The following is a 57,671-nucleotide window of genomic DNA, read 5'->3' as shown; positions in this document are numbered from 1 at the left end:
TGCACCAAATTCTTTAACTGTTAGACGGAAAGCTGAATTACATACTCCAGCCATCGGAGCTAACACGACTCTATTTTTCAGTTCAATATCACCAATTTTGAACATATTTCGGACTCCAATCCTTTGATTGTTTAATTTGGGGTTAATTCATCAACTGTAACATTTAACGCCTTTGCTATATCCTCAATAAATTGTTTGTTGGGTTCACGATTGCCTCTTTCTATTTCACCTAAAACCGAAACAGAAACACCAAGATCCTTTGCAAAACTCTCTTGGGTAAAGCCTTTTAACTTTCTAAAAGCGCGAATACGTCTACCCCATTTTTCTGCTTCCATATTCGGACTCCTTCTTTATCTGATAATTGATCTATGATAGTAGAAAGTGGTTCTTCTATAGTAGGAATACTAATACTCTTATTTATCTCACATAATGGAATTAAAACAAAAGCACGCTCATGCATTCTTGGATGCGGAACAACAAGTAGTTCTGTTACAATATTCTCATGATTATATAGCAAAATGTCAAGGTCTAAAGTTCTTGGTCCCCATCTCACTTCACGTTTTCGATCAAGATGAATTTCGATATCTTGAAGCACTTCTAATAGATCAAACGCTGATAAATCAGTACTTACCTTAATAACCATGTTTAAAAACTCTGTTTGATCCGTATAGCCAACTGGTTCCGTTTCATAAATGGAGGAAACATTTTCTACATTTATTGAAGGATGAAATTGGATTTTTTGAATAGCCTTTAGTAAATATTCTTCACGGTTACCAATATTGGATCCAAGAGCCACATACGCCTCATTTTTCATATTCTACCTCTCCTGATTTCGACAGCTACCTCTTTATAATGCCCCGGTATTGGAGGATCGGGTTTTATCATTTTTACCGTACAGTATTGCACAATTTCAAAATTCGTGATTATTTCCTTGGCAATTTGTTCGGCAACAGCCTCAACAAGCTTATATGGTTCACCTTCTACGATTTTCTTACAGCAATTATATAGCTCTGCATAATTTACAGTATGCTCTAAATCATCCGTTTCTCCCGCATGCTTCAGGTTTAACTCTACCACTAAATCCACGCGAAACCGCTGACCGAGTTTATTTTCTTCCTTAAACACACCATGATAACCGTAAAACTCCATTCCATTTACATAAATCTTATCGATGATGTTAGCCCCCTTTCCCCAGCATTGCATCCATCATTTTAGCCATTCTCGACATCTCTAACACATCATGAATTCGAATGAGTTGACATCCTTTTTCAATTCCTAAACAAATCGATGCACCTGTTCCTTCCATCCGTTCATTCGGAGGTAAATCTAAAACATGGCCGATAAAGGACTTCCTTGATGTAGCTAACAATACAGGGTAACCTAACTGCACAAAAGCATCTAAATGCCTCATCACCGTTAAATTGTCTTCCATTGTTTTAGCAAATCCAATACCTGGATCAAGAATGATTTTGTCATCCTTCACCCCTGCATCTTTAGCAATTTTAACCGACTCCATTAAATCAACAATCATGTCTGGAATGATTTGATCATAGTCATGATCCTTACGATTATGCATAAGAATGATCGGTACATTATAATCAGCTGCTACTTTCGCTATTTCAGGCTGTGCCTTCGCGCCCCATATATCATTGATAATCGTTGCGCCAGCCTCAACTGCATACTTAGCAACCTCAGCTTTGTATGTGTCAATTGAGATTGGAACCTCAATCTCTTTCGAAAGCCTTTCAATCACTGGAACGACACGTTCAATCTCTTCCTGATCAGAAATCCTTTGATAGCCCGGTCTTGTTGATTCTCCGCCAATATCAATAATATCAGCACCGTTTTTAACCATCTCTTTCGCGTGGGATATAGCTCGGTCAATATCGATATAGCTACCACCATCTGAGAAGGAATCTGGTGTCACATTTAAAATCCCCATTATTTGCGTTCTTTCATTATAGTGAATACGATATTTGCCACATTCAATTGTTTCCTGCTTCGTTATTGTCTCCATTTTCATCCTACCTTTATAGCTCATCTATGCTTAGTAATTTAGTCCGATAACAATCAAATAAATCCCTCAACTGTCGCACAATGATTCCCTCATTACCTAGAAAAGTAGCATCTCTTACCCTCTTTACTGGAATCACTTCCTGACTGGAGTTCGTTATCATTACTTCTGTCGCATCCAATAAATCCCCTTGTGTATAAAACCCTTCACGAAGAGGAATATTGAGATTTTCTAAACCTTTTATAATAAAGCGACGCGTAATCCCGTTTAAAATGCCCGTTTCCACTGAGGGCGTGTACACGATATCATCTTTCACCCAAAAAACATTTGAAACAATTCCTTCTGCCACATATCCTTGTTCTGTTAGGAAGATCCCTTCTACATCAGGGGTTTCCCTTAATTCACGTTTACCCAATACGTTATTTAAATAATGGTGCGATTTTAAGCGTTCCTTACCTTCTGGTGTATTTCTACGTAGCTGTAAAATCGCAGCATCCTTTTCGACTCTTTGAATCATTGGTGCCTTTCGTAAAAAGCAAAGAACTGTCGGGCTGTCATATGGTTGCAACAACTTGCCCACCTCACCATTGCCCGCGGAAATATTATAACGGACAGTCACATCCTCTTCTTCACAATGATTTAGCCGAAGTAAGTGCTGAATCATTTCAACCACTTCATCAGCGTCAATTTTATAAGAAATCCCTAATTCGTTTATGGCATTCTGAAGTCTTTTTAAATGATCATGAAGAAGAAAAGGGAAGCCCTTGTATACTCTAAAGGTTTCAAAGGCGCCTAAACCATAAAGAAAGCCATGATCAAAGGGAGAAATCGTGGCTTCAGAATCTTTTATAAATTGCGAGTTACAATAAATATACACGTTTATTAACTCTTTTCTATTAATTTATATTGATTGATAAAGTTCATTAATAAATCTTTACCAAATGAAGTCATAATTGATTCCGGATGGAATTGAACACCTTCAATCGGTAATGTCTTATGACGGATAGCCATAATTTCATTTTCATCCGTCCAAGCAGTTACCTCTAAACAATCTGGCAATGTCTCTTTCTTCACAATTAATGAATGATAGCGTGTTGCTGTAAATGGGTTCTTTATATCTTTAAAAATTGTTTCTCCGTTATGGTTTATTTCTGATGTTTTTCCATGCATTAATCGTTCAGCACGGACAACATCTCCACCAAATACTTGTGCAATCGATTGATGACCAAGACAAACGCCAAATATCGGAATTTTCCCCGCAAAGTATTCGATTGCTTCCATACTAATCCCAGCTTCATTCGGGCTACATGGTCCCGGGGAAACCATAAGGAATTGTGGATTTAGCGCTTCAATTTCGGAAATCGTGATTTCATCATTTCGTTTTACAAGCAACTCTTCCCCAAGCTCACCTAAATATTGAACCAAATTAAATGTAAAAGAATCATAATTATCAATCATTAAAATCATCTCTACTCACCTCAACCTAATATTTTCTCTTCTTTACTCAACTCAATGGACTTAACCATCGCCCTTGCTTTTTTTAAGGACTCTTTATATTCATGCTCTGGATTAGAATCAATGACAATTCCTGCCCCAGCTTGAACATACCCATAACCATCTTTTGCAAATAATGTACGAATGACGATATTGAGCTCCATGTTTCCATCAAAGCCAATCCATCCGATTGAACCAGTATAAATACCACGTCTTGTTGGCTCTAGCTCTTCAATAATCTCCATCGTCCTTACTTTAGGTGCTCCTGTTATTGTACCACCTGGAAAGGTCGCTTTGATAATATCTGCATAATTTGCTTCTTTTTTTAATTGCCCTTTCACATTCGACACAATATGCATGACATGTGAGTACTTTTCAATGACCATAAATTCATCTACATGGACAGACCCATATTCACAAACTCTTCCTAAGTCATTTCTTTCTAAATCAACAAGCATAACGTGCTCTGCTCTTTCTTTCTCATTCTCAATCAATTCATCCGCAAGCTTTATATCCTCTTCTTCATCCCTACCTCTTGACCTTGTACCAGCAATAGGGCGAGTACTTACTACATCACCTTGTTTTTTCACTAATAATTCAGGCGAGCCACTGACAATTTGAAATTCAGGAAAGTGCAAATAGGCCATATAGGGAGAAGGATTTACTTTACGTAACGTTTCATAGATTTTAAATGGATGATTCTCCAATTGAAAATGCTGCCTAACTGATAGATTCACTTGGAATACATCACCTTGAGCAATATAACGTTTAATCTTTTCAACCGCGTTGATGAACGACCCTTTAGAAAACGTAATTGGAGTACGTGATTGTTTATGCGTAACCGTATTATGCTGATTCACCGTTTTCCGTTCACACGTCCACATCTTCTTCATCTTTTGCAATTGGTGCTCTGCAGACTGTTTTTCCCGCTCCTGATAATAATGAGTGATTAACCAAAGTTTTGACGTATGATGGTCAAAAACAGCAACATCATCAAAGATTAAAACGTACAGATCTGGTGTTTCTAAATCATCAACTGCTTGATTAGATAGCTTTTCAAAATATCTAACATAGTCATAGCTGATAAACCCAATTGCTCCCCCTTGAAAATCTGGTAAATTCGGATCTCGTTGTGTATGAAACTCCTGATACCATTCCTGGAAAAGCTCAAGAGGCTCCCCTTCCAACACATTTGTACCTTGAGCATCTGTAATGGAAAGCTGATAATCCTTCCCTTTCACAGAGGCAATCGGCTTAATACCAGCAATACTATACCTACCACCACGACCACTTTCTAAAAAGGCATGTTGGTTTTCATCTTTTGATAAAAACTTATATTGCTCAAAAAAGTCACCGTGATAGTCAAAATTTACACTTAAAGATGCCCTTCCTCGCTGCATGACAACCTCTCCTTTAAAACTCTTATTTACATTTTACATAAATTTTATGGAGAAATCATATTTTTTTGCCAAAAGGCATACAGGATAAAATTGTAAAACAAAACTTATCGTATGTTTACGGGCAGTTCTCCTTCCCTACCTTCTTTGTTGCTCCATGAATTTTGAAGCAAAGGTTTTATACTGCCGTAAAAAATGGGATAAATGTGTAAAACAAAAGAGGCTGACCAGTTATAGTCAGACCTCTTTTTATATCACGATTAATAAAGCTAGATTTACCATACCTTTACAGGCAGTTAGCCTCGATTTGATTCACTAAAGGTGAGGTGAAGCATAACTGTCGGGCAACTCTGTTATCAATCGTATTGGTATAAAGGTGTACTTAAGTAACGTTCGCCATTATCCGGAAGAATAGCCAATACCTTTTTGCCTTTTCCAAGCTCTTTCGCTACTTTTAAAGCTGCAAAAATCGCTGCTCCTGATGATATACCACCTAAGATACCTTCTTCTCTTCCTGTTCTTCTAGCTGTCTCGAACGCATCTTCATTTTTCACTGCTATAATTTCATCGTAAATATTAGTATTTAATACATCTGGAACAAATCCAGCGCCGATTCCTTGAATTTTATGTGGACCTGGTTTTCCACCAGCAAGAACTGGAGAATCAGCAGGCTCTACTGCATAAATTTTGATTGATGGGTAATTTTCTTTTAGAACTGATCCAGCACCAGTGATTGTTCCTCCAGTACCAATCCCTGATATGAATGCATCTAGCTGATCACCCATTTGTGCAACAATTTCTTTACCTGTTGTTAAACTGTGGATTTCAGGATTCGCTTCATTTTTGAATTGTTGAGGCATAAAGTAACCATGCTCTTTTGATAGCTCTTCTGCTTTGCGAATCGCTCCGTTCATCCCCTCGGAACCAGGAGTTAGAATAAGCTCAGCTCCATAAGCACGCAGCAAATTTCTACGCTCCAGACTCATTGTATCAGGCATTACCAAAATTGCCTTTAAGCCTTTAGCAGCCGCTACCATGGCAAGTCCAATACCTGTGTTTCCACTTGTTGGCTCAATTACTGTATCTCCCGCTTTTAATTTACCGCTTTTTTCTGCAGCTTCAATCATCGCTAATCCAATACGGTCTTTGACACTACTACCTGGATTAAAATATTCGAGCTTCAAATAAACATCAGCACTATTATCATCTGTAAGTCTATTTAACTTTACAATTGGTGTTTCCCCTATTAATTCATGTATAGAGTTTGCTACGCGCGCCATATCTTCTCTCCCCTATCCCGAGTAATTTTATTGGATTTATTAGTAATATAGCAGGAATCTTGCGAATTGTCAAAACTTTTTGTGCTTTTAGCCCTATTTTTTCCTCACTTTTTACCATAGAACCAGGAAACACCGATCTCATCCCATAATGGTTCAGCCGACACAGGTCCTTCCATTTGCTCCAGTGCAATTTGTCTGCGAATTTGCCCTTTTACCTCTTTATAGCTATATGTTTCCCCTTCAAGTTTTTTGTGAAGGAGAATAATTGCATAACCTTCGTCAACTTGAATAGGTTCGCTCCAATCACCTTCACCTAACTTAAGTACCGCCTCTAGGTATGCGCCCGGAACATACTCATTGTCTTTAGAAACAAATCCGATGTCACCGCCTTGGTTCGCTGTAAATTCATCAAGTGATTTTTCCAGCGCTAGAGCTTCAAAACTAGAACCTCCAGCAAGTTCATCAAGTAGCATGTTCGCTTCTTTTTCTGTTTTTACGACAATGTGAGATAAATGATAAGCTTCCTTTATACTATAAAGGTCTTTATTATTTTCATAAAAGGTTTCCATTTCCTTTTCGGTAACCAAAACATCTCGTGTAAGTAACTCTTCAAGTAAAATGCTATAACGTATTTGTTGTTCCCAATTTTCTTCGTTTCCTGGCTGTTCTTCATCAAGTGAATTATACATTGATTTATAGACTGCTAACTCACGCTCCATTACATCTTCAGAGACAGTAATCGCATATTTTTCTGCTAACTCTTCTACCACTTTCATATTAACTAGGTCCTTCAATGTATCTTTACCATAACGAGACTCTAACTCAGCCATCCATTGCTCTCTTGTTATCGTTACCTCACCTATTGTAGCAATCGTTTCACCATTACTTGAAACTGGGAGTATTCCTCGCTCCTTTGATAGAAAATAGCCAACCGTTATGCAGTTTATTAAAATTAAACCGAAGATAATACTCCATAGGGTCCTTCCACTCAATTTCACCAACTCCTAGAATCCACCCCTATTCTCTATCTTGCTTCAGTCAATAATTCTTCCAGATCCTCTCTGGTTAACATGTAAAGCTCATTACAAAAGTGGCACTGTGCCTCAGCCTGCCCATCCTCGTCAATCATTGACTGGATTTCTTCAGCACCCAAACTTACAATTGCATTCTCAATGCGTTCTTTTGAACATTGACATTTAAAGGTAACGGGCTGCTTCTCTAATATCTTTGCATTTCCTTCTCCAAGCACTTCTTCTAAAATTTCCTCTGGAGTTAATCCACGCTGAATCATTTTAGAAATTGGTTCTATCTTACTGAGTCGTTCTTCAATTTTTGTAATTGTTTCATCATTTGTTCCCGGTAATAGTTGGATAACAAAGCCACCAGAAGCTAAAATTGTATTATCAGGATTGACTAGAACTCCTACTCCAACTGAAGATGGAACCTGTTCAGATGTGACCAAGTAGTAAGTAAAGTCTTCTCCAAGTTCTCCCGATACAATTGGTACTTGTCCAGAAAAATGGTCCTTTAGACCAAGATCCTTGACGATCGTTAAAGTTCCCTCTGTACCAACCGCTCTGGCAACATCAAGCTTCCCTTTATTATTTAGCTCAAAATGAGTTTGAGGATTTGTCACATATCCACGCACTTCCCCATTCGAATTACTATCAACTAAAATAACTCCGATTGGTCCGCCGCCCTCTACTTTTATCGTTAGCTTTGCATCACCTTTTAACATCGAGCCAAGCATAACGCCCGCTGTCATTGCACGACCTAAAGCCGCAGAAGCAGTTGGCCAAGTTTGATGCCTTTTTTGCGCTTCAGAAACTGTCTCAGTTGTTCTGACTGCATATGCTCTTACTTGATCATCATATGCCAATGCCTTTATTAAATAATCCATATTGTTAGACTCCCTTCAACGCTCTGTATTACGCTCATAAATTAGCTGCAGACCTCTTAATGTTAAGAACGGGTCTACAATATCGATACAATCTGATTCTCTCGCAATTAACGTTGCTAAGCCACCCGTTGCGATGACCTGCGGCACTTCCTTCGCCTGGTCCTTTATACGCTTTACAATGCCCTCTACCTGCCCTACATATCCATATAAAATCCCAGATTGCATTGCACTAACGGTGTTTTTACCGATAATGTTATCAGGTCTTGTAATTTCAATTCTCGGTAGCTTTGCAGCTCTTGAATATAACGCTTCTGTCGAGATATTAATTCCAGGAGCAATCGCCCCACCCATATATTGATTTTCCTCATTGATATAACAATATGTAGTAGCTGTACCAAAATCTACAATAACAAGCGGACTTCCATAATCTTGTATTCCCGCAACAGCATTTACGATCCGATCTGCTCCTACCTCACGGGGATTTTCGTACTTAATGTTCAATCCTGTCTTAATTCCTGGACCAACAACTAAAGGATTTATATTAAAATACTTCATACACATCCGCTCGAGTGCAAACATAATCGGTGGTACGACAGATGAGATAATAATCCCCTCTATTTGTTTAAAAGAAAATCCATCATGCTCAAAAAGACTATTGATAACCATCCCAAATTCATCTTCAGTTTTATTACGACTTGTCTCTATACGCCAATGATGCTTTAAGGCACCTTGATCATATACACCTAATACAGTATTCGTATTTCCTACATCCAATACAAGAATCATCAATATCACCACTTTATTATTGTTCTTTTTAACAGATTTCCGAAAGAAGTCTCCCTCTTCAATCGTGTGAAGGGCAAAGCCCAACGATAAGGGGGAGATGAATTTCGGTTAGGCTTTAGCCTAGAGATTTTGAACTAAATTCTATAGTCCGTTTTATTTTATCATAAAGTAGTTCATCTTCCATCATTAGAGCTTGTTTCATCTTAAATGGATTGGTAGCAGAGCTTCTTTATAGAAAGTTTCCGCTTAAGATTTGGACGTTGTTTCGTCTAGTCGATGAATACTTATCTTCTTTAAATAGACAAAAAAAGATCGATGGCCCATACATCATCCATCGATCTTTTTCCAATCAATTATTTCTCAGAAGAATTATCTTCTTCTTTTTTCGTTTGAATATTTACTTTCACATCTTCAGTTGATTCATCTTTGCTGACAGCTACCGGACGGTCAGGTAATTTACCATGCTCAACCAGACTATTAATTTGTGCTGCATCAAGTGTTTCAATATCTAATAATGTTTGAGCAATCAATTCTAACTTCTCACGATTATCCGTTAAAATTTGACGAGCGCGCTCATAGCTTTCTTTAATAAAACGTTGGATTTCCAAATCAATTTCATGCGCAATTGCATCACTATAGTTTTGCTCATTATTAAGGTCGCGCCCTAAGAACACTTGACCTCCTTGCGCTTGCCCAAATTGAAGTGGTCCAAGCTTTTCACTCATCCCGTATTCTGTCACCATTTTTCTCGCTATGCTAGTTGCTCTTTGGAAATCATTATGTGCTCCTGTACTTACTTCACCAAAGATGATTTCCTCTGCAACACGACCACCGAGTAAACCTGTAATTTTATCTAAAAGTTCAGGCTTCGTCATAAAGTAACGGTCTTCTTTTGGAAGCATAACCGCATAACCGCCTGCTTGACCACGAGGAACAATGGTTACTTTATGTACCATATCAGCTTCGTCCAATACGACACCAATGATGACGTGACCTGCTTCATGATACGCAACGATATTTCTTTCCTTTTTCGAAATAACACGAGATTTTTTAGCTGGACCTGCAATAACGCGGTCAGTAGCTTCATCAAGGTCCGTATTATCAATCTTCTTTTTATCTTGTCTAGCAGCAACTAGAGCTGCTTCATTTAAAAGGTTTTCTAAATCTGCACCTGAGAAACCTGGCGTACGGGCAGCAATCGCCTTCAGATCCACAGTTTCATCTAGAGGTTTATTACGAGCATGTACCTTTAGAACCGCTTCACGGCCGATAACATCTGGTCGATCGACTGTAATTTGACGGTCAAAACGTCCTGGTCGTAACAATGCTGGATCAAGAATATCAGGTCTGTTAGTTGCAGCGATGATAATAATTCCTTCATTCGCACCAAAGCCATCCATTTCAACTAGTAGCTGGTTAAGTGTTTGTTCACGCTCATCGTGTCCTCCACCTAAACCTGCTCCACGTTGACGTCCAACAGCATCAATTTCATCAATGAAAATGATACATGGAGCATTCTTCTTCGCATTCTCGAATAAATCACGAACACGTGATGCACCGACACCGACGAACATCTCAACGAAATCAGAACCACTTATAGAAAAGAACGGTACTCCTGCTTCACCAGCAACAGCTCTTGCAAGTAAAGTTTTACCTGTACCAGGCGGCCCCACGAGTAAGACACCTTTTGGAATTCTTGCCCCTAACTCTGCAAATTTCCGAGGGTCTTTTAGGAATTCAACAACCTCGACGAGCTCTTGCTTTTCTTCATCAGCACCAGCTACATCTTTAAACTTAACTTTCTTCTTTTCTTCGCTATAAAGCTTAGCTTTACTTTTACCAAAATTCATCACTCGGCTACCGCCGCCTTGAGATTGGTTAAGTAAGAAGAAGAATAGAATAAAGATGATTACAAATGGGATAATTGATGTAAAAAATGTCACCCAACCACTTGTTTCTTCTGCTGGGGAAACTTCAACAATTTTAACGTTGTTTTCCGCTGCAGCTGCATCAACTCGATTTAATCCTTGTTCTGTTGGTATATATGTTAAGAAGGACTCATCTTGTTTATACCCTTCCATCTTACCTTTAACTTCAAATACACCTCGAACCGGCTGTACTGACATTTCAGTTACATTCCCATTATTTAAGTCAGAAATGAACTCATTGTATGTTATTTGCTCCGTCTTCGGGTTACCACTTGTAAAAAAGCTAACAACCCCAATGATGACTAAAAATATAAGTAAATAAAATATGGTATTACGGAAGATCCGATTCATTCCTTACCTCCTCCCACGGTTAACACGGCTATTTTTATAAATAGTATCATAGAAAATCACGATTTTACAACAATTTGCACTATTAGGAGAGACTTACCTTAATCTTTACCGGCAGTTATCCCCATTAGTTAAACGAATTAGTATTATTGATAGACCTCAGGCTTTAAAACCCCGATATAAGGAAGATTACGATACTTCTCATTGTAATCAAGGCCATAACCCACTACAAAAGCGTCTGGAACCTGAAAACATACATAATCAGCTTGAATATCTGCTTTTCTTCCAGTTGGTTTATCAAGTAATGTTACAATCTTAATTGATTTTGCTTTTCGGTAACGAAATAATTTCACTAAATAACTTAACGTCAAACCGCTGTCAATAATATCCTCAAGAATTAGAATATCTCTTCCTTCAACAGAAGTGTCCAAATCCTTTATAATCTTTACTTCTCCTGATGATACGGTAGATGAACCATAGCTTGAAACGTCCATAAAATCCATTTCTAAGTATGTATCAATATTCTTCAACAGATCACCCATAAAAGGCATTGCACCCTTTAAAACACCAATAGCGAGTGGGAAACGATCTTTATACTCATCTGTTAAGACCTTACCTAATTCTTTTACCTTCTCTTGAATTTGTTCCTCAGTAACTAATATTTCTTTGATATCTTGTCTCATTAAATGTGTGCCCCCTAGAAAATCATAGCTCCTTGTATTGTAATACTACGTATTCATCCTCGCTTGCACTATCAGCCTCATAAGTCGACTTTTTGAGCCCAGGTAACCAAAGGATATTACCATTTCCGTCTTCTACTACAGGCCATGAATATCGGCTATGTAATGGTATTTTTTCATCAATAAATATATCTTTTACCTTTTTCCGACCATTCATGCCCTTCAATTTGATTTTATCTCCCGGTTCTCTCGTTCGAATAATAAGGGGCCTAACTAACGCCTTGGAATTTAGGAGAAACGATGCATTTCCATTAAACTCAGGGGATGCAATTTTCATAACATCACACGTAATTTTAAACCCATTCGGAAGCTTTACAACGGAAGGGATATCAAGCTCAAAACGGTATTCCTTTACTTTATCATGCTCAAAAGTAAACAAACAATTTTGATAGGATTTAATCACTTTTAGACCGCCTGGGAAATCAAGTGAACCTGAAGGGTGATTTTGTGTTAGTAACGCCAATAAACTCTCAATATGTATTGAAGAAAGAGAAGCTGGAATATTTTCGTATAGATAATTTAATATTAGTTGAATCCCTCTCCTTTGTAAAGGCAAAGGTAGGTTTAAGAATAGATTAGTGTCAATTTCCACCACCGACTTCTCTTTTCTTTTCAATACTGTATTCATTTGCTGCTGCGTTAATACCTGTAAATACGATTCATCCTCCAAAAAGGTTTCACTAAAATGTTGAAATCTTTCATGTACGAGTGGATTCTCCTCTTTCAAAAATGGGAGCACATATTTCCTAAAGCGATTTCTCGTATAATCTGTTTTGTCATTACTAGGGTCAAACCTTGGTACTAAATAGTTTTCAAGGCAATAGGAAAGTATTTGTTCCTTTGTATTCGCAAGCAACGGCCTTATAATGTACCCATTATGAAACTTTCTTTTTATTTGAATACCCGCAAGAGCCTCTCCTGTACTTCCTCTTACCATCCTCATTAAGATTGTTTCGACTTGATCATCTCCATGGTGGCCAAGCGCTAAGTATCTTGACTGATACTTATCTAAAACCTCTTTAAAAAATGCATACCTACATTCTCTTGAAGCAACTTGGGAACTTAATTGATGTTGAGTTGCATAGGCAGTCACATCAATTTGCTTTGCCTCACACATAATATTAAGTGACTTACAGTAATCAAGAACAAATAACATTTCCTCTTTTGACTGTTCACCCCTAAACATGTGATCCACATGTGCAACAACTAGCTTCAATTCCCATTTATCCTTTAACTTATTCAGCAAATGAATCAACGCTAATGAATCAGGTCCCCCTGATACACCTACAACGATCGTAGAACCCTTTTCAAGCAAATGATTCTTTTTGATAAGTGTATAAAATTTTTCCACCCTTTCTCCCTCTTTTGCTTAAAATTGCTTACATCTCTATTTTTAACTATATCTCTATCCTACCATTATTTTTAAGGTAACTTCAAAGGAGAAGACAGCGTTCACATATTCAACATATTTTCTGAGCACTTTTTATAGTAAAACTAACTTTTTCACATTAAAAAGTGATAGACATATAAAGAATAAATTAAAAATACACCTGCTAGAATGAGAATTGTTTCAAGAATACCGCTTGCCTTTTTTCTTTTCTTTGATTTCTTAGCTTGTTTTCTCGATTGATTCGTTTGTGCGTGGGAATGCCTTATATGTTGCCTCTTTGAATTATTGGATGAGGTTGTCTGAGTTTTATTCGTCTTTGTTCTCACCCCTGCTTTACTCGTTTCACTTGAAAGTAAGTGGACAAAATCTGATTTCATTTCGCCCGCGCTGACGTATTTCCCCAAAAGTGCCTTTTGTAAAACTTCCTTCTGTTTGCGTAAGAATGGGTGTTGATCAATTACCTCAAATAACTGATTTCTCCCATCACCTTCCTCCTTTTTTGTGAACCTTTTAGGATAAGTTGCATTTATTAAGATCATTGCTACTGAAAAAAGATCATATGTCGGTTCAGCCTTCCGCGTGCCCAAACCCCAGTATCCACGATCGAAGAACTCTGTGAATTCCTTGATTGACCTTCCTTGCTGTGTAGTTCCCCCGACGTCGATACATCTGATTTTAGGAGGAGGTCCTGAAATCAGTATGTTTTCCGGCTTTAAGTCACCAAATACCCATCCCTGTTGATGGAGTTTCTCAAGATTGGCTAAAAGCTGAAGAACGAGGACGTTAGCCCATTCCATTCCCCTTTCTTGAACAAACTCAAGAAAATTATTACCTTGTACATACTCCATCACGTAAAAGGGCAAAATTTTATACTGGTCGATCTTCCAATCATCTACATCAAGCAAAGAAGGCCCAAGAGAAGTACCTTGGACCTTAGAAAAGTGCTTAAGCACATTTACCTCTGAAGTAATCGCCATACTATTTTCGCTTAACTTAATTGCGACATTTCCTTCACTACTATCAGCTAAATAGACGTTACCAGTTGCACCTTGTCCAAGCGCCCTAACAATGATGTACCTTTTACCATTCCACTTTCCTTTTATCTCAGTCCCTGAAGAAAGATTACATACCTGATTCATCGTAGTATTCTTCTTCATTTCTTAACAGACTCCTTAAGGATCTTTTCTTTTTAAAGTGCTGGATCGCATCCTTTATTGCTGGACCAGTGGGTGTAATTCCGCCTGTTGATAGCTTCGAAAAAATGGATGATAGGGATTCTAGTTTCGGCGTCCAATCAAGAACTTGCTCGACATCATCCCTTTTCCCAGGAAATACAGATACTGAAAATTGATTTGCGCCAATTCTTGAATTAAGACTAATAGAAAGATCAAGAAGCGCTTCTTTCACAGTAGGGAGCTTCGGTTTCATACTTGCACTAGTATCAACTAAAATGAGTATTTCTAGGCTTACTGTTTCACCAAGTTCATCCACAACCTCCATTACTTCTCCTCGTTTTTCAGGTGGTAATTCCTCCATAGACGTATGAGTACCAAGTATCTGTTGTAGTTCTTTATTAACAACACCTTGAAGTGTTTGAGTCATTGCTTTTCGTGTTACCATCTGCACTGTTTGAGATAGCTGCTTGGCATAAACAATTTGATGAACACCACCACCAGACATTGCAATTTCTTCAACCTCTTGGATTGCCTCTTGATCTATCGCGTTTTCATCTACTACACCAATAACATTAACTGTTATTCCTTGTTCATTTGCTAAGGCAGCCATTGCAATTGGATCTTCCCCATGATTTGAGCAACCGTCAGTTATTAATAATATTTGCTTTAAATGACCCTTTGCCATATGTACCCTCCTAGAGAGACGTATAATTTTTCACATGTTTCCCTTTTTCGAAAGATAAAAAAGTATAAATTTTTGACTTAGTTATCTCGCTATAAGACGAAGGGATATATGAAATGTAGATTATTATCATACTCGCCAGAAGGAGGGGTTTTTATACTCTAGTTTATTCTTAACCTATTTTCTTTGATTCATATTTTGTCACAGGAATACTCGCCCATTTTGGTGTATTGTGTTCGATAGCAGATACAACTACCGTCATATCGTCCTCAATTTTTCCAGATCTTGTCCGGATGACTTCCTCCATAATAAGGTCCGCTACTTCCTGAGGATCTACTGTTTTAATTTCACCAATTTTCCTCTTCATCCATAAATCATAGTTTTCTACATGTCTCGGGCCCTCAAAAATACCATCACTCATCATAATAAGGAGGTCTCCCGCTTTAAGCCTTTCACCAACAACATCAACATCAAACTCGTCTATAATGCCCATCGGTAGATTACTAGCTTGAATCTTTATTATTTTATCCCCACGTTTAACGAAACTCGGCGTTGATCCGATTTTCAAAAATTTGCTGTTCCCATCCTGAAGGTCAACTATCGCTAAATCGAGTGTTGAAAAGATTTCATCTGTTGTTCTGAGAGATAGTATTGAATTAATTGTTTTAATTGCTACCTTTTCCTCTATTCCAGATTGTAGAATTTTCTGAAGTAATTTAATCGTTTCGTTACTTTCAAAGTGTGCCCTTACGCCATTTCCCATCCCATCACTTATCGCAACAGCAAACTTCCCAACTCCCAAATCAATCATTGAATAACTATCACCTGATACTAGACCACCGCCTTTTGCAGCATGAGCAACACCCGTTTTAATCCGGAATTTTTTAGCTGAACCAAATGAAACGTGGCAATAGCCATTAGGGTAGTTCGCACATTCCTCATTCTTCACGATGATTGACTCCTCTAAAATATCCGATAGCATTGGGGCAATAATTTTTTCACATTCACCATGCCCATTACAAAATGGAATACTCATTTCGATATCGACATTCCCTTGCTCTAGGCTATAGATATCAACATTCACTATTTCAATTCCGAAATTTTGTAATGCATCACGAATTTGTTCTTCTTGCACAAAGTGATTTTCCTGTTCTCGTTTTATTTCTTTAGAAAGGTCCTCCATAACATGTGATACACCCAATAATTGTTCAGCAACCAACCTCCTACTTTCTTGCACTTCTTTTTTTAGTTTTTGATTCGCTTGAAAATAGTTGATTTCTTCCTCAATTGTTTCCTCAACTTTATTTGCCTTTGAACAATGGCGATGGAAGTCCTTTTTCAACTTCACATTATTTTGATACGTATGTTGTTTCGTTTCATGCATAATCCTTTCCATATAGTCATAAGTTGTATCAAAGTTATCAACCCAGCATTTTTCCTTTTTAAAACAATGCTGACAAGTACTTTCAGTAATACTACTTAAAAATAGGTCCGTTTCCCTTTGGTCGTCATCTGCTTCATCTTTATCATAAAAGGTTGCAAAGCTCTCTGATAACGCGTGAAAAACTTGAGAAAATTGGTCAACGCGATGAGCTGTTACATCACGTATTTTCCGGACATATTGTTGTTGTTCCTGGGTATACTCATTCGTACCCGGAATATGTTTCGCTAATCGCCCCGTAATCGCTTTCGGTGTAATCAAAAATAACAAAATAGCGATCATCGACTCTAATAATGTAGTCATTAAATCTGCTGAGCCTTGACCATACAGTGAGATCAACACAGTACCAATCAATAGCCCAATCGCCGTACCTAACTTTTGGCCTTCCCGTAAAAGACCGCCTAATAGCCCCGAAAACGCAAGTAAACTCATATGATATAAATTCCCTACGTTAGCCAAGCTTAAAATTAATCCTGTTACAACACCAACAGTACTACCAATGCTAGAACCTCCTATAAATGCAAACAGAAGAACCATATAACGGGAAAAGATATGCTCTGCTTGCAGGTTTTGATACGTAACTCCAACAAGGCCCGTCATGACAGATGCTAGTAAGATCATGATGCAAATAATTTCTTCAATTTTTAGGGTTTGTTTGTATCTCCGCGCAGAAATGAGTGGAATGCTTTGCAAAAAGATTAAGGTTAAGATAAATGACAGGCCGGACTCTACTCCTGCCATCATATAGTCATATATTGTCAATGTGGAATTTGTCATGAATAAATATCCTATCCTTACAGTCGCAACAGTAGTAAGGATAACAAAAGGAAGCGTCTTTAATTGATCCTTAAGGAAATACGATGATAGTCTCTTAATGATGAAAAAACCTATTATTGACATTGTAATGATAATAGAAACCTCAATAGAAACCGTAATCCCACCTGCAATAAGGGCTAGGCCTGCTAAATGGGCTTTGTCTCTTTTCATAAGAAATACCGCACCGAAGAATGGCAGTGCGAATGGCAACACTTCTGATAATATAATAGCCCGTCCCAATAAAAACCCAATTAAAACATACACAAGTCCTTTATGTAAGAAGAATAACTGTAGTCTAGATGAAAATCGCTGAAAGAATCGATTGACTGCTTGATGGGTTTTCCCCATGCCCAAATCCGCTATCGGCTCCATTAACCTTCTTTCCACTTTTTCCATAGTTCACTCCCCCACCTATTCATGTTGGTTGTAATTATATCGAAGGTTTGAACAGGATTTTGTCAAAAGAAGGAAGTCTATTCAAAAAACAGTTCGACTGTTTTTGAAGGATGCGACAAATATCCAAACCATTTGAATTTTTCCCTAATATCTTTCGTCAAAAATTTATGATTTGGTAAGAGACTTGCTAGGATTATGTCAAATTGGCGTAATCTTAAAGGGGATTAGTCTGATTAAAACCAGAGAAATTTGAAATTGAAGTTATTAATGACGTTTAATTTAGTCAGATGTCGGATATGCCAAATCGAATTCAACGAGTGTTAAGAGGATTAGAAAAGAAAAAACTATTTCAGACCAGCATTAATAGAGACAGGAGAAATAGTTATTTTAAGAAAACCATTTATAGAATATAGTAATCGTTCTTTGTTATTAATTGATCCATGAAAACCAGTGATTTCAAATGGGAATTTACTTGGAACTAGTGTGTTTTTTGTATTTCATTTCATATTCTTTAAATACTTTTGCTTTTTCTATAAAAGGATTTGTACCATCGTCAATAACTCTTATACTTGATATTTTTTATCTAACAAAACTGCAACCACTTCATAAATCAGGTATAGCCTTACTTTCTCTTAATAGTTCTAAAAATACGTTTAACGCTTTAGTCTGGAATGGAGATCGTAAAACGATTGAAAATTCCCGTGTAATTGGAAGTTGTTTTACGTTTAAGACATTTAAAGAACCTATTGAACATTCCTTACGAATTGCCCAGTAAGAAAGTAGACTAATGCCAAGACCAGCTTCTACAGATTCCTTTATTAATTGTGTACTTCCAAACTCCAATGTTTTTTTCGGAATGATTTCACATGTTCTGAACATTTTCTCAGTAGCTTCTCTAGTTCCAGAACCATTTTCCCTGACAATCCACGTTTCTTCCGCTAACTCTGATATGTTAATTTCACCATTTTTTTGAGCCAATCTATGTTTTGGAGAAGTCACCAGATACATGGAATCTACTGCAAAAGGTTCGATTAATAAATTTTTATCTTTGAATTCCCCCTCCACGATCCCCACCTCTAATTGGTGCCCTAAAACTAAATTTGCTACATCTTTTGTGTTCCCGATCGTAATAGTTGGAGTGATCAATGGATATTTCCTATACATTTTTGCAATAACATGCGGCAAAACATATTCCCCAAATGTATAACTGGCACCAATTGAAAGAGGTCCACTCGTCTTGTTGGTTAGATCGTCTATCAAGTAATGCATTTTTGTATAGAGACCTAATATCTCCTTTGCGTGATGATAGACAATTTCCCCTGCTTTATTTAAGCGTACAAATTTATTACTGCGCTCCAACAATTTTGTCCCCATCGTACGCTCAAAAGATTGAATATATTGGCTTACTGCAGGTTGAGTCATATGTAATTCTTCTGCCGCACGTGAAAAGTTTTCCATCTCTGCTACCGTTACAAAGACATGTAACTGTTGATCCACTTTTATCAACCCTTTTTCAGTTTATTTCTTATTATATGCTTTTACTTATGATAAGTATCATAAATAATTATTTTTCTTATCGTTAGAAATGCTTTAGTCTGAGATAAAGGTGGTGTTGAGATGGAATCGCAATACGCTAGAGTAAATAAAGAACCTATCCAACCCCAAATAAAATCCACATCTTTTAGGCAATGGATCGGTGGAATTGCCTTTACCTTTATGATTGCCTTACTGGGCTACTTATTGGCAAAAGCGCCCGGATTTGATCATGTTGGTCAATTAGCATCTGCAATTGTGATCGCTGTCTTGTATCGGCAATTTTTTGGTTACCCTGAACTCATCCGTTCAGGTATAGGATTTTCTTCGAAAAGATTATTACGGTTTGCGATTATTTTGTATGGACTCAAGCTCAATATAGGTACGGTTTTACAGGATGGTTTAGGACTAATCGTTCGAGATGCTGTTGTTATTGCCTTTGCTATCTTGATAACAGTATGGCTAGCTCGATTGTTGAAAGCTGATAAAAATATATCTCTTCTTCTTGGAATAGGTACAGGGGTGTGTGGTGCGGCAGCTATTGCTGCATTGGCACCAATCATAAAGTCCAAAGATGAAGATACTGCCATTGGTGTTGGCATTATTGCTTTAGTCGGGACAATTTTTGCGATTGCTTATACGATATTACGGCCCTTCTTGCCGTTGTCAGACATAGAATATGGCATTTGGTCGGGAATTAGCTTACATGAAATTGCACACGTAGCCTTAGCTGCATCACCAGGGGGGCAAGATGCACTAGCTATTGGCTTACTTGCAAAATTAGGTAGAGTATTTTTACTTGTTCCACTGTGCTTTCTTTTTATGTACATCATGAAAAGGAATGGAACTAGGGAAGATTGTTCTGAAACGAAGGTTGAATTTCCATGGTTTTTAATAGGGTTCATAGTTATGAGCATTATTGGAAGTTATGTACTTGGCACATCCATTCCAGTATCCAATGAATTTATAAATAGTGTTTCCACCCTTACTACATGGTGCTTAACAGCAGCAATGGTCGGGCTCGGATTAAATGTAAGTCTTCGAGATCTCCGTATGAAAGCATTAAAACCGTTAATCGCGATGGGGATTACATCTATCTGCCTTTCCATTTTAGCTTATTTTATTGTATAAAAATGATAGTTCATTATAATGAATTGTACACAACTTAGCGATGCTATTCTCAGCAGATGATAACAATTTATTTTCAAGGGAGTCCATACACCATAGGGATTTTAGGAAATTAGCAAGAAGATAAAGATAGGGGATAAGAAAGAACTCCACTGCCGGAAGTCTCCTTCTATAGAAAAAACTAGTTGCTATTAATAGCAACTAGTTTTAGTATGACCCGTACGGGATTCGAACCCGTGTTACCGCCGTGAAAGGGCGGTGTCTTAACCGCTTGACCAACGGGCCATTATTTATGGTAGCGGCGGAGGGAGTCGAACCCACGACCTTTCGGGTATGAACCGAATGCTCTAGCCAGCTGAGCTACACCGCCATAATTTTAAATTACTGTCCTCGTTTGAGCACAAGTTATATAATACATTCAATTTTAATTTAGGTCAATCCCTTTTCATAAAATATTTATAGCAACAAAAGCGGAAACGCCTTGTTCAGCCTCAGACAAATAAGACGTGCATAGAATAGATGGCGTGACTGCACTTGCACGTCCTGTGCTTCAGGCTAGGCGCTACAGTTCGATGTCGTGCACATAGCCACAGTACAAGGTTTTTCTGGTTTACTAAACACTAAAAAGGAAAACACCAAATTGATGTTTCCCTTCCCATAAAATGTATATGAAAGCAGCAAGTTATCCTCTTCTAGCTCCTCGACCACCGCGCTTAGACTCTGTATTTCGCTTTAATGAAGATAGACGATCTTCACTATCTTTTAAAAAGCGGCTCATTTTTTGTTCGAAATTTTCCTTGTTATTGCTACGGAAATCATTCCCTCTTGGTCTTGAGCGATCTGTATTTCTTGGTCGATCTGTATTTCTTGGTCGATCTGAATTTCTTGGACGTTCCGGACGCTCTGAACGTTCAGGGCGATCAGGACGATCTATCGCTTTTTTTATGGATAAACCAATTTTACCATCGTTCTCAACATTAATAACCTTTATTGTTACTTCATCTCCGACTTTTAAGTGATCATTAATATCCTTCACATAATTATCGGCAACTTCACTGATGTGAACGAGTCCTGTTGAGCCTCCTGGCAATTCCACAAACGCTCCAAAATTAGTAATTCCCGTCACCTTACCCTGTAACTTGCTGCCAACTTCAATCGACATAAAAATAATGCTCCTCCTTAAACAGATAAAAAATCATTCGAATCTTTATTCTATTATACATAAATAAAAAAACGAGTGTCAACAACGCTAGTCTTTTATGTTGAAGATGATTTCATTGTCATCCGATAAAAAATAATCTCTTCTTGCTATCTTCGCAATATACTCATCATCGTTAAGTTTCACGATTTCTTCCCTTAATAAATTTTCTTCTTTTTCTAATCCTGACAGCTTTTCCTCAAGTTCCTTTTGCTCTTCATTTTTTTCATTTATTGCAATGGATTGACTTAAAATGGTGGTCAGCATAATAGCAGAAGAAATAAGTGCTAAGAGGCCAAATATAGTCAATCTTCTAAACAAGCCCCTTTTGCGCCTTTTTGAAATTTGACGTTGTCTCTCCTGTTGCTGCATATATTGTGACTGTAACTCCGTAATTTTCTTCGATCTCTCGAGACTCATACAATCCCTCCTTACTTCTTCTTTATCAAGTGCCACCACGACTGTAATTTATTAGTTATATTCTTGACTTTTCCAAAAAATCCTGCCAACTGTATTATAATTCTTGAAAGGAAAGACCTAATTGATATCGGGACAAGCTTCCATATCATTCTCAAAAGGAATTGTATTGGTACTAATAAGATTTTAACCAATGAATATAGGAATTGAAAGACCCATTTTATTAATCTCCACAAAATCCTTACGACTCCTACTAAGATCATAATTAGTAGATGAACGAGTCCAACAACCGGCCTTACAATCAAAACTTGGCCGACTTTTATTAATAAACGATAGATGCTTAAGCTTGTCTGTATTAGTCGCTCAAGAATTCGCAAATACACTCGTTTGAGGAGACTTTGATATGCTGCATACCCGCATAAAACTGCTAGGAAAATATAGATTCGTAGTTCTCCCTCATTCACGAGCAACAATAGGTAAAAGAGAATAAGTCCCTGAACAACCCAAAACATAAAATCATTAATAAAGACTACCCATCTAGCTCTCAATGGCCGCTTTAAAAAACGACCATATGTATCAAGAGCTACACCGATCCATCCTCCTATTCCAACCATCGCTAACATAGTATAAAACTGTGTTGTTAGACTCATTTAAATAACTTGCTAAAGAGTCCCTTAGCTTTCTCCCCATGCTGTTCATCCAGGTAAACTAGGTCGAAAATTCTACTGCCTTTTATTGAAACAATCCCCTTATCAACATCAAGGTTTTTCATCTGTAGGTTTTGCCCGCGGATCGCCAATGCCCCCATCACTGTATCTAATAGAAACTCCTCACTATCAAAACTTTCAACTTGTTTCACACCGGTAATCTCTAATAACTTCCTCCCTCTCATAATCACATCATGCTCTTGGACTGTACCTTTATGAACAGTAGAGTTGTTATCATAATATTGGCTCATGTTTTACCTCCGCATTCTAAGGTTTTCTTCTACATTTGTATGTAAAAAGAATGCGATTTAGAACAAGCCTATTCAGAAAAGCAGAAGCGCCTCGATCAGACCCGACAAGCATAAGATGGTCCGGAATAGAAGGTGCTCTTTACCTTCAATTTCGGACTGGCTTATGACTCGAGGGGCTTGGCCTGCAGCTAGACACCACGAAAAGCGGAAGCGCCTCGTTCAGCCCCGACAAGCATAAGACGATCCATAATAGAAGGCGCTCTTTGCCTTCAATTATGGAGTGGCTTATGACTCGAGGGGCTTAGCGCTGGAGCTAGACACCAACACACCGTCAAAACATCCCATTTCTATTCCCCCAAAAACACCTACTCTTGACTAATCCTTTCTTCCTTCACAATTCGATAAAGGTCTGTTGCCTCCTCTTTCCTTGTTGTCTCCTTCAAGTCTGCAATTTTGACCGTAACTAACTTTTGACCAAATCGAATCAATAACTCATCTCCAACCTTTACCTGTGAACTCGCCTTTCCAGGTGTCCCATTTATTGAAATTCTTCCTTGATCAGCAATCTCTTTTGCTAACGTTCGTCTTTTAATTATTCTTGATACCTTTAAAAATTTATCTAGTCTCATCTTTATCCCTCTTCACCAGTTTTTTTGCCTCATCCCAATATCTATCCATTTCTTCTAAAGACATATCTTGAAGCTCCTTTTGATTCTCTACTGCCTTTTTCTCTATATAAGTAAAACGATCATAAAACTTTTTATTTGTAGAAGTTAATGCTTCTTCAGGTTCAATCTTATAATGTCTTCCAACATTGACGAGTGCAAATAGCACGTCACCAAACTCCTTCATCATCAGACGTTCATCTTCATTTGAGGCTATCTCTATTTCAAATTCGTTTATTTCCTCCTTGACCTTTTCCCATGTCCCATCAATCGTCGGCCAATCAAAGCCAACCTTTGCGGCCTTTTTCTGCAAGTGATAAGCTTTTGAAAGCGCAGGGAGTGCTGTTGAAACAGAATCGAGAATTGACGTTTTATCTCTTGAGCCCTTTTCTTTACGCTTTATATCTTCCCAATTTGATAAAACTTCTTCCGTATCTTGTACCATGACCTCTCCAAAGACATGTGGATGTCTACGAACCATTTTATCCGAGATACCCTTTATGACATCATCAATTGAGAACATACCATCATCTTCACCAATTTGTGCATGAAGAACAACTTGCAGCAGGACATCACCTAACTCTTCGATTATATGGTCGTAGTCTTCTTCCTCGATTGCCTCTAGAAGTTCATAGCATTCTTCGATTAAATATCTTTTAAGAGAATCATGCGTCTGTTCCTTGTCCCATGGACAACCATTCGGTCCACGGAGCTTTGCAATAATGCCTCGTAAGGACGAAAACTGATGATGCAAAGTTTCACTATTTTCTACAGGTGGAATGTATATACTTGTTAAATTATTCATCCTTGTTTCCCTGTCTAGTTCATAAAGAGCAACCTCTTTTATTTGTTGCTCGCTACTCCCGGCTGCGGTGACGATCATAACTTTATAGTCATCAGGCAACTGCTCCATTAATGTTAATTTCACTTCTGATGCTACCATTTGGTCGTACACCTGCGTAATGATAACATGTCCATTTAATTGGAGTTGATCGCTTTTTAAAGTTAATGCATCAACAAGCTGAAATCCCTCAATTGGATCAATTTCCAAGGCTTGAAAGGTTGAATCGAGGAAGCTTTGACCTCCTTGTACAACGATTGTATACCCACTCTGCCTGCCGTCAGTTAAAAGGATTTGAACTGTTTTTTCTGCAACGAGAGGATGCCCTGGTACAGCATACACAATATCTGCATCGTCTGCTTTTTCTAATAGTTTTTCAACAATTTTATGGTAAACGTCCTCAAAATGATCATTTTCTTCATAAATAGAATCAAACGATTCGAAGCTTATTTCTGAGTGTAATTCCCCGATTATTGGATGCTCTTTTGTACGTAAAAATAAATGTTCAGATTTTGTAATTAATTGATATACACCATAAGGTAATTGGTTTAGATCACCCGCACCTAAACCTACAATAGTGATTTGCTTAGCCATTTACGAACCCCACTTCTCTTTTTTTAATCCCTTTTTCGCAATCGGTATGTATTGAAGCTCGTTACGAGAAAAGACGTTTAACTTTATAATTAACCATCCATATAAGCTACCACCAACCACCACCCCAAAGAATGAAGCAAAGGTGGCATTTAGACGATTATCCAAATCAATAACTGAACCTACAACTGTTAATAAAGCACATATTATAAGAAACATCATAACAAGTGCTAAACTAATTTTAACCAAACACTTTTTTTCTTTAAATGAATAACCCTTGACCATCATAAACAAGCTCGTCAGGATTGCAATGAGACAATAAGAAAGAACTGTTGAAACCGCTGCACCGCTTACTCCGTATAGTGGAATGAGCCATATATTTGCTAAATATTTCGCACCAACTCCGATCAAAACAGACAGCGCTGGAAAGAAGGTATAACCTAACCCCTGAAGAATCGCAAACATCGTTAAACATAGGGAAGTAAACAAAATAGAAGCGCTTAAAATCATTAATACATTTGATCCAGAAGCATTTGTAAAAAGCATAATATTCGTTGGTCTTATAATTGCAATTAAACCTGTAGCTGCACCAGCCCCAACAACAATACATACCTTTAGTGACAAATTTACCTTTTCGTGAATTAATTTACTATTATTTTGGAACTTAGCACTCGCAATGACAGGAACAAGTGACAAAGCTAATGACGTTGCAACAACGGTACCTAACTGAATCAGCGGCTGTCCACGATCATAAACGCCCTTAGTTTCCTTTGCTAAAACCTCACCCATTCCTCCACCGATTAAAAGGGAATATAAATTAAGTGCATCAATAAGCTGAATTAAAATAAGAAGTAAACTACTCAAAGCAATTGTCCAACTATACTTTATTAGTGAAGTGAGTATTTTCCACGTTTCAATAGGTGCAGAAATATTCCACCTTATCTTCGTATGCTGCTTTTTTCTAATCCAAAAAATTAGGAGCAGAATAAGACCCGCCACACTTCCGACAATTGACCCTACTAACGCACCAAAACCAGCTTCATAGAGATTATAACCAGCTCTCACCATATAATATGAGCTTACTAAAATAACCGATACTCTTATACTCTGCTCGATAATTTGCGAAATCGCAGTTGGCTGCATATTTTGCTCAAACTGAAAATAGCCTCTGAATATTGAAATAATAGGAACAACCAAAAGCGCAATCGACGTTACTTGAATGAGCGCAGTTAGGTTAGAATCTCCCATATAAGCCGCTATGTTGTCAGAAAATATGTATAAAGTAGCTGATAAAACAACTCCAATGATCGTTAAGTATAAAAAAGTGATGGTCATAATTTTTGATTTAATATGGAGTGATTTACCATATCCATAATCAGTCATTACTTTTGATATCATGACAGGAAATCCCGAGGTCGCTAAAATCACACCCATCCCATAGAACGGGTAAACCTGTTGATAAATATAAAACCCGATATCTCCTACTATATTTTGATAAGGAACACGGTATGCTGCACTTAATATCTTTGTTATTAACCCAGCAATAGTTAGGATAACAGCACCCTGCATAGCCAAATTAATACTATTCTTTTGGACGTTCATGTCCTTCTCCTCCCAGAATCCCCCTAGCTTATTATATAAAAGCGTAAGCGCCTTGACCAGCTCTGACAAGTAATAGAACAAAAGCGCAAGCGCCTCTTCAGCCTCGGGCAAATAGCCAAGAGGGGCTAGGCGCTGGAGCTGGATGCCGTGCGCTTAGCCACAGTGCAAGAATTTTATCTTTTCTTCAACATAAAAAAGGTAGCGAATTCGCTACCCTTTTTACCATCCAAAATCAATGTTCCATTTGTTTTGCTAAAAATGCTGCAGCTGTCTCGACAGCCTTATGTTCAACTTCACCAATCGACTGTTCCTTTGAGAAGATAACCACCGCACCAATTGGATCGCCATTGGCGATTATCGGTCCAATTGTATATGATTTAATTTCTTCATGCAGGTCGGCGACAATCTGCGCCTCTGAAGCCTCTGTTTGTAAAACGGTGTTTCTCTCTTCCATGGCCTTCTCGACAATGTCACTTATGCTCTTATTTAAGTATTCCTTTTTAGAACCGCCAGATACAGCAATGAAGGTGTCTCTATCACAAATTAAAACCGGATGACCTAAACTATCGTATAGGGCGTCTGCGTATTCCTTAGAAAAATCACTTAACTCACTAATGGGAGAATACTTTTTCAGAATAACTTCACCATCGCGATCCACAAAAATTTCTAGCGGATCTCCTTCACGGATTCGAAGAGTTCTCCGAATCTCCTTTGGGATAACAACGCGACCTAAATCATCAATGCGACGAACAATACCAGTTGCTTTCATCTTATGTTGCCTCACTTTCATCGGATGATAGGAAAAAAGGTGATTGTTTTATTCCTGTATAGTGATATGTCGAAATCTAAATGAGCCTTTACCTTATGAGTGAAAACTTTCTTACAGGAGTTTTCTCTTTATGTAACAATCACCATTTGTTGAAATTAGTATCCTACACATGTGATGTAATATACATCATGAAAGTGATTTTTTAACATTTTAGACAAATTTGCAACTAATAAGCCTTTCCTTAAAACTCTATTAGTAAACCTTAATTCAAAGAAATTTCCTCTTTTTTCACATTCGCTAAACCATTTAGCAATTCAGTTAATATACCTAACCACTTTTCAGAAGAATGTCCTTTCGTATCGACAGTTATCTTTAATCGACCACCATCCATACCTAATCCAACCATTCGATTATACTTATTACTTAAGTCAAAAAGACTATGGCCATCAATCTTATTACTTGCTTCCTCTTCAATAAGGAGATTAATCATCGCTTTTTCCTGTTTAATAAGCTCTACTCTTTCTTGAATTGCAAACACCTTAATTTTTGCAATTTGGAATAAATAGTCCACTTCCACTGGATATTCCCCAAAGCGGTCAACAATTTCCTCTTGCAGTTCTTCTAATTCTACTAGAGACGTAATTGCTCTAAAACGTTTATACATATCAATTTTTTGACGTCCATCTGAAATATACTCTTGTGGTAAATATGCATCCACCTGCAGGTCAATTTCAACGTCAATTTTCTTCTCCCTCGGAGTGTCTGTTTGTCTTTCTTCAATTGCTTCTTTCAGCATTTGTGAATAAAGATCAAATCCAACAGAATCAATAAAGCCATGCTGCTGGGCTCCTAATAAATTACCTGCTCCCCTAATTGAAAGGTCACGCATCGCAATTTTAAATCCAGAGCCTAATTCTGTGAACTCCTTAATCGCTTGAAGTCTTTTTTCAGCTACTTCTGTTAAGACTTTATCTTTTCGATGTGTGAAATAGGCATATGCAACTCGATTTGAACGGCCTACCCTACCTCTAAGCTGATAAAGCTGTGATAACCCCATCTTATCGGCTTCATTCACAATTAACGTATTCACATTTGGAATATCTACGCCCGTCTCAATGATCGTCGTGCTAACTAATACATCATACTCTCCTTCAAGGAAATTGAGCATGACAGTCTCTAGTTCATTTTCTGTCATTTTCCCATGGGCATACGTCACTCTTGCATCTGGTATAAGCATGGAAATTTCCTCTGCTTTTCGTTCAATATCTTCAACACGATTGTATAAAAAGAAGACTTGTCCCCCACGTGCCATTTCACGCTCAATCGATTCCCTTACGAGGGCATTATTGTACTCAACAACATACGTTTGGACTGGGAAGCGATTCTCAGGCGGCGTTTCAATAACAGATAAATCACGAACACCTAACATAGACATATGCAATGTTCTCGGAATTGGAGTAGCTGTTAATGTAAGAACATCTACATTTGCCTTTAACTGCTTAATTTTCTCTTTATGTGTAACACCAAAGCGTTGCTCTTCATCAATGATTAACAGTCCTAAATCTTTATATTGGACATCTTTTGATAACAGCCTATGCGTACCGATCACCATATCTACTGTACCATTACTTAAGCCCTTTTTCGTTTCAGTAATTTCCTTTCGCGTTCTAAAACGACTTAGTTGACCAACAGTTATCGGATACTCTTGAAATCGCTCTCTCACTGTTTCAAAGTGCTGCTGAGCTAAGATTGTTGTCGGAACTAATAATGCTACTTGTTTCCCATCAGCAATCGCTTTAAATGCAGCTCTGATGGCCACTTCTGTTTTCCCATACCCAACATCTCCACATAAAAGCCTGTCCATTGGTCTTAGACGTTCCATATCCTTCTTGATTTCTTCTATAGACCTGATTTGGTCATCTGTTTCTTGATATGGGAAGGCCAATTCAAATTCCTTCTGCATTTCCCCATCTGGAGAAAATGCATAGCCTTCGCTTGCTTCTCGCTCTGCATATAGCTTTATTAAGTCATCAGCAATATCTTGGACCGATGATTCAACTTTCTTCTTAACCCTGCGCCAATCACTTCCACCAAGCTTGTAAACCTTTGGCTCCTTCCCTTCAGAGCCGACGTACTTTTGGACTTGATCAATTTGTCCAACTGGAACATATAATTGATCACTGCCTTGGTAATGAATGTTTAAATAATCTTTATGAATCCCATTAATCTCAAGCGTTTCAATCCCAAGGTATTTACCAATTCCGTGATTAACATGGACGACATAGTCACCAATCTCTAATTCAGAATAGCTTTTTATTCTTTCGGCATTTGAAAGTTTTTGTCTTCTGACCTGCTTTTTGACTCTCTTTTTAAATAGTTCCTCTTCTGTTATAACAGCAAGCTTCTGCATCGGAAGCTCGAAACCCGTCTGAAGGTCCCCTTCCATTATCAAAATTTTCCCACTAACGAAAGATTCCCCTTCTCTTAGAATCGTTGCATTTATTTCATAATCCTCTAGCACTTGCTCTAATTTCTTCGTTCGTTCTTCATTTACACCTAAAAATACAATAGCATAATTCGATTTTTTCCATCGATCAAGTTCATTTTTTAACACATTCATTTGACCATGAAAGTTTTGCATTTGCTTGCATGATAAATTCAAGACATTTTGTGGACTTGTATGAGGAACATGTCTCAAAAATATGGATAAGTATACTAATGGAAACTTCGATTTCGTGACAACATCAATATACGAGTGAGATATTTTCATGTCCTGAATAATCTTTCCATCTTCAAGTAAACTCGTATACCACTCAGCCTCTTCCCTATCTAGCTGATCATACGTCTCATGAATCCTACTTATTTCATCTAGTATAACGATAGACTCATCCGGGAAATAATCTAGTAAACTAGTAGCCTCATGATAGAAAAGCGAAGCATATTTATAAAGATCTTGACTTATTTGGCCATTACGTAAGCGCTCTAAATCATATTGAATATTTTCGACAAGCAATTCCTTTTGCTGTTCATTCTTTGTCTTTTTCAGACTCTTCGCTAAACCTGCTTCCACCGCTTGAATACTTCGATTTTTAGACTCTTCATTCATAATCATTTCAATAGCAGGCCCAATTGAAACTTCCTTTAGCATATCTAAGGAACGCTGGTCCTCTATATTAAATGAACGAATCGAATCGATCTCTATATCAAATAATTCAATACGAATTGCGTGTTCTTCAGTCAACGGATAGACATCAATAATTCCCCCGCGGACACTAAACTCACCAGGAGCGTTAACCATATCTACTCGTTCATAACCAAGCGCTATGAACTGGTGTACAGCCTCATCTAGGTTAATATTTTGTCCAAGCGACAACTTTAACTGATTCTCTCTCCAAAGCCCTTTAGGTGGGAGTAAACGTCTAACACCTGCAACTGGAGCGATAATAATTGAATGTTTCCCTTCAGCTAGCCTGTTTAGAACCTCTATTCGTTGAGCTTTTAACTCTGGACTAGCAATCGCAAGCTCAGATGCAATTAAATCATTTACAGGATAAAGATATACAACATCATCATTAAGGAGATGCACTAAATCTTCATATACTTTTTGAGCCTGGTATAGGTTGTGGGTAATAATTAACATCGATTTCTTTAAATTATTATAAAGGGCTGCAGAAAAAACAGTTCTAGCTGAACCAGATATACCAGCTACAAGCTGTTCCTTCAACCCTTCTTCAATTCCTGAAACAATTGTTTTAAAATCATCATTATCAAAAAAATGCTTTTGTAAACTATACAAGCTTGAGCCCTCCTCTCGTTAATACATAAATACACCAGCGTCATTTATTGGCCCTGGGCAAAAAAGGCAATCTATAATAAGAAAAGCGGAAGCGCCTTGATCAGCCCCGACATGCATAAGACCATCAGGAATAGAAGGTGTTTTTTACCTTCAATTCCTGATTGGCTTAGACCCAAGAGGGGCTTGGCGCTGGAGCTGGACACGAAAACTATGTCAAAAATTTCTTATCTTTTAAAAATGCCATGCTTGAAATATAAAACAGAAAAACGCTTTGGGATGTACCCAAAGCTCTTACTGAATAAAACTCTCATATTGATGGAACTCAGGATTTCTATTTAATGCCTCCTGACAGTCCTCGCAAATCGTTTTTATTTGCATATCACCATTTTGCTGATATGTAATCATCTCTTGACGTTCGTCATTTGTTAAATGCTGAAACCCAAGCTGCTCACTTGAAATGGAGATATCCTCAAGACTTCCTACCTTCACACCACAATGTCTACAATGATAATGCAGAGCCATAATTGCCTCCTAAAAGATTTATAATATTGCTAGTATGAACCTTTTAACGGCATAATATACTATCAGAAAAGCGGAAGCGCCTTGGTCAGCTCCGACATGCATAAGACGAGCAGGAATAGAAGGTGCTCTTTACCTTCAATTCCTGATTGACTTATGACTCGAGGAGCTAGGCGCTGCAGCTAGACAACCAGAAAAGCGGAAGCGCCTTGGTCAGCCCCGACAGGCATAAGACGAGCAGGAATAGAAGGTGCTCTTTACCTTCAATTCCTGATTGACTTATGACTCGAGGAGCTAGGTGCTGCAGCTAGACAACCAGAAAAGCGGAAGCGCCTTGGTCAGCTCCGACATGCATAAGACGAGCAGGAATTAGGTGGAAATACACTGAGCATGCGTAAGTAGCAAGATATTTATAATATTATAGATCTTTGTTCTGCTATAACAACTTTTAATTAAAATCATTCATCACTTGAACAAACGATGTTGAAAGCCATTTCTCGCAAGCATTCGTCGTCCGATCGATTGCCTCATTTATCCCTTGTTCCTCATCTCTCGTAAAATCAGCTAAAACATAGTCTGCAATTTTCATGCCATTATTGGGACGATCAACGCCTACACGAATCCGATTAAATTGTTGAGTGCCTAAATGTAAAATCATAGACTTAATCCCATTATGACCACCTGCACTACCTTTTGTTCTTAATCTGATTTTCCCAACAGGTAGATCAAGGTCATCGTAAATAACAACCATTTCATCGTCATTGATTTCATAATAATCCATCAAAGGTCGAATACATTCACCTGATAAATTCATATATGTAAGTGGTTTTAATAATATGACTTTCTCGCCTGAAACATGTCCTATTCCATAAATCCCATTAAATTTAGTGCGATCAAGTGGAATCGATAATTCCTTCGAGAGCTTATCAACCACCATAAAACCTACATTATGTCTTGTTTGTTCATACTGTTTACCAGGATTACCTAAGCCAACAATGAGTTTCAAAACTAGAAACCCTCCCAACACAGCTTTATCTTAAATAGTTCAACATATTTATTTCTACTTTGTCTCATTATCTATTATATAACAATAGCACAAAAAAAGCTGACCAAAAAGTAAAACTGTCAGCCCTTGTCATTTATTCTATAAGTAAACGTTTTATTTGTCTTTTATACCCCATTGGATTGTGGCTGACATGAGATCAGCCACGACATTCACTATTCTCTTTACTCTTCGTTTTTCTCTCTTCCTTCTTCATTTTGAGGAGTGCCGGCTTCTTGTTCTTCACCACTATCAATTTCCGCTTCCTGCTTTGGAGGAAGAATAGACGCAATCACTTGCTCCTCATCTTGTACAAAAGTGTAATCCTTATTTTCCGGTAAATCTTTAATAGAAATTGTTTCATTTACACCAAGATTCGTGATGTCTACTTCAATTGTTTGAGGGATTTTCCCAGGCTTAACATTGATCGTCACCTCATAAAGTGGTTGCTGTAAAACACCACCATCCTTTACTCCTTGTGCATCGCCAGTTAAGTTTATCGGTACCTCAACTTGAATATCAGCCTGCATATCCACAATATGAAAATCCGCATGAACAATCTCACTCTTCAGTGGATTTGTTTGCAGATCATAGAGCATAACAGCATAAGATGATCCATCAACACTTAAATTAATAATAGTGTTCTTACCTTCTTCTCTAAGAGTCTTCATAAGCTCTATACTATTTACTGCTACAGGCTTACTCTCAATGGACTTTCCATAAATAATTGCAGGAATTTCACCTGATTCACGAATCTTCCTTTTAGCAGAGTTTGTAAATTCCGTTCTTTTTACAGCTTGCAATGTTGTCATCCTTACACCTTCCTTACTAGTTTTAAACCATATCTATTGTTTACCCATAACAAGGAAGGTATAAACATTAATTTTAAAAGTGGAAGTACTCTGATCAGTCCAAGACTAGCTGAAGGCGCTGAAGCTAGACATTAAACAAGGCACAAAAAAGCCTATTCAAAGACTAGATACTTCAAGAAGTCCACATTTCTCAACTTCTTGAAGTACAATCTAAGAATAAGCTTTTTAAAAATCAATCAAAAAGGTAACTTACAGATTGTTGTTCATGTACACGAATAATCGCTTCACCAATCAATGGTGCTACAGATAGTTCAACTAATTTATCCATTCGCTTCTCATCAGGTAAGGCAATTGAATTTGTCACAACTAGTTCTTTGATTTTAGAGTTTTGAATTCGCTCAATAGCTGGACCAGATAAAACTGGATGCGTACAGCAAGCATAAACTTCTTTTGCTCCATTTTCTACAAGTGCATTTGCCGCAAGTGTAATCGTTCCAGCTGTATCGATAATATCATCAATAAGAATTGCTGTTTTCCCTTCAATGTTACCAACAATATTCATTACTTCAACTACATTAGGTTTTGGGCGTCTTTTGTCAATAATCGCGATTGGAGCTTTAAGCTTATCAGCAAGCTTACGGGCGCGAGTTACACCACCGTGATCCGGAGAAACAACAACAACATCACTAATTTCCTTACTTATAAAATATTCCCCAAGAATTGGAACACCCATAAGATGATCAATTGGAATATCAAAAAAGCCCTGAAGTTGTGGAGCATGAAGATCTAGTGTAATAACACGTGTTGATCCAGCTGTTTCAATAAGATTAGCCACTAATTTTGCAGTAATTGGCTCCCTTGCTCTCGCTTTACGATCTTGTCTTGCATAACCATAGTAAGGAATCACAATGTTAATTGTTTTAGCCGAAGCACGTTTTAAAGCATCAATCATGATCAATAGTTCCATTAAATGTTCATTAACAGGAGCACTTGTTGATTGGATAATATACACATCACAACCACGAATACTTTCTTCAATATTAATTTGAATTTCTCCATCACTAAAACGAGTAACAGAAGTCTTCCCTAAATCAACACCAACAACATCAGCTATTTCTTTTGCTAAAGCCTTGTTAGAGTTAAGCGAAAATATTTTTAAACTAGAATCTCCATAGCGATTAGACATATTAAAGTGAAAACCTCCATTAGGAATTTTTATTATTTATTTTGTCGACATAATTCTCTTTATTTACTTGTCTTGACCTAGCAACAGATAAGGCCTTTTCAGGTACATTATTTGTTACAGTTGATCCTGCAGCAACATATGCTCCTTTACCAATCGTAACAGGTGCAATTAAGTTAGAGTTACAGCCAATGAATGCGCCATCCTCAATTTTTGTTAGAAATTTATTACTACCATCATAATTAACCGTAATAGAGCCGCATCCAAGGTTTACATCTGAACCAACCTCTGCATCGCCAATATAGCTTAAATGAGATGCCTTACTTCCCTTGCCCATTGTTGACTTTTTAACTTCAACAAAGTTTCCAATCTTCACTTCATCTGCAATTGAAGATGAAGGGCGAATATGGGCAAACGGTCCAATTGCAACATCGTTGCCGATATGGCTATCGTGGGCAACTGATTGACGAATGGTCGTCGCATTTTGAATCGTGCAATTTTTAATTTCCGTGTTTGGCCCAATAATACAATTTTCACCAATTACTGTTTCGCCAAGAATCATTGTTCCAGGATAAATGACTGTATCACGTCCAATTACTGCATCTACTGAAATATATGTTTGCTCTGGGTCAATTAGTGATACACCATTTCGCATATGCTCTTTGTTAATGCGTAGCTTCATAATTTTTTCTGCCTGTGATAAAGCAATTCGATCGTTTACTCCTAATGTTTCATCAAATGAAGCCGTTTGATACGCGGAAACAATTTTACCCTCTTTTTGTAAAATTTCAATGACATCCGGTAAATAATATTCTCCCTGAACATTATCATTAGATACATTCGATAACGCCTTAAATAATTCTTTATTATCAAAGCAATATGTACCTGTATTAATTTCCGAAATACTACGTTCTAATTCAGTCGCGTCCTTGTGTTCTACAATCTTTTCAACAGATCCTTCTGCATTACGAACAATACGACCATAACCAGTAGGTTCATCTGCTTTAGCAGTTAAGATTGTTGCCTTTGCATTCGTTTCTTTATGATGAGTTAGCAAATCCGACATTGTCTCCGAAGTGATAAGTGGTGTATCACCGCAAATAACAATCGTTGTTCCTTCTTCATTTTCTAAAAATGTTGCGGCCTGCATAACCGCATGAGCAGTGCCTAATTGTTCACTTTGCAAAGCATACTCACTACTATTTCCGAGCTCTGATTTTACCCGTTCTGCCCCGTGACCAACAACAGTAACGATTTTAGTTAATTCTAATTTAGATACTTGGTCTAAAACATGCTGCACCATAGGTTTTCCACATACTGTATGTAATACTTTATATAATGAGGATTTCATCCGTGTGCCTTGTCCCGCGGCTAAGATAACTGCGTACCGATTATCCATTTATTAGGCCTCCATTTTAATTTTTAACCTATTTTAGAGAATTTCTATACGTAAAATACCTTCTTATCCATACAAAAATATATCTTAAAATAACCAGTATTTCAAGCTAACAAGCAAAAGTACAAGATATTACTAATTTTATCATAGTTTCATCTTTTCGCACGCAATCCATCACTTACTTTTACAATTACTGATTTCTTTCCTCTTATGGGAGAATGGAAAGTGATTGAAGGCGTCTCGATTAGTCTCCGATATAGCGTAAAACGCACAATCATAGTCCCTTTTACACCACATAGATAGTTCTCATCAAGTATAAAAAGAATGGCGTTATTCCCTTAACGATAAAAAAGGACTCTGCATGTTTTTACGCAAAGTCCTTTTTTATATTTTATGAAGCACCTGCTTCTTCAAATTCTACTTCCAGCTCCCCTAATCTATGGTACTCAGCTAATACTGCATCCTGGATTTTTCCACGAGTATTAGAATTGATAGGGTGTGCAATATCTCTAAACTCACCATCAGGAGTACGCTTACTTGGCATCGCAACAAAGAGACCGTTATTTCCATCAATCACACGAATATCATGGACAACAAACTCATGATCAAGCGTAATAGACGCAATCGCTCTCATACGACCTTCAGTATTAACGCGGCGTAATCTTACGTCTGTAACTTCCATTCTGTTCACCACCTTTTCCCCCATATGAAAAACTACTAGTATTAATTCAACATAATTTTCCTTATTCCTTCTTTTTTTGAAATTTCTTTTAAATTAGGGCATATTATTAGAAATAACAGATACCCCTTACAAGTCTTAAGGAACAAAACCACTCCAGCTAAATGTTGTATACTTATCTACAGTTCAAGAATTCAATTGTACGCTAAACAAGAATAAAGGCATTTAGGTCAACTAATGCTCTCCCTGCACATCCCCTATAAATTGATTCTAGTGATAAGCACTAAACTACATTCCTGTAAAAGCACACCTTTTCTCAAAAAAAATACCAACCGTCTATTAAACGATTGGCAAATTAAAAACTATTTAACTAATGCTATAACTTCAATTTCTACAAGAGCATCTTTCGGTAGACGAGCAACCTCAACGCAAGAACGTGCTGGCTTATGTTCTGCAAAGTATTGTCCATAAACTTCATTAAACTCAACAAATTGATTCATATCTTTCAGAAAGACTGTAGATTTCACCACTGATTCAAGTGATGCCCCTGCCTCATCTAGTACTGCCTTTAAGTTTTTAAAGACTTGATGTGTTTGTTCAGCTATATCTCCTGTTACCATTTCACCGCTAGCCGTTAATGGAATTTGACCTGAACTATAAAATAGATTATTAACAATAATCCCTTGAGAATATGGACCGATAGCAGCTGGCGCTGAATTTGTGTTTACAATTTTCATACTAATCCTCCCCAATCTCATTATCTTTCATATTATGGAAATACGTTCCCGGCATAACTTGGATATCCCGCTCACGCATATTAACAGCAGTCAATTTTACAAGAGAGATATACTCATCTACCAATCTCTCTTCGACTCCTTCTGTTTCTACAAGAACACCAATCCCCGCAACATTTGCGTCGAATTCTTCTAACAGACTAATCATGCCATTGATGGTACCTCCAGCTTTCATGAAGTCATCAATAATTAACACATTTGATCCTTCTTTTAGGCTTCGCTTAGCAAGGAGCATAGTTTGTATACGCTTCGAAGATCCTGAAACATAATTAATACTAACCGTAGAACCTTCTGTTACCTTACTATCCTTCCTTACATACACAACAGGTACATCCAACTGACCAGCAACTGCATATGCTAGTGGTATACCCTTAGTTGCTACAGTCATAACAACGTCAATTTTACGATTGCTAAAAACTGTAGCAAATAAGCGCCCTATTTGATTAACAATCGAAGGATCACCTAGCATATCTGTTAAATACAAATAACCACCCGGAAGTAACCTTTCCGGTTTAGCCATCAATTCGCAAAGTTCGTCAATAAATTGTTTCGCTTCACTTAGCTTGACCTTCGGAATAAACTTTACCCCACCCGCAGCTCCAGCTACCGTTAGTAATGTTCCAATTCCTTGCTGTTCAAACGTCTCTTTAATAATCGTCAAGTCTTCGCTTATGGATGACTTGGCTGATTGATATTTTTCAGAAAAATATGTTAACGGCACTAACGAGTGTGGATGATGTAGCATGTAGTTTGTCATATCAACAAGACGTCCACTACGACGAAATTTCATGAAATCGCAACCTCCAAAACCCGAATATTAATATTGTAAATATAACTTAACATCCGCATTTAATCAAGGCTGTTACGCTCGCCCAACATTCTTACTGCAAAAACTTGGTCACAAAATCCCCTTAAACCATTATAAACCCTTGGTAAACGTGATTCATATTGAACAAGACCAAAAACTGTAGGGCCGCTTCCACTCATCAATACGGCATCTGCACCAAATCGTTTCATTTGGTCTTTAATGTTTCCTACTTCAGGATACATCGTTAACGTGACACTCTCTAATACATTTCCCATTAGACTGCATATTTGATCATAATCTCTAGCTTCAATCGCTGCAATCATTCCATCTACATCAGGATGCTTTATTGTGTTTATGTTTAAATTTTTATATACATCAGCTGTAGAAACACCAATCGTCGGTTTAGCAAGTACTACCCAACAATGTGGCGGCGGATCAATATGATGGATGATTTCGCCTCTACCTGTCGCTAACGCAGTGCCCCCGTAAACACAAAAGGAAACATCAGATCCAATTTCTGCTCCAAGTTCTGCTAATTCATCTAGCGTCAAGCCTAAATTCCACAGGCGATTTAATCCACGTAATGTTGCAGCTGCATCACTACTTCCTCCAGCTAAGCCTGCAGCTACTGGAATTGTTTTAGTAATTGAAATGGATATCCCTTTTCGGATTCCAAAACGATCTTTCAACAATTTAGCTGCCTGATAGGCTAAGTTTCGTTGATCATCTGGAACGAATCGATTATGAGAAACAATCCGTATTTCTTCAAATGGTAAATCAACAAGCTCAACACGATCGGCTAGATCGATTGTTGTCATAATCATTTTCACTTCATGAAAGCAATCCTTCCGCTTATGAAGGACATCTAATGATAAGTTTATCTTGGCTGGTGCCTTTTCTAATACTCGCATCGTAATCACCTACTTGTACGATCTTAAATTGTATCAACATTGTACCACAAAAGCAGGTATATTCATTCCTTTTTCGACAAATCGAAGGGCTGAGACATTTCAGTCATCCACAAGCTAAGAGGATATGCCTGAATAGAAGAGATCCTTCGCCTTTATTTTAAAAGGTTAATTAGGGTTTGATGCCGACCTAAAAGCGTTTTCAAAACTCTCTAAGACCTGCACTCAAATCACCATCTATTACCAAATGTTCTCTCTCATATAGAAAGAAAGGGCTGGCTAAAAGATCAGTTCCTCAATGAATGAGGAAACCTGAGCTAACTAGCCAACCCTGCCGCTGCTTTTATTTAGTACGATTGTTTTGTTGAGCAAGCTGTAATTCAGCTAATTCAATTGCGCGCTTTACCATATTTCCTGCATCACGTGAACGAATTGCTCCCCAACCTTCTTCTTTTACAGTATCGTAAAAACCTAAGTCTTTTGCTAATTCATATTTAAAGCTTTCGGACATAATCCCACGACGTCTGCCCATTCCGAACACATCCTTCCTAAGGATAAGCTTGGATCTTCAAAGAAGAATTTGAACTGCGGCAGTATCTATTATTAACCTTGGAGCATATTTTATGTAGTTCATCATTTGTTAATACCTGCTTTTTAACAAACGAAAAGACAGTAAACAACTTATTGTCTACTGTCCACTAACTGCAAATGAACCAGTTGTATCTTCAAAAAATGTTAATTGTACTGTTTCAGTTAATACATCTGCATAGCTGTAAGAGACACGCTCAAAAGAGTTCTCATCTTGATCAAGTTCAATAACAAATACAGATGGATAGGTTTCTGCAAGTACACCACAGCGTTCTATCGTTTTTCTACGACCACCGTTTGCTTTAAGTGTTAGTCGTCTGCCAAGATTACCATCCAAGGACTTTTTAATATCCGTTAGAGTTTTTCCCATTGCATCCACCTCACTATTATTAGTATACACCTTGCACCTATGTAAGTCAAACAAATTTTCCATTATATCAATGTTTTTTCCCAACTGTCAATAAAATATTTTCTACAAAATTCTCATTCCTCCTACCTATAGTTTGAACAAACATGGGCGCTATTATGTAGAAATATGAATATTTTTTTCGTTATTTTGTCAATTGTTCATTTTTTGGCGATAATTGAATGCTAATATTCTATTTTCCCTTTCCCATTGTTAGAAATATAGCATGTCCATTACTACGCCATTCGAAGTAAAAAAAGATGATTTTTATCAAAAAATAGGATTTTTTATTTGCGTAATTCATGTGGGAGAATAAGAATAGCGTAAGCACCTTGATCAACCTCGGGCAGCCTCGGGCAAATAAGACGCTCAGGAATAAAAAGCATTCTTTGCCTTCTATTCCTGAGCTTCTGTAGACCCAAGAGGGGCTAGGATCTGGATGTCATACGCTTATCCACCGTACAAGAATTTTATAAATTCCTGGTGTCTGAAACAGACCACTTTCATTTCAAAAATGATCGTGGCAATCCATTATTGATTACTATGATTTTTATATGGCATACCTGTACGAAGGACACCCTTTGTATCGACGCCACCAAGCCCTTTTTCTCTTGTTAATGTATTTCGCAAGACATCCCACACATTAATCCTTTCTATAAAGGGTGTAAAACTAACCTTCGCGACAATATAAACCGGATCCAATGCGTGAATATTTACTCTTGATGGCGAGCTTGCGAAGTTAGCCCCCGCTCGTATTAATGATTCAAAATGTGATTGGCAGGCGCCAGCAAATATCACTAGCTGATCTAGATGGGAAACCTTATTACGAGCATTAAGCACCGTTTGAACAAATTGCTTCGAATGACGGTATGCATTTAAATCATCTATGCTTCCTTTATGCTTTGAATAAGCATCATGGCCTGTTACTACTAAAATATCTGGACGGTATTTATCAAGCAGCTCTGTTATTTTTTCAGGCATTTCTTTCTCACTTACATGAACACCATCTACAGGAACACCTATCTTTTCATATAAAGATAAACATTTTTGCAAATAATGAGGGTCGCCATCAACATGAAGGACTCTTCCAGGTATATGGAAAAATTCCTCGTTATGACTATAGCTTGATGTTGCATAATATTCCTGTTTCTCTCGTTGTAGTTGATAATCCTGTGTTAATAAATAATACGATTGATCAACCTTTTCCTTTTCCTTTTGCTTGCGGCTATTTCTCTCCTTTTCATCTACTACAACTAAATCATCACATTTTGCATCTGCTACTAACCTAACTTCATCTCCATATAAAATTGCTACCTGCTCACCTGTAGCAGTTATTTTGACGTCAATCACTCTAAATAATAAATCCAACCGATAAGACTTTCTTGCTACAATATCACCAATTTTCACCTGCATGTTTATCACTCCAATGAATGATTCGCCTAATCTAATTTGCGGTAGCGTCTTGTTTAGCACCGGGTAAATATGCCACTTGTGTAAAGCGGTTTCCCCTTATCTTCGAATCATGAGTGGCCAGAATTTAAATGGTCTAGGACACTTGCACTAAAACTTATATTTTGTTACAAAAATGTATATTTTCCCATTCCCTAAGAAAGCCCAAGCATCTCGGCCAAAATTTGACCAATCACACACGCATTTATGGTAGCTGGACCTTATCCACTTGAACTAGACATGGAATCTCAGTCAACTAATACTTTATCGCTACTAGTATCCTTTTCTAGCCTATGTATGGTTTCTTTAATTGGTGATATACCATTAGTAAAAACATAAGAAAGTACAAGCTTATAAGAAAAGCGCAAGCGCCTTGTTCAGCCTCGGACAAATAAGACGCTCAGGAAGTGAAGGTGTTTCTTTGCCTTCACTTCCTGAGCGTCTTAGATCCAAGAGGGGCTAGAAGCTTGCGCTGAACACGAAAACTAAGCCAAAAAATTTATACTTTCTTATTTTAAAACATAAAGGAATCCCATTTGATATTAGTAATCATCCTACTCCAACTGAACGGCAAAAAATCTAGACGAAGTCTGAACATAGACTATACCTAGATTCTATACCTATTTACACTATGTTGTGATCATCTATGCGTTGTTTAACACACTATCTAACGCGTCACTTAATTTGGCAAACTCCTCTATGGAAAGGGATTCCCCTCTTCTTCTTCCATCAATCTCAACCTGTGCTAATGTTGCTTCTATAACAGGCTTTAATTCCTTTCCATTCGGTAGAAAATGTACCAAATTATTGAGTAGCGTTTTTCTCCTTTGCGCAAAGCTAGCTCGGACAATCTGGAAAAAGAATGATTCATTTTTCAGCTCTACAATCGGTTCATCTCTTACTAATAAACGAATAATGGCCGAATCAACATTAGGCTGTGGGACAAAAACTGTTTTTGGAACAGTCATCACTGTTTTGGCATCTGTGTAATATTGGACAGCAATTGATAAAGAACCGTATTCCTTTGTAGATGGGTTTGCTGCAATTCGATCCGCTACTTCCTTTTGGAGCATAACAACAATCCCTTTAAGCGGTAATTTATCCTCTAACAATTTCATAATGATTGGCGTTGTTACGTAATATGGAAGGTTTGCCACGACCATAATTTCCTCACATTCATTAAAATGCTCCGTTATCGCCTCCATTAGATTCGCCTCTAAAACATCTTGATGAATAACCGTTACATTTGAATATGGCGCTAACGTTTCATTTAATATCGGGAGCAGACGTTGGTCTATTTCAAAAGCTACAACCTTTTTCGCTCTCCTTGCAAGCTGTTCAGTTAATGCACCAATCCCTGGTCCAATTTCAATGACGCCTGTTTTCTCTGTTACATTTGCATGATCAACAATTCTCGATAATACGTTTGGCTCAATTAAAAAGTTTTGCCCTAAACTCTTTTTAAATGAAAAACCATACTTTTCTAATATCGCTTTCGTTCTAATTGGTGTTGCAATATCCTTCATCATCCGTTTTTCTCCTCCTGTAGGATCTTATTTATTGCTTGTACGTATTCATCCCTACTTATTTGGAACATTTGCAGTCTCTTGAGAAGTTGTTTTCCATTTGTATAACCAATTTTTAATAGCAGACCTAATTCTTCACGTCTAGCCCTTGCACGCTCTCCTCCCAAAAGCCCTGCTTCTAATAAATCATCTAAGGAAATATCGGTCGTAAACTCCTCCATTTCTTCCTTTACTGCCTGAAGGGCATTGCGTATAGCCTCGACGGATGCATGTTCTACGCCAATTCCCTTCCCTCTTTTCGGTCTCGCTTCTTCTTTCGGCAAAAAGGCATGTTTACAGCCCGGAACCTTTTCTGCAATTGTATTCCTAATTTTCTCCCCTGGAAAATCCGGATCTGTAAATAAGATGACCCCCCTTGTCTTCTGTGCGAGCTTTACTTGCTCAATCACCGAATCACCAATCGATGAACCATTCGTTTCTATTGTATCCGCATCAACAGCTCTTTTTATCGCTGTTGTATCATCCTTACCTTCTACAACAATAATTTCTTTTATTTTCATTTTCTCCTCCAAATGTTGAAACCTTTTAGAAGGTTGATTCGTCTTACTTATTGAAAGTTATATTCCAAGGGTTATAAAGGTGTCCCTTTGGGTTATTCCTGTGAATACATAGTATAAGCCTAGGTGAATATATTCTCCATTATAACGCAAAAAAACAGAGGGATAAAAACCCTCCGTTAGTCTCTATTCTAAAACTTTGATCTTCACTTGTTTCGAGCCCCATCGATAGGCGGCTGATTTAGACGGTAAAAACACATCAATTTTATTGCCCTTAATAGCAGAGCCGGTATCTGCGGCAACCGCATACCCATAGCCTTCAACATGCACCTTTGTGCCTAATGGAATTACACTTGGATCAACTGCAATCACTTTAGCACCTGGATTTGCTCGTAGATTAACTCCAGTAGCTGTGGTACCTGAACAACCACTGCAATGTGCCGTGTATGCTGTAGATTTTACATAAAATTCTTTTTTTACTGAATCATTGTTACGTGAAACAGATGCAGTACTTACTGTTTGTGCAACCTTCGTACCTAATGCAACAACACGATTTTTACTTTCTTCAACAGTCTCAGTTTTGAGTAGCTTTCTAGAAATTTCCTTGCCATTTTCTTTGACAACTTCATAGTGCTTTTCTCGTTTACCTTCTTTTCCAGAATCGATAACCTTCTGTTTTCCCTTTTCAATGTTATTATCACTTTGCGTAACAACATCAAAGGCAATTGGTTCTTCCACTACATCGGTGACTTTTTCTATCCTTGTAACCGTTATCGCGCCCTCTTGATCAACCTTGTTAGTTAGGGCCGGTTCAACTTTATCTAATTCGTTTAATGTAACGTTTTGTTTCTTTAAAAAGTCAGCGACAGTAGTCGAAGTAGTCCAAACCTGTTGGTTTTTATTGTCAACATTTAGTGTAAGCTGAAATGCCTTATCAATCGTTAATGACGAATCCGTTTCAAGCTTTGTATCTAATGCTGGTTCAATTTTATCATGCTGTGTAACATCTAGATTTTCCTGCTGTATTAATTCCTTTACTGTATCCGCTGTTGTCCAAATTGTCCTTCGCTCATCACCGACCGCGATGTTTATAGGCTTAGAAGCTTCATAAATGACTTTTATGTTGTCTTTAATCTTTTTATCTATTGCCGGCGAAATGCTATCTTCTGCTCTTATATCTATTTTTAATTCCTTTAACAATGCACCTACTGTGTCCGAATGAGTACGAACCTGCTTTTCTTGGCCATTCACGGTCAATGAAACTGAATCCTTCATTCCTTCGTATGTACCATAAGCAATACCTATCACTAATACTAGTAAACTAGTAGTGAAAAGGACAATTTTATTCTTTATTACTTTTTCGGAAAACAGCCTTTTCATGTTTTGAATGAAAATGAAAAACGCCTCCTTCTTCCCCGTGGATTATATAGAGTATCGATCATCTTGTCAACCCTTTCCACCCTGTCTCATTTTTCCAATGTATTAATTATTATGCGGAAAAATGAGATAAAAGTGAAGAAAGAGTTATCGACAAAAGTTATCCTATGAGAGAGACGTGACCTATAGAACTATTAATATTTCATCGTAAACTTGACATGCTATCCCATCATTCGACACCGTTCGTTATCGAGTTATGCCGAATAATCGCATGGCATTGTCGGAAGTTTTTCTTGCTATTTCTTCGACACTTACCTCTTTTAATGTCGCAATTTGTTCTGCTACATATTTCACATAGCTCGGTTCATTACGTTTCCCTCTAAAAGGATGTGGTGTCAAATACGGACAATCCGTCTCTATTAGAATTCGATCCATCGGTATTTCTGCAGCTACTTCCTTTGGTTTTTTGGCATTTTTAAATGTTACCGGTCCCCCGAAGGAAATATAAAAATTCATATCCATACACTGCTTGGCAACCTCAAGACTACCTGTGAAGCAATGCATAACTCCACCAACTTCACTTGCGTTCTCTTCTTGAAGAATCTTGATAACATCTTCTGTCGCTTCACGGTTGTGAATAATAATTGGAAGCTGTACTTCTCTTGCTAATTGTATTTGCTTACGAAATACTTGTTTTTGAATATCTTTTGGTGATTTATCCCAGTAATAATCTAATCCCATCTCACCTATAGCTACAACTTTAGGATGTGAAGCCAATTCCTTAATCCATTTTAAATCGTCATCTGTCATATCAATTGCATCTACTGGATGCCATCCCACAGCAGCATAAATCATGTCATATTGGTCTGTTAATTCCATCGCTTTCTTAATCGTATCCTTATCAAAACCAACGACAACTATATGTGTTACATTTTCGGATTTTGCTCGCTGAATAACCTCTACTATATCTTCTTCGTACTGAATAGCATTTAAATGGGCGTGGGTATCAAAAAGCATTTTTCTACTCCCTTCTTTCCATCGACAAATCAAAAGGATGTTCTACAAAATGTTACACGTGGAACATCCTTCTTTTTATTAAACATATTATTTGTCTATTTTAGGCTTAACAATGCAATTTCCCTATTGTTTTTCCCTGTCGAAAATTGCAGGTGCCTATTTCACTCTTGATCCATTAGGAAGGCTATTATCAACAGTCGCCACCGAAAGGACATCATCTTGTGAACCAGCTAAAATCATCCCTTGAGACAATTCACCGCGAAGTTTTACTGGCTTTAGATTAACAACACAAATAACTTTTTTACCGATCAAATCTTCTGGTTTATAATACTTTGCAATCCCAGATACTACCTGTCTTTTTTCATAGCCAAGATCAAGCTGGATTTTCAGTAGTCGGTCTGCTTTTTTAACTGGCTCTGCATGGATAACCTCAGCTACTCGTAAATCAACCTTCATAAAATCATCGATTGTAATTTCATCTTCAATTGTAGGTGTTTCTACTTTCTTCTCCTCTTGTTTTGGAGCCGATCCCTGCATTTGCTCTTTTATATATTGGACCTCTTCTTCCACCTCAAGACGAGGGAAAATTGGGGATTGTTTGTTCACTTGTGCCTCGTTTATTTGCCCAAAGCTTGTAATGCTATCCCAATTTTTTAGCTCTTCACTAGCGATTCCTAGCTGATCAAAAATTTTGTTTGGCGTTTCAGTTAAAAATGGCTTTAATAGTACAGCAGTGATTCGTAATGATTCTGCTAAGTGGACCATAACTGAAGCTAACTTCTCTCGATCTGCTTCATCCTTAGCTAACACCCACGGTTTGGTTTCATCAATATATTTGTTTGTCCGGCTAATAAATTGCCATAAAGATGATAACGCAACTGAAAACTCCATTTTATCCATTGCATTTTCATAATTATTGATCGTATCTTGTAAAAATGTGACAAGCTGACCATCAAATTCTGTTATCGCACCGTTGTATTCAGGTACTTTTCCATCAAAGTACTTATCAATCATCGCAACAGTTCGATTTAGTAAATTCCCTAAATCGTTTGCCAAATCATAATTGATACGATCGACAAATCCTTCTGGAGTAAAGACGCCATCAGAACCGAACGGAACCTCTCTTAATAAATAATAACGAAGGGCATCTAACCCATATTTATCAATTAACGTTACTGGATCTACAACATTACCTTTTGACTTTGACATTTTGCCATCTTTCATTAAAAGCCAGCCATGTGCAAAAACCTTTTTAGGTAGTGGTAAATCTAAGGCCATTAGCATAATTGGCCAGTAAATCGTATGGAAACGAACAATTTCCTTACCGACAATATGAACATCTGCTGGCCAGTATTTTTTGTATTTCTCATCCTGTTCGGTACCATAGCCAAGTGCTGTAATATAATTAGATAAAGCATCAATCCAAACATATATGACGTGCTTTGGATCACCTGGTACTTTTACACCCCAATCAAAAGTTGTACGAGAAACAGCTAAATCTTCAAGTCCAGGTTTGATGAAGTTATTAATCATTTCATTTTTTCTTGATTCTGGTTGGATAAACTCAGGATTTTCCTCATAATAAGCTAAAAGTCGATCAACATACTTTCCCATTTTAAAGAAATATGATTCTTCTTTTACTAATTCAACCGGATGACCGCTATCAGGACTTTTACCACCTACTACTTTGCCGTTCTCCATAATTGGGTCTACAAGCTGTATTTCCGTATAATAGGTTTCATCAGGAACAGAATACCAACCTTCGTATTCATCTAAATAGATATCTCCTTGCTCAACTAATTGAGCAAAGATCTTTTCCACAATTACCTTATGGCGATCTTGAGTTGTCCTAATAAAATCATCATAAGAAATATCCATCTTGCCCCATAACTTCTCAATTCCCGAGACAATATCATCGACATATTGTTGAGGTGTAATATTGCTTTCCTCAGCTTTGCGTTGAATTTTTTGACCATGCTCATCAGTGCCTGTCAGATACATAACATCGTATCCACGCATACGTTTATAACGAGCCATCGCATCCCCTGCCACCGTAGTATAAGCATGTCCTATATGTAACTTTCCACTTGGATAATAAATAGGAGTAGTAATATAAAATGTTTTTTGACTATTCTCCATTATGTAACCTCCTCAATCTATTTGGAAAAACCTTTCCTCTTGCCAATTTTTGCTTCTCCTAAAAAAACGCTCTCGCCCCTAAGGACGAGAGCGTTATGTAAAAACTAGTATTTCAATGGATGTCTATAATGATAAAATTCTCAAGCATTACTAACCTATCCATATTCACTATTTTCATACTCTTTATGATACCATCTTAGCCTCTAATATCAAGAATATATACCTAAAGATTTGAGAATTTTTCAATTTAGAATTACTTTCGACACGATCCTAAAATTTTTGTCGAAAATTCTCCTCAACTCATGAATCATTTCCTTCTAAAATTGCCCCAACAACTCAAATTAATTGACATTTATAATCCCAAATAAAGGACAAATTCCCGTGTTTTAGTAACCTTCAACCGAACTGAACCTTAATCCTAAAAGGTTTAATAAAATCCACCTATTTTTTTACATGGAAAATAAAATAAAATGATTGACGATTATTGGAAACACTGTTATGCTTAAAAAGCAAATTAATTTGTCGAAAAATGACGAAGTATAAGAAATAAATATAGAGAACGTCGAAATTGAGAGGAGATTATTATTATGAAATCTACTGGAATTGTACGTAAAGTTGATGAATTAGGACGTGTTGTTATTCCAATCGAATTACGTCGCACATTAGGAATCGCAGAAAAGGATGCTTTAGAAATTTATGTTGATGATGAAAAAATCATCCTAAAAAAATACAAGCCTAATATGACTTGTCAGGTGACTGGGGAAGTTTCTGATGACAACCTTGCATTAGCAAGCGGAAAGTTAGTACTTAGCCGTGAAGGTGCAGAACAAATCTTAGCAGAAATTCAAAACCAATTGGTTCAAAAATAATTCACTTAAAAAAGGGGTCCGACTCGAACATCGAGTATCAGACCCCTTTTTCTAATCATTCAGTTATTCAATATGATAGGCTTGATAAACTTCTCTTTTCTGAATGCCTCTTTCACTCGATACTTGTTTAATAGCATCCTTTGAAGTGAAATCTTGTTTGATATAGTGTTCAACATGATCCTTTATGGTCAACTTACTCCACCATGTATCAATCTCTGTAGAAGGTTCTTCATTCGATCCTTCTAGGATAATACAAAATTCTCCACGAATCTCATTCTCTTCCGACCATTTCATGACTTCGTCCATTGTACCACGAATAAATTCTTCAAATTTCTTTGTCAATTCTCTTGAAAGACAAACGGAACGATTCCCCAAATACTCTTGCATGAGCTGTAGCGTTTCCTTTAGCCGATGTGGTGATTCGTATAAAATAATCGTTTCTTTCCTATACCGTAATTGTTCAAGTTGATTTTTCTTTTCTCTCTTTTGACGACCAAGGAAGCCAAAAAAATAAAACGGCTGTGGAGTAATTCCCGATGCAATGAGCGCTGTCAACGCGGCATTTGCACCTGGTAACGGAATAACATTTCCTCCTATAGCAAGAACCTGTTTCACTAATTCACTACCTGGGTCTGAAATTGTCGGCATACCTGCATCACTTATAAGCGCAATGTTTTTCCTCTGTTGCAAATACTCAAGAACCCGGCTACCACTTGTCTCCTTATTATGTTCATGATAACTAAAAATAGGTGTTTCAATTTCAAAGTGATTGCATAGCTTTTTAGATTGACGAGTATCCTCAGCAGCAATAAGATCGACTTCCTTTAAGATCTTTATTGCACGGAAGGTCATATCCTCCAAATTTCCAATTGGAGTTGGAACTAAATATAGATTCCCTACTTCTTTTTCTTCACTGTGAAAGCTTTTTTGTTGTTTTAACATACTCCCCTTTACCTTTCTTCATTAGATGTCCTATATATGTATTGTTCTTTTTCTTTTCTCTTTAACCTTTTAAAGGATATTTCCATTTTTAAAGCATCACTTTTTGTAGCAAATTCTTCTGAGTATAAAAGTTTAACTGGAGCTCTTCCTCTCGTATACTTTGCTCCAGTACCATTATTATGTTTTTTTAATCGTTGGTTTATATCAACTGTATACCCCGCGTAGTAGCTCCCATCACTACATTCAAGCACATAAAAATAATGATTTGTTTGCTCCATAGATAACTCCCTTTAAGATGAGGGGACGAATCCATACTTACCTACTCATTGATTGAGGCTCCGTCCGCTTTATCTCCATATAATATCGTCTTTATTTCCTCTGAATATTCATTTTCCTCATTATAGACAACAAGTGGAGGTAACATCTTTAAATCTGAACGCCCGCCTTTAATTCCCTCAACTAGTAACGTATTTGCCTCTTTGCCTTGCTTTGGATAAACAAATTGAATTCGCTTTGGCTCAACCCCATACTTCCTCATAAGCTCTACGATGTCGACAAGTCTTCCTGGTCTATGAACAAGTGCAACTTTGCCCCCTTGCTTCAATAGTTGACTACTAACCCGGATCACATCCTCCAACGTACAAAGAATCTCATGACGAGCAATCGCAAGATGTTCATTTAAATTTTGCATATTCCTTTCGGAGGTCAAAAAATAAGGTGGGTTGCACGTCACAACATCGTATTTTCCATGACCAAGCACTTTTGTACTATCCTTTAAGTCCCCATGAATCATTTCAATTTGATCTTCTAAATTGTTATAAGCAATGCTCCTCACTGCCATATCATATAGCCTCTCCTGAATCTCTACCCCGATAATCTTTCCCTTTGTTCTTGTACTTAATAATAAAGGAATAATACCATTCCCTGTACAAAGATCGATTATATTACCTTTTTGAATCGGCATATAGGCAAATTTGGCAAGCAGGACTGCATCTAGAGAAAAGGAAAAGACTGTTGGGCTTTGGATAATCCGAAGATCCTCAGCTAATAAATAATCTAATCTCTCATCACCAATTAAGTTAACCATGAATACTAACTCCTTTAACATGAAATGCGAAAGTGCCCACAAGCATTAAACACTATAACAAGTGGCACAAAAACTAAGTATATAACCTATAACCTCTTACTTACATAAAAAAACTGACACATAATTAAAGTTTTTCCCTCCATGGTTTCTTCTAGAGGGGCAAACCATCATGAGTCAGCCGCATTACTTCTTATTTAAAAATGATAAGCAAAACAAACAATCTCCATCTTTACGCAGACTACCGTAATGCAAATTGCATATATGAAAGCCCTCTTGATACAATCTTGCTAAGTTGTCGTAGCCTTCACCGATATCAATTGGATTTTGTTTCGTTTGCTGTTTTTCTTTTGTTTTTATATTCTTTGCTTTATCAGTATTTGTGATTGTAAATGTTGAGTCTAATCTTCGGCGCAAATTCCCATTTTCAATTTTTAAATGATGATTCTCCTCAATGAGCTCTCCTAGATGCTGCTTCAACTCACCAAGTTGAGAGTATAAAGATCCTATTTGTTCTTCCATACTACTGACAGACTCAAATATCTCCTTTTTATCCACTTGTTCCACCTCATCAATCTGTGGATTGCATTGGAACTACACCTTCTTTTTGTAACTCATCCCAAGTGTATTCTACCACACGTTCTTGTTCAACAAGATTTACTTGTATAATTTGTTCTAAGATATTTAGACCAACTACTTTGCCCAATCCATTAGGAGTGCCTATCATTTCCCCTAAATCTGGTAAAAGTTCTTTAGCCGATTCGTACTCATCGTTTTCATATTTTAAACAGCACATTAATCGTCCGCATAGACCGGAGATTTTCGTTGGATTTAGAGATAGGTTTTGATCTTTAGCCATTTTAATAGATACAGGCTCAAAATCACCTAAAAAAGTAGAGCAACATAACATGCGGCCACATGGCCCTATCCCACCCAACATCTTAGCTTCATCTCGGACGCCAATTTGTCTAAGTTCAATCCGCGTTTTAAAGATCGCAGCCAAATCCTTTACTAGCTCACGGAAATCAACTCGACCATCTGCTGTGAAATAAAAGATTACCTTGTTACGGTCAAAGGTATATTCTACATCAACTAATTTCATATCTAAACCGTGTTCAGAGACTTTCTTCTGACACACATGGTAGGCTTCTTCCGCGGCGGTTTGATTTTCCTGAACCATTAAACGATCTTTATCATCTGCAAGTCGAATGACTTTTTTTAGTGGTAAAACGACGTCATTCTCCTCAACTCTTTTGTTATTTAAAACGACTTTACCATACTCAATTCCTCTAATTGTTTCTACGATAACAAAGTCGTCATCCTCTATCTGAAAACCATTAGGGTCGAAATAATATATTTTACCCGCCTTTTTAAAACGAACACCTACAACATCATACAAACTTATCCCTCCTGCAATGTTAACACCAATTGCTCCATCAATAATTGCGGATTTACATTGGCATGAAGTTTTCTCTTAGCTTCTAAAATAGAAGTTATCTTCTCAGTCACACTTCTTTGTGTCATTTGAAGGGCATGCTGCGTTAATTGCTGGATTTTGTCATGATAAATGACTTGTTCCACATTTCCTATTTGTACTGATAGGATATCTTTATATATATATAATAACAGGTCTAGGCCTGATTCTTGCTTCTCTTTATCATTAAAGTGATTCATCCACTCTGTATGAATATAGATTGGTGCCTGTCCTTTTCGGTCTATGAGCACTTCATATAATCTTATCACTTTCAATCTCGCCTGTGCAAACCAATCATCTTTTGCAATTTCTATTGCCACTTCCGTATCATTGGTTAATTGCGAGACAAGTGCTGCTAAATGCTTAGAAATACCTGATTCAACTAGTGTTTCCTGAATAATCTTCGGTGGTAATGGTTGAAACGAAAGTAACTGACAGCGAGATAGGATCGTATTTAACATTTTATGATACTGTTCCGTCATTAAAATTGCAATTGTGTTTGCATTTGGCTCTTCTAGAAACTTTAATAGACTATTTGCTGCATTTACCGTCATTTTATCAGCATGTACAATGATATAAAGCTTTTTACTCGATTCAACACCAGATTTCGAGAACTCCTCTTGTAACGCTTGGATCTGTCCCTTTTTAATTGACAGTCCATCAGGTTCAACGATATGAACATCTGGATGGTTACCTGATTGTATTCTCTTACAATTTTTACAACTCTCACAAGGCTCATATTCTAGAAGGTTTTCACAAAAGAAACTTTTCGCTAAAAGGATACCTATATCCATTTTACCAGTTCCCTTTTTCCCCTCAAATAAATAGGCGTGTGCTAAACGTTGCCTTTGGATACTGTTTGCTAATAACTTCATGATCCGCGGCTGATAGGACGCGATATCTTGCCAATTTTTAACCATAACACTCATCACCCTCTACGTATATAGGTTTATCAGCAATCCCTTAACTTCACCTATTTTTGCAAGGATATCAATCGACGAGCTTTCCTTCTTAACAATCTCGTCCGCTAAATCAATTAATGACTGGTCAAGCTGTTCAATAATTTTTAATGGTCTACTATTTCCATTATAATCCCAACTTCTTGACTGTTTCATTCTCATCCCATATTCAACAGCCTCATGTATAAACTTTTTAACCAACAATTTATATTTTGAGAGATCACTAAAATTCCTAGATTTAGACAAGCGTCGACCAGCATCTTCTATGGTAACTAGTAGTTGATTTAATTGTTCCATTTGAAGTTTATTACCTTGCTTTGTTATCAAATCTTCGAATCCCTTAGAGGCAGTTTGTACTACTTTCTGCTCCAGACCTCGCTTATCCATCGTAGAACGTATTTCTTGACTAATTTTCATAAAAACCCCCATGGCGTTTTACTGCCACAAACTGTTTTGAAGGAGAGCGTTACTATATCGCTAGATAGAAGGTTAGAATTGATGAAATTGCTCCACAGGTAGAACAAAAACTGTCGCCCCACCAACTTCTACTTCAACAGGATATGGAATAAAGGCATCTGCATTCCCTCCCATTGGTGAAACAGGTGCAACAAGTTGTTCCCTAGCCTGACAATTATCTTTAATGATTTGCAAAGCCTTATCTACTCTTATATCTTCAGTACCTATCATAAATGTTGTATTCCCAGATTTAAGAAATCCACCTGAACTCGATAATTTCGTTACTCGGAAATTATACTCCATCAAAGCATTCAAGAGTTTATTACTATCTTTATCTTGTACAACCACCATAATTAACTTCATAATATAAAAGCCTCCCTATATTGTAACATGTTCACCTAAGTGATTCATTGCTAGATTAATGGTAATAAAATTCCATTAGGAGTTTACATTTGAATATGCTCTTTTAAAACATTTTTTACATCATCTAATACTTCAATCATTGGTTTATCAGCATCAATGATTACGATTCTTTCTTGAAACCTGTTAATAACCTTCTCGTAGCCTTCCTGTACCTTCTTATGAAATGAAAGTCCTTCTAAATCAAGACGGTTCTTTTCTCTTTCTGAGCTACTTGCGATCCTTTCAAGCCCTCTTTCTGGTTCGATACTAAAATAAAATGTTAGATCTGGCATAAATCCATTAATCGCAAATTCATTGATTGAAAGTACTTCATCAATGCCTAAGCCCCTTGCATGTCCTTGATATGCTAGAGAACTATCGATGAATCTGTCACAAAAGACAATTTCACCATTTTTTATTGCAGGGATAACCTTTTCGACAAGATGCTGCCTTCTTGCTGCTGCGTATAGAAGAGCTTCTGTTCTCGCATCCATCTCTGTATGTTCCTTATTTAAAATTACTTCACGAATTTTTTCTGCTATATGTATACCACCGGGTTCTCTCGTAAATACAGCTTCAATACCTGATTGCTGTAAATCCTTCATTAATAACTCTAAGATAGTGGTCTTGCCAGCTCCTTCTGGCCCTTCAAACGTAATAAACTTTCCAATCAACATACTCACCTGCTTTTCATATATATCGTTATTCTTCCTTGTTGAATATGATTATCTCCTTGGATTTTCACACCAGATTTCATCAAATTCTTTAATTGTATGATTAAATTGGCTGTCACTTTTTCCCCCATCATAAGAAATGGTATACCAGGAGGATAGGGAATAATTGATTCTGCAGAGTAAAACCCGACAGCTTCCTCAAAGGCTACCACTTTCTTTTCACATACTTTCAAGTAGGAATAGGAGACTTCTAGTGGCTGGATGCTATTCGTTTGGCTATCCTCCATACGAATGTGTTGTTTTGCATGTATGGGACGTGACGGATTGGGAACCCCCTTATTTATGGCCTTTAATTTATTTGTGATAGACGTAGTATCATGTAGTGGCAACATAAACAGTAATTTAGTTGGGTCAGCTAGTTCCGCATAAATACTTTGTGATTCAAAAAAGTCCTGAAGTTCAAATCCAGTTACATTATTTCTTGATCGAATTGTCATCTTCAAAGGATCAGTACTCACCAACTTATCAATTGAATGAACAATTTCTATTTCTTCCATAGAGTTTATTTGCTGCTCCACCATCTCAATTGACTTTAAAATTTCAGGCAGTTTCTCTTCTTTCATAATGTTTTCTAAATATGCCCTCGCTAAATCCAATGAAGCCATTATTGGATATGATGGGCTACTACTTTGTAATAGCGATAAATAAAAATGAAGCTTTTCTTTATCAACTAATTCACTATTCAGATGAAGATAGGATCCCATTGTCATTGCTGGTAATGATTTATGAGCAGAATGAACAACAATGTCTGCACCAGCCTCGATGCTAGAAACAGGAAATTGCCCTCCTGCTATATAATGAGCACCGTGCGCTTCATCAACAAGTACAGGGATATGGAAGCTATGAGCAAATTTAATCATTTCTGTTAAATCAATTGATAGACCATAATAATTTGGATTTGTTAAAATTAATGCTTTCGCCATTGGATAACATTCTATCGCTTCTTTTACAGTTTCTAATTCGACATAAGATGGAACTTGATACATCTCATCTACTTTTGGTGATAAAAAAATCGGCCTAGCTCCAGCTAAATAAATTCCATTAATAATGGATTTATGGGAATTCCGTTGAACAAGGACCTCATCCCCTTCATTACAACAAGCTAAAATCATCGCTAAATTTCCAACTGTTGATCCATTCACTAAAAAATATGTACTCTGCACATTATATAGTACCGCTGCAAGCTGTTGCGCCTTTGCTATAGCTTCCTTAGGGTCATGCAAATCATCCAATCCAGTTAATTCAGTTACATCAAAGGGTAAAATCCCCTTATAGATTTGTTCAGCTTCCTTCATAAATACAGTCCCATTCTTATGCCCTGGAACATGCAAGGATAAGGGATTGCTCTTCACATGTTGCATTAGTGCTGAAAAGAGAGGTGTTTCCATAAAAATCATCGTCCTTCATTTTATCTAAAGTCATTATAACACGACTTATTCTTCTCATGGACTATTAGGTCCCCTAAGTGGTAGTAGTCTTTTTTAAAATCTAGAATAATTCTCCTCCTAGCCGCTAGAACTCGACGTCAACGTCGATCTCTATCTAACTCCCGAGATGCCAAAAGAAGGCGCTGACTTTTCTCACAGTCAGCGCCTCCATATTTCAATAAAACAGAATTTGTAGACCAATCAAATGATCAATTTCAACCTTATGAATAAAGTGGTGGGTTTTTAACCCTACGTAACTTTTCTAAGTAGTATTGGTATTTAGGATCAGATGTCTGTGTACTAATCATTTCTCGTTCACAGTCTACACAAATAAAGCTCGTATAGAGATGAATTCCTACCGATTTTTCCCGATCACACACAATACAAATTTCCCCTTTTTGCTTTTCTATGTTATTAGTATTCACATTCTCCACCTCCATACTTTTTAGTTTGACCAATCCGTTCGATTGTATACACAATTCAGAATATATTTAGTGTTGTTTTCAATACTTTATGTAAGAAAAAGTTTAATGTGTTTGTCTTGGATAAACAAAAGAACAAAAGCGGAAGCGCCTTGATTAGACTTGGGCAAATAGGACGCTTTTGAATTGAAGATATTTTTCACCTTCAATTCAAAAGTAACTGTAACCCTAAGAGAAGCTAGGTACTCTAGTTGGACGGCTTATCCATAGTACAAGAATTTTCTTAATTGCTAAACAACGAAAAAGACCAGTATCTCTACTGATCTTTTTACTCATTACCTGGCAACGTCCTACTCTCACAGGGGGAAACCCCCAACTACCATCGGCGCTGAAGAGCTTAACTTCCGTGTTCGGCAT

General features: G+C 37.3%; 58 protein-coding genes, 2 tRNA genes and 1 rRNA gene (1 of these 61 running past the window's edge). 2 read left to right on the top strand and 59 right to left on the bottom strand.

Translation table 11 applies throughout. The features are described 5' to 3' along the window. The 19 genes from dusB to K9V48_RS13205 form a co-directional block, all read right to left on the bottom strand. A protein-coding gene (gene dusB, locus K9V48_RS13300; protein WP_224139464.1) for a tRNA dihydrouridine synthase DusB crosses the window boundary here: on the bottom strand, window positions 1-105 show its start. 897 nt of this gene lie to the left of the window's left edge; 105 of the gene's 1,002 nt are visible here — the first part of the coding sequence; its start codon is at window positions 103-105; its stop codon lies off the left edge, out of view. Between the two features lie 26 nt (window positions 106-131). Continuing rightward, complete coding sequence (locus K9V48_RS13295) at window positions 132-335, bottom strand: helix-turn-helix domain-containing protein (protein WP_111618191.1); 204 nt, start codon at window positions 333-335, stop codon at window positions 132-134. After that, entirely contained in the window at window positions 287-814 is a 528-nt protein-coding gene (gene folK, locus K9V48_RS13290; RefSeq protein ID WP_224139463.1) for a 2-amino-4-hydroxy-6-hydroxymethyldihydropteridine diphosphokinase, read from the bottom strand. Before folK ends, K9V48_RS13295 begins: the two co-directional genes overlap by 49 nt. Next, window positions 811-1,173, bottom strand: coding sequence for a dihydroneopterin aldolase (gene folB, locus K9V48_RS13285; RefSeq protein WP_224139468.1), 363 nt, complete (start codon window positions 1,171-1,173; stop codon window positions 811-813). Before folB ends, folK begins: the two co-directional genes overlap by 4 nt. A gap of 4 nt (window positions 1,174-1,177) precedes the next feature. Then, the gene (gene folP / locus K9V48_RS13280) at window positions 1,178-2,017 is read right to left on the bottom strand and encodes a dihydropteroate synthase (protein ID WP_410429711.1); all 840 of its coding nucleotides are present in this window, start codon (window positions 2,015-2,017) and stop codon (window positions 1,178-1,180) included. 13 nt (window positions 2,018-2,030) lie between these two features. Next, window positions 2,031-2,891 (bottom strand): aminodeoxychorismate lyase, encoded by an 861-nt coding sequence (gene pabC / locus K9V48_RS13275; RefSeq protein ID WP_224139461.1) that lies wholly within the window; start codon window positions 2,889-2,891, stop codon window positions 2,031-2,033. Between the two features lie 5 nt (window positions 2,892-2,896). Beyond that, window positions 2,897-3,481: an aminodeoxychorismate/anthranilate synthase component II gene (gene pabA / locus K9V48_RS13270; protein ID WP_224139460.1), complete on the bottom strand. Its 585-nt coding sequence runs from the start codon at window positions 3,479-3,481 to the stop codon at window positions 2,897-2,899. An 11-nt stretch (window positions 3,482-3,492) separates the two neighbouring features. Then, window positions 3,493-4,908: an aminodeoxychorismate synthase, component I gene (gene pabB / locus K9V48_RS13265; protein ID WP_224139459.1), complete on the bottom strand. Its 1,416-nt coding sequence runs from the start codon at window positions 4,906-4,908 to the stop codon at window positions 3,493-3,495. Window positions 4,909-5,261: 353 nt separating this feature from the next. After that, window positions 5,262-6,185 carry a cysteine synthase A gene (gene cysK, locus K9V48_RS13260; protein ID WP_224139458.1) on the bottom strand — a complete coding sequence of 308 codons (924 nt, stop codon included), beginning with the start codon at window positions 6,183-6,185 and terminating at the stop codon, window positions 5,262-5,264. Between the two features lie 104 nt (window positions 6,186-6,289). After that, window positions 6,290-7,177: a peptidyl-prolyl cis-trans isomerase gene (locus K9V48_RS13255; RefSeq protein ID WP_224139457.1), complete on the bottom strand. Its 888-nt coding sequence runs from the start codon at window positions 7,175-7,177 to the stop codon at window positions 6,290-6,292. 32 nt (window positions 7,178-7,209) lie between these two features. After that, complete coding sequence (hslO, locus tag K9V48_RS13250) at window positions 7,210-8,085, bottom strand: Hsp33 family molecular chaperone HslO (protein WP_224139456.1); 876 nt, start codon at window positions 8,083-8,085, stop codon at window positions 7,210-7,212. A 15-nt stretch (window positions 8,086-8,100) separates the two neighbouring features. Beyond that, complete coding sequence (locus K9V48_RS13245) at window positions 8,101-8,871, bottom strand: type III pantothenate kinase (protein WP_224139455.1); 771 nt, start codon at window positions 8,869-8,871, stop codon at window positions 8,101-8,103. A 353-nt stretch (window positions 8,872-9,224) separates the two neighbouring features. Further along, the gene (gene ftsH, locus K9V48_RS13240) at window positions 9,225-11,150 is read right to left on the bottom strand and encodes an ATP-dependent zinc metalloprotease FtsH (RefSeq protein WP_224139454.1); all 1,926 of its coding nucleotides are present in this window, start codon (window positions 11,148-11,150) and stop codon (window positions 9,225-9,227) included. A gap of 143 nt (window positions 11,151-11,293) precedes the next feature. Next, window positions 11,294-11,830, bottom strand: a complete 537-nt coding sequence (hpt, locus tag K9V48_RS13235) for a hypoxanthine phosphoribosyltransferase (RefSeq protein ID WP_224139453.1) — start codon at window positions 11,828-11,830, stop codon at window positions 11,294-11,296. Between the two features lie 22 nt (window positions 11,831-11,852). Next, complete coding sequence (tilS, locus tag K9V48_RS13230; RefSeq protein WP_224139452.1) at window positions 11,853-13,238, bottom strand: tRNA lysidine(34) synthetase TilS; 1,386 nt, start codon at window positions 13,236-13,238, stop codon at window positions 11,853-11,855. A gap of 152 nt (window positions 13,239-13,390) precedes the next feature. Then, window positions 13,391-14,434 carry a serine/threonine protein kinase PrkT gene (prkT, locus tag K9V48_RS13225; protein ID WP_224139451.1) on the bottom strand — a complete coding sequence of 348 codons (1,044 nt, stop codon included), beginning with the start codon at window positions 14,432-14,434 and terminating at the stop codon, window positions 13,391-13,393. After that, window positions 14,400-15,137 carry a VWA domain-containing protein gene (locus tag K9V48_RS13220; protein ID WP_224139450.1) on the bottom strand — a complete coding sequence of 246 codons (738 nt, stop codon included), beginning with the start codon at window positions 15,135-15,137 and terminating at the stop codon, window positions 14,400-14,402. The genes prkT and K9V48_RS13220 overlap by 35 nt, the downstream gene beginning before the upstream one ends. A 169-nt stretch (window positions 15,138-15,306) precedes the next feature. Beyond that, window positions 15,307-17,787, bottom strand: a complete 2,481-nt coding sequence (gene spoIIE, locus K9V48_RS13215) for a stage II sporulation protein E (protein WP_224139449.1) — start codon at window positions 17,785-17,787, stop codon at window positions 15,307-15,309. A gap of 603 nt (window positions 17,788-18,390) precedes the next feature. Beyond that, window positions 18,391-19,284 carry a LysR family transcriptional regulator gene (locus K9V48_RS13205; protein WP_224139448.1) on the bottom strand — a complete coding sequence of 298 codons (894 nt, stop codon included), beginning with the start codon at window positions 19,282-19,284 and terminating at the stop codon, window positions 18,391-18,393. Window positions 19,285-19,404: 120 nt separating this feature from the next. On the opposite strand from K9V48_RS13205, the gene K9V48_RS13200 reads away from it, so the two are divergent. Beyond that, complete coding sequence (locus tag K9V48_RS13200) at window positions 19,405-20,451, top strand: YeiH family protein (RefSeq protein ID WP_224139447.1); 1,047 nt, start codon at window positions 19,405-19,407, stop codon at window positions 20,449-20,451. A 210-nt stretch (window positions 20,452-20,661) separates the two neighbouring features. On the opposite strand, the gene K9V48_RS13195 is transcribed toward K9V48_RS13200, so the two are convergent. The 28 genes from K9V48_RS13195 to metG all read right to left on the bottom strand — a co-directional run bounded on the left by K9V48_RS13195 (window position 20,662) and on the right by metG (window position 48,485). Next, window positions 20,662-20,733 (bottom strand) — tRNA-Glu (locus K9V48_RS13195). Window positions 20,734-20,741: 8 nt separating this feature from the next. Beyond that, window positions 20,742-20,818: transfer RNA gene (locus K9V48_RS13190), tRNA-Met, on the bottom strand. A gap of 312 nt (window positions 20,819-21,130) precedes the next feature. Next, window positions 21,131-21,610, bottom strand: coding sequence for a S1 domain-containing RNA-binding protein (locus K9V48_RS13185; RefSeq protein ID WP_224139446.1), 480 nt, complete (start codon window positions 21,608-21,610; stop codon window positions 21,131-21,133). Between the two features lie 87 nt (window positions 21,611-21,697). Next, on the bottom strand, window positions 21,698-22,066 hold the full coding sequence (locus K9V48_RS13180) for an FtsB family cell division protein (RefSeq protein WP_224139445.1): 369 nt from the start codon (window positions 22,064-22,066) through the stop codon (window positions 21,698-21,700). Window positions 22,067-22,077: 11 nt separating this feature from the next. Continuing rightward, on the bottom strand, window positions 22,078-22,677 hold the full coding sequence (gene yabQ, locus K9V48_RS13175) for a spore cortex biosynthesis protein YabQ (protein ID WP_438803893.1): 600 nt from the start codon (window positions 22,675-22,677) through the stop codon (window positions 22,078-22,080). 32 nt (window positions 22,678-22,709) lie between these two features. Next, window positions 22,710-23,021 carry a sporulation protein YabP gene (yabP, locus tag K9V48_RS13170; RefSeq protein ID WP_224139443.1) on the bottom strand — a complete coding sequence of 104 codons (312 nt, stop codon included), beginning with the start codon at window positions 23,019-23,021 and terminating at the stop codon, window positions 22,710-22,712. Between the two features lie 365 nt (window positions 23,022-23,386). After that, a complete protein-coding gene (locus K9V48_RS13165; protein ID WP_224139442.1) occupies window positions 23,387-23,650 on the bottom strand; it encodes an RNA-binding S4 domain-containing protein in 264 nt (87 codons plus the stop codon). Next, complete coding sequence (gene yabN, locus K9V48_RS13160; protein WP_224139441.1) at window positions 23,637-25,121, bottom strand: bifunctional methyltransferase/pyrophosphohydrolase YabN; 1,485 nt, start codon at window positions 25,119-25,121, stop codon at window positions 23,637-23,639. Before yabN ends, K9V48_RS13165 begins: the two co-directional genes overlap by 14 nt. Further along, on the bottom strand, window positions 25,122-26,720 hold the full coding sequence (locus tag K9V48_RS13155; protein ID WP_224139440.1) for a putative polysaccharide biosynthesis protein: 1,599 nt from the start codon (window positions 26,718-26,720) through the stop codon (window positions 25,122-25,124). Window positions 26,721-26,952: 232 nt separating this feature from the next. Beyond that, window positions 26,953-27,489 (bottom strand): stage V sporulation protein T, encoded by a 537-nt coding sequence (spoVT, locus tag K9V48_RS13150; protein WP_224139439.1) that lies wholly within the window; start codon window positions 27,487-27,489, stop codon window positions 26,953-26,955. A gap of 262 nt (window positions 27,490-27,751) precedes the next feature. Then, window positions 27,752-31,285 (bottom strand): transcription-repair coupling factor, encoded by a 3,534-nt coding sequence (mfd, locus tag K9V48_RS13145; protein WP_224139438.1) that lies wholly within the window; start codon window positions 31,283-31,285, stop codon window positions 27,752-27,754. A gap of 291 nt (window positions 31,286-31,576) precedes the next feature. After that, window positions 31,577-31,807, bottom strand: coding sequence for an anti-sigma-F factor Fin (gene fin, locus K9V48_RS13140; RefSeq protein WP_224139437.1), 231 nt, complete (start codon window positions 31,805-31,807; stop codon window positions 31,577-31,579). 445 nt (window positions 31,808-32,252) lie between these two features. Further along, entirely contained in the window at window positions 32,253-32,810 is a 558-nt protein-coding gene (pth, locus tag K9V48_RS13135) for an aminoacyl-tRNA hydrolase (RefSeq protein ID WP_224139436.1), read from the bottom strand. Between the two features lie 221 nt (window positions 32,811-33,031). Next, entirely contained in the window at window positions 33,032-33,658 is a 627-nt protein-coding gene (locus tag K9V48_RS13130) for a 50S ribosomal protein L25/general stress protein Ctc (RefSeq protein WP_224139435.1), read from the bottom strand. Between the two features lie 232 nt (window positions 33,659-33,890). Further along, complete coding sequence (locus tag K9V48_RS13125) at window positions 33,891-34,844, bottom strand: ribose-phosphate diphosphokinase (RefSeq protein WP_111618162.1); 954 nt, start codon at window positions 34,842-34,844, stop codon at window positions 33,891-33,893. Between the two features lie 19 nt (window positions 34,845-34,863). After that, the gene (glmU, locus tag K9V48_RS13120; protein WP_224139434.1) at window positions 34,864-36,240 is read right to left on the bottom strand and encodes a bifunctional UDP-N-acetylglucosamine diphosphorylase/glucosamine-1-phosphate N-acetyltransferase GlmU; all 1,377 of its coding nucleotides are present in this window, start codon (window positions 36,238-36,240) and stop codon (window positions 34,864-34,866) included. A gap of 388 nt (window positions 36,241-36,628) precedes the next feature. Then, a complete protein-coding gene (gene spoVG / locus K9V48_RS13115; RefSeq protein WP_046517517.1) occupies window positions 36,629-36,919 on the bottom strand; it encodes a septation regulator SpoVG in 291 nt (96 codons plus the stop codon). A 359-nt stretch (window positions 36,920-37,278) separates the two neighbouring features. Next, complete coding sequence (ridA, locus tag K9V48_RS13110) at window positions 37,279-37,653, bottom strand: 2-iminobutanoate/2-iminopropanoate deaminase (protein WP_224139433.1); 375 nt, start codon at window positions 37,651-37,653, stop codon at window positions 37,279-37,281. Between the two features lies 1 nt (window position 37,654). Continuing rightward, entirely contained in the window at window positions 37,655-38,500 is an 846-nt protein-coding gene (gene purR / locus K9V48_RS13105) for a pur operon repressor (protein WP_111618159.1), read from the bottom strand. 59 nt (window positions 38,501-38,559) lie between these two features. Then, window positions 38,560-39,429, bottom strand: coding sequence for a 4-(cytidine 5'-diphospho)-2-C-methyl-D-erythritol kinase (gene ispE, locus K9V48_RS13100; RefSeq protein ID WP_224139432.1), 870 nt, complete (start codon window positions 39,427-39,429; stop codon window positions 38,560-38,562). A 340-nt stretch (window positions 39,430-39,769) separates the two neighbouring features. Then, window positions 39,770-39,958, bottom strand: a complete 189-nt coding sequence (locus tag K9V48_RS13095; RefSeq protein ID WP_224139431.1) for a small, acid-soluble spore protein, alpha/beta type — start codon at window positions 39,956-39,958, stop codon at window positions 39,770-39,772. A 156-nt stretch (window positions 39,959-40,114) separates the two neighbouring features. Further along, window positions 40,115-40,384, bottom strand: coding sequence for a biofilm formation stimulator Veg (gene veg, locus K9V48_RS13090; RefSeq protein WP_026562427.1), 270 nt, complete (start codon window positions 40,382-40,384; stop codon window positions 40,115-40,117). Between the two features lie 567 nt (window positions 40,385-40,951). After that, on the bottom strand, window positions 40,952-41,833 hold the full coding sequence (gene yabG / locus K9V48_RS13085) for a sporulation peptidase YabG (RefSeq protein ID WP_224139430.1): 882 nt from the start codon (window positions 41,831-41,833) through the stop codon (window positions 40,952-40,954). Window positions 41,834-42,513: 680 nt separating this feature from the next. After that, window positions 42,514-43,398, bottom strand: a complete 885-nt coding sequence (gene rsmA, locus K9V48_RS13080; RefSeq protein WP_224139429.1) for a 16S rRNA (adenine(1518)-N(6)/adenine(1519)-N(6))-dimethyltransferase RsmA — start codon at window positions 43,396-43,398, stop codon at window positions 42,514-42,516. Continuing rightward, window positions 43,395-43,955 (bottom strand): ribonuclease M5, encoded by a 561-nt coding sequence (gene rnmV, locus K9V48_RS13075; RefSeq protein WP_224139428.1) that lies wholly within the window; start codon window positions 43,953-43,955, stop codon window positions 43,395-43,397. Before rnmV ends, rsmA begins: the two co-directional genes overlap by 4 nt. Window positions 43,956-44,138: 183 nt before the next feature. After that, window positions 44,139-45,227 (bottom strand): G5 and 3D domain-containing protein, encoded by a 1,089-nt coding sequence (locus tag K9V48_RS13070; RefSeq protein ID WP_224139427.1) that lies wholly within the window; start codon window positions 45,225-45,227, stop codon window positions 44,139-44,141. Window positions 45,228-45,575: 348 nt separating this feature from the next. Continuing rightward, window positions 45,576-46,346, bottom strand: a complete 771-nt coding sequence (locus tag K9V48_RS13065) for a TatD family hydrolase (protein ID WP_224139426.1) — start codon at window positions 46,344-46,346, stop codon at window positions 45,576-45,578. Between the two features lie 156 nt (window positions 46,347-46,502). Then, window positions 46,503-48,485 carry a methionine--tRNA ligase gene (gene metG, locus K9V48_RS13060; protein ID WP_224139425.1) on the bottom strand — a complete coding sequence of 661 codons (1,983 nt, stop codon included), beginning with the start codon at window positions 48,483-48,485 and terminating at the stop codon, window positions 46,503-46,505. A gap of 581 nt (window positions 48,486-49,066) precedes the next feature. Here metG and abrB point away from each other — a divergent pair. Next, entirely contained in the window at window positions 49,067-49,354 is a 288-nt protein-coding gene (gene abrB / locus K9V48_RS13055) for a transition state genes transcriptional regulator AbrB (RefSeq protein ID WP_224139467.1), read from the top strand. A gap of 63 nt (window positions 49,355-49,417) precedes the next feature. Here the strand turns inward: abrB and rsmI are convergent, their stop codons facing one another. The 12 genes from rsmI to rrf all read right to left on the bottom strand — a co-directional run. Next, window positions 49,418-50,296, bottom strand: a complete 879-nt coding sequence (rsmI, locus tag K9V48_RS13050) for a 16S rRNA (cytidine(1402)-2'-O)-methyltransferase (protein WP_224139424.1) — start codon at window positions 50,294-50,296, stop codon at window positions 49,418-49,420. An 8-nt stretch (window positions 50,297-50,304) separates the two neighbouring features. Then, window positions 50,305-50,574 (bottom strand): GIY-YIG nuclease family protein, encoded by a 270-nt coding sequence (locus tag K9V48_RS13045; protein ID WP_224139423.1) that lies wholly within the window; start codon window positions 50,572-50,574, stop codon window positions 50,305-50,307. Between the two features lie 41 nt (window positions 50,575-50,615). Then, window positions 50,616-51,383 (bottom strand): tRNA1(Val) (adenine(37)-N6)-methyltransferase, encoded by a 768-nt coding sequence (locus K9V48_RS13040; protein WP_224139422.1) that lies wholly within the window; start codon window positions 51,381-51,383, stop codon window positions 50,616-50,618. A 183-nt stretch (window positions 51,384-51,566) separates the two neighbouring features. Next, window positions 51,567-51,938: a DNA replication initiation control protein YabA gene (gene yabA / locus K9V48_RS13035; protein WP_224139421.1), complete on the bottom strand. Its 372-nt coding sequence runs from the start codon at window positions 51,936-51,938 to the stop codon at window positions 51,567-51,569. Between the two features lie 13 nt (window positions 51,939-51,951). Beyond that, entirely contained in the window at window positions 51,952-52,779 is an 828-nt protein-coding gene (ricT, locus tag K9V48_RS13030; protein WP_111618145.1) for a competence/sporulation regulator complex protein RicT, read from the bottom strand. 2 nt (window positions 52,780-52,781) lie between these two features. Continuing rightward, window positions 52,782-53,774, bottom strand: a complete 993-nt coding sequence (holB, locus tag K9V48_RS13025; protein ID WP_224139420.1) for a DNA polymerase III subunit delta' — start codon at window positions 53,772-53,774, stop codon at window positions 52,782-52,784. A 15-nt stretch (window positions 53,775-53,789) separates the two neighbouring features. Continuing rightward, window positions 53,790-54,230: a YaaR family protein gene (locus tag K9V48_RS13020; protein WP_224139419.1), complete on the bottom strand. Its 441-nt coding sequence runs from the start codon at window positions 54,228-54,230 to the stop codon at window positions 53,790-53,792. A gap of 72 nt (window positions 54,231-54,302) precedes the next feature. Next, entirely contained in the window at window positions 54,303-54,632 is a 330-nt protein-coding gene (gene darA, locus K9V48_RS13015; protein ID WP_111618142.1) for a cyclic di-AMP receptor DarA, read from the bottom strand. Between the two features lie 83 nt (window positions 54,633-54,715). After that, window positions 54,716-55,345 carry a dTMP kinase gene (gene tmk / locus K9V48_RS13010; RefSeq protein WP_224139466.1) on the bottom strand — a complete coding sequence of 210 codons (630 nt, stop codon included), beginning with the start codon at window positions 55,343-55,345 and terminating at the stop codon, window positions 54,716-54,718. Window positions 55,346-55,350: 5 nt separating this feature from the next. Beyond that, a complete protein-coding gene (locus K9V48_RS13005; protein ID WP_224139418.1) occupies window positions 55,351-56,793 on the bottom strand; it encodes an aminotransferase class I/II-fold pyridoxal phosphate-dependent enzyme in 1,443 nt (480 codons plus the stop codon). A gap of 260 nt (window positions 56,794-57,053) precedes the next feature. Continuing rightward, window positions 57,054-57,257 carry a sigma factor G inhibitor Gin gene (locus tag K9V48_RS13000; protein WP_308012572.1) on the bottom strand — a complete coding sequence of 68 codons (204 nt, stop codon included), beginning with the start codon at window positions 57,255-57,257 and terminating at the stop codon, window positions 57,054-57,056. Window positions 57,258-57,591: 334 nt separating this feature from the next. Beyond that, window positions 57,592-57,671: ribosomal RNA gene (gene rrf, locus K9V48_RS29975) — 5S ribosomal RNA — on the bottom strand; the annotation flags it as partial.

It is taken from the genome of Metabacillus rhizolycopersici, from assembly GCF_020075705.1.
Note: the sequence above shows the minus strand (reverse complement) of the source record. Positions and strands in the feature narration are given on the sequence as shown.

What these genes read in the sequence shown, in the direction of transcription:
- K9V48_RS13045 (WP_224139423.1), bottom strand. Translation starts at nt 50,574, where the DNA reads ATGGAGCAAACAAATCATTATTTTTATGTGCTTGAATGTAGTGATGGG.
- yabP (WP_224139443.1), bottom strand. Translation starts at nt 23,021, where the DNA reads ATGAGCCAATATTATGATAACAACTCTACTGTTCATAAAGGTACAGTC.
- pabB (WP_224139459.1), bottom strand. Translation starts at nt 4,908, where the DNA reads ATGCAGCGAGGAAGGGCATCTTTAAGTGTAAATTTTGACTATCACGGT.
- ispE (WP_224139432.1), bottom strand. Translation starts at nt 39,429, where the DNA reads ATGCGAGTATTAGAAAAGGCACCAGCCAAGATAAACTTATCATTAGAT.
- glmU (WP_224139434.1), bottom strand. Translation starts at nt 36,240, where the DNA reads ATGGATAATCGGTACGCAGTTATCTTAGCCGCGGGACAAGGCACACGG.
- spoVG (WP_046517517.1), bottom strand. Translation starts at nt 36,919, where the DNA reads ATGGAAGTTACAGACGTAAGATTACGCCGCGTTAATACTGAAGGTCGT.
- metG (WP_224139425.1), bottom strand. Translation starts at nt 48,485, where the DNA reads ATGGAGAATAGTCAAAAAACATTTTATATTACTACTCCTATTTATTAT.
- ftsH (WP_224139454.1), bottom strand. Translation starts at nt 11,150, where the DNA reads ATGAATCGGATCTTCCGTAATACCATATTTTATTTACTTATATTTTTA.
- K9V48_RS13065 (WP_224139426.1), bottom strand. Translation starts at nt 46,346, where the DNA reads ATGCTTTTTGATACCCACGCCCATTTAAATGCTATTCAGTACGAAGAA.
- yabN (WP_224139441.1), bottom strand. Translation starts at nt 25,121, where the DNA reads ATGGCTAAGCAAATCACTATTGTAGGTTTAGGTGCGGGTGATCTAAAC.
- fin (WP_224139437.1), bottom strand. Translation starts at nt 31,807, where the DNA reads ATGGCTCTGCATTATCATTGTAGACATTGTGGTGTGAAGGTAGGAAGT.
- prkT (WP_224139451.1), bottom strand. Translation starts at nt 14,434, where the DNA reads ATGAAGAAGAATACTACGATGAATCAGGTATGTAATCTTTCTTCAGGG.
- K9V48_RS13295 (WP_111618191.1), bottom strand. Translation starts at nt 335, where the DNA reads ATGGAAGCAGAAAAATGGGGTAGACGTATTCGCGCTTTTAGAAAGTTA.
- K9V48_RS13040 (WP_224139422.1), bottom strand. Translation starts at nt 51,383, where the DNA reads ATGGTTAACTTAATTGGTGATGAGAGATTAGATTATTTATTAGCTGAG.
- darA (WP_111618142.1), bottom strand. Translation starts at nt 54,632, where the DNA reads ATGAAGTTAATTATGGTGGTTGTACAAGATAAAGATAGTAATAAACTC.
- K9V48_RS13180 (WP_224139445.1), bottom strand. Translation starts at nt 22,066, where the DNA reads ATGAGTCTCGAGAGATCGAAGAAAATTACGGAGTTACAGTCACAATAT.
- folK (WP_224139463.1), bottom strand. Translation starts at nt 814, where the DNA reads ATGAAAAATGAGGCGTATGTGGCTCTTGGATCCAATATTGGTAACCGT.
- K9V48_RS13220 (WP_224139450.1), bottom strand. Translation starts at nt 15,137, where the DNA reads ATGGCAAAGGGTCATTTAAAGCAAATATTATTAATAACTGACGGTTGC.
- yabG (WP_224139430.1), bottom strand. Translation starts at nt 41,833, where the DNA reads ATGCAGGTGAAAATTGGTGATATTGTAGCAAGAAAGTCTTATCGGTTG.
- hslO (WP_224139456.1), bottom strand. Translation starts at nt 8,085, where the DNA reads ATGGATTATTTAATAAAGGCATTGGCATATGATGATCAAGTAAGAGCA.
- hpt (WP_224139453.1), bottom strand. Translation starts at nt 11,830, where the DNA reads ATGAGACAAGATATCAAAGAAATATTAGTTACTGAGGAACAAATTCAA.
- rnmV (WP_224139428.1), bottom strand. Translation starts at nt 43,955, where the DNA reads ATGAAAATAAAAGAAATTATTGTTGTAGAAGGTAAGGATGATACAACA.
- K9V48_RS13005 (WP_224139418.1), bottom strand. Translation starts at nt 56,793, where the DNA reads ATGGAAACACCTCTCTTTTCAGCACTAATGCAACATGTGAAGAGCAAT.
- K9V48_RS13245 (WP_224139455.1), bottom strand. Translation starts at nt 8,871, where the DNA reads ATGATTCTTGTATTGGATGTAGGAAATACGAATACTGTATTAGGTGTA.
- cysK (WP_224139458.1), bottom strand. Translation starts at nt 6,185, where the DNA reads ATGGCGCGCGTAGCAAACTCTATACATGAATTAATAGGGGAAACACCA.
- folP (WP_410429711.1), bottom strand. Translation starts at nt 2,017, where the DNA reads ATGGAGACAATAACGAAGCAGGAAACAATTGAATGTGGCAAATATCGT.
- K9V48_RS13125 (WP_111618162.1), bottom strand. Translation starts at nt 34,844, where the DNA reads ATGTCTAATCGCTATGGAGATTCTAGTTTAAAAATATTTTCGCTTAAC.
- K9V48_RS13070 (WP_224139427.1), bottom strand. Translation starts at nt 45,227, where the DNA reads ATGAAGGATTCAGTTTCATTGACCGTGAATGGCCAAGAAAAGCAGGTT.
- K9V48_RS13130 (WP_224139435.1), bottom strand. Translation starts at nt 33,658, where the DNA reads ATGACAACATTGCAAGCTGTAAAAAGAACGGAATTTACAAACTCTGCT.
- K9V48_RS13155 (WP_224139440.1), bottom strand. Translation starts at nt 26,720, where the DNA reads ATGAACGTCCAAAAGAATAGTATTAATTTGGCTATGCAGGGTGCTGTT.
- spoVT (WP_224139439.1), bottom strand. Translation starts at nt 27,489, where the DNA reads ATGAAAGCAACTGGTATTGTTCGTCGCATTGATGATTTAGGTCGCGTT.
- veg (WP_026562427.1), bottom strand. Translation starts at nt 40,384, where the DNA reads ATGGGAAAAACTCTAACGGATATTAAAAAGTCCTTGGATGGTAATCTT.
- spoIIE (WP_224139449.1), bottom strand. Translation starts at nt 17,787, where the DNA reads ATGGAAAAAGTGGAAAGAAGGTTAATGGAGCCGATAGCGGATTTGGGC.
- K9V48_RS13020 (WP_224139419.1), bottom strand. Translation starts at nt 54,230, where the DNA reads ATGAAAATTAGTCAAGAAATACGTTCTACGATGGATAAGCGAGGTCTG.
- rsmA (WP_224139429.1), bottom strand. Translation starts at nt 43,398, where the DNA reads ATGATGAAGGATATTGCAACACCAATTAGAACGAAAGCGATATTAGAA.
- K9V48_RS13165 (WP_224139442.1), bottom strand. Translation starts at nt 23,650, where the DNA reads ATGAGACTAGATAAATTTTTAAAGGTATCAAGAATAATTAAAAGACGA.
- pabA (WP_224139460.1), bottom strand. Translation starts at nt 3,481, where the DNA reads ATGATTTTAATGATTGATAATTATGATTCTTTTACATTTAATTTGGTT.
- ridA (WP_224139433.1), bottom strand. Translation starts at nt 37,653, where the DNA reads ATGAAAATTGTAAACACAAATTCAGCGCCAGCTGCTATCGGTCCATAT.
- K9V48_RS13095 (WP_224139431.1), bottom strand. Translation starts at nt 39,958, where the DNA reads ATGGGCAGACGTCGTGGGATTATGTCCGAAAGCTTTAAATATGAATTA.
- purR (WP_111618159.1), bottom strand. Translation starts at nt 38,500, where the DNA reads ATGAAATTTCGTCGTAGTGGACGTCTTGTTGATATGACAAACTACATG.
- rsmI (WP_224139424.1), bottom strand. Translation starts at nt 50,296, where the DNA reads ATGTTAAAACAACAAAAAAGCTTTCACAGTGAAGAAAAAGAAGTAGGG.
- K9V48_RS13200 (WP_224139447.1), top strand. Translation starts at nt 19,405, where the DNA reads ATGGAATCGCAATACGCTAGAGTAAATAAAGAACCTATCCAACCCCAA.
- yabQ (WP_438803893.1), bottom strand. Translation starts at nt 22,677, where the DNA reads ATGGTTGGAATAGGAGGATGGATCGGTGTAGCTCTTGATACATATGGT.
- K9V48_RS13185 (WP_224139446.1), bottom strand. Translation starts at nt 21,610, where the DNA reads ATGTCGATTGAAGTTGGCAGCAAGTTACAGGGTAAGGTGACGGGAATT.
- holB (WP_224139420.1), bottom strand. Translation starts at nt 53,774, where the DNA reads ATGGTTAAAAATTGGCAAGATATCGCGTCCTATCAGCCGCGGATCATG.